The 55,637-nt window shown below is 72.7% G+C and carries 54 protein-coding genes (2 of these 54 cut by a window edge); 23 read left to right on the forward strand and 31 right to left on the reverse strand.

Annotation, left to right across the window (positions count from 1 at the left end):
- The 4 genes in view from ACWAT2_RS07975 to ACWAT2_RS07990 are tightly spaced (at most 44 nt apart) and all read left to right on the forward strand, a layout consistent with a single transcriptional unit that may run on beyond the window.
- Window positions 1–247, forward strand: partial view of a branched-chain amino acid ABC transporter permease gene (locus ACWAT2_RS07975; protein WP_402374625.1) — the end only. Its footprint begins 1,172 nt before the window's first position; only the last 247 of its 1,419 coding nucleotides appear in the window; its start codon lies beyond the left edge, outside the window; the stop codon is at window positions 245–247.
- A gap of 16 nt (window positions 248–263) precedes the next feature.
- Window positions 264–1,268 carry a branched-chain amino acid ABC transporter permease gene (locus tag ACWAT2_RS07980; RefSeq protein ID WP_402374627.1) on the forward strand — a complete coding sequence of 335 codons (1,005 nt, stop codon included), beginning with the start codon at window positions 264–266 and terminating at the stop codon, window positions 1,266–1,268.
- Window positions 1,258–2,169 carry an ABC transporter ATP-binding protein gene (locus ACWAT2_RS07985; RefSeq protein ID WP_402374629.1) on the forward strand — a complete coding sequence of 304 codons (912 nt, stop codon included), beginning with the start codon at window positions 1,258–1,260 and terminating at the stop codon, window positions 2,167–2,169. The genes ACWAT2_RS07980 and ACWAT2_RS07985 overlap by 11 nt, the downstream gene beginning before the upstream one ends.
- Window positions 2,170–2,213: 44 nt before the next feature.
- Window positions 2,214–3,002, forward strand: a complete 789-nt coding sequence (locus tag ACWAT2_RS07990) for an ABC transporter ATP-binding protein (protein ID WP_402375106.1) — start codon at window positions 2,214–2,216, stop codon at window positions 3,000–3,002.
- A gap of 142 nt (window positions 3,003–3,144) precedes the next feature.
- On the opposite strand, the gene ACWAT2_RS07995 is transcribed toward ACWAT2_RS07990, so the two are convergent.
- Both ACWAT2_RS07995 and ACWAT2_RS08000 read right to left on the reverse strand, forming a co-directional pair.
- Window positions 3,145–4,428 (reverse strand): ABC transporter substrate-binding protein, encoded by a 1,284-nt coding sequence (locus ACWAT2_RS07995; RefSeq protein ID WP_402374631.1) that lies wholly within the window; start codon window positions 4,426–4,428, stop codon window positions 3,145–3,147.
- Between the two features lie 188 nt (window positions 4,429–4,616).
- The gene (locus tag ACWAT2_RS08000; RefSeq protein ID WP_402374633.1) at window positions 4,617–5,462 is read right to left on the reverse strand and encodes an aldo/keto reductase; all 846 of its coding nucleotides are present in this window, start codon (window positions 5,460–5,462) and stop codon (window positions 4,617–4,619) included.
- Between the two features lie 228 nt (window positions 5,463–5,690).
- Between ACWAT2_RS08000 and cspE the strand changes: the two genes are divergently transcribed.
- Window positions 5,691–5,894 (forward strand): transcription antiterminator/RNA stability regulator CspE, encoded by a 204-nt coding sequence (gene cspE, locus ACWAT2_RS08005; protein WP_106265512.1) that lies wholly within the window; start codon window positions 5,691–5,693, stop codon window positions 5,892–5,894.
- A gap of 152 nt (window positions 5,895–6,046) precedes the next feature.
- Complete coding sequence (locus ACWAT2_RS08010) at window positions 6,047–6,814, forward strand: hypothetical protein (RefSeq protein WP_402374636.1); 768 nt, start codon at window positions 6,047–6,049, stop codon at window positions 6,812–6,814.
- Between the two features lie 53 nt (window positions 6,815–6,867).
- Here ACWAT2_RS08010 and ACWAT2_RS08015 read toward each other — a convergent pair whose 3' ends face one another.
- Window positions 6,868–10,542: a TM0106 family RecB-like putative nuclease gene (locus tag ACWAT2_RS08015; protein WP_402374638.1), complete on the reverse strand. Its 3,675-nt coding sequence runs from the start codon at window positions 10,540–10,542 to the stop codon at window positions 6,868–6,870.
- 86 nt (window positions 10,543–10,628) lie between these two features.
- Between ACWAT2_RS08015 and ACWAT2_RS08020 the strand changes: the two genes are divergently transcribed.
- Window positions 10,629–11,570, forward strand: coding sequence for an excalibur calcium-binding domain-containing protein (locus ACWAT2_RS08020; protein WP_402374640.1), 942 nt, complete (start codon window positions 10,629–10,631; stop codon window positions 11,568–11,570).
- Between the two features lie 60 nt (window positions 11,571–11,630).
- Entirely contained in the window at window positions 11,631–13,613 is a 1,983-nt protein-coding gene (locus tag ACWAT2_RS08025; RefSeq protein WP_402374642.1) for an ABC1 kinase family protein, read from the forward strand.
- A gap of 10 nt (window positions 13,614–13,623) precedes the next feature.
- Here ACWAT2_RS08025 and ACWAT2_RS08030 read toward each other — a convergent pair whose 3' ends face one another.
- The 3 genes from ACWAT2_RS08030 to ACWAT2_RS08040 form a co-directional block, all read right to left on the reverse strand.
- On the reverse strand, window positions 13,624–14,103 hold the full coding sequence (locus ACWAT2_RS08030; protein ID WP_402374644.1) for a hypothetical protein: 480 nt from the start codon (window positions 14,101–14,103) through the stop codon (window positions 13,624–13,626).
- 100 nt (window positions 14,104–14,203) lie between these two features.
- Window positions 14,204–14,998 (reverse strand): hypothetical protein, encoded by a 795-nt coding sequence (locus ACWAT2_RS08035; RefSeq protein WP_402374646.1) that lies wholly within the window; start codon window positions 14,996–14,998, stop codon window positions 14,204–14,206.
- On the reverse strand, window positions 14,995–15,528 hold the full coding sequence (locus ACWAT2_RS08040) for an RNA polymerase sigma factor (RefSeq protein ID WP_402374648.1): 534 nt from the start codon (window positions 15,526–15,528) through the stop codon (window positions 14,995–14,997). Before ACWAT2_RS08040 ends, ACWAT2_RS08035 begins: the two co-directional genes overlap by 4 nt.
- Before the next feature lie 182 nt (window positions 15,529–15,710).
- Here ACWAT2_RS08040 and ACWAT2_RS08045 point away from each other — a divergent pair, with 182 nt between their 5' ends.
- On the forward strand, window positions 15,711–16,451 hold the full coding sequence (locus ACWAT2_RS08045) for a hypothetical protein (RefSeq protein WP_402374650.1): 741 nt from the start codon (window positions 15,711–15,713) through the stop codon (window positions 16,449–16,451).
- 47 nt (window positions 16,452–16,498) lie between these two features.
- Here ACWAT2_RS08045 and ACWAT2_RS08050 read toward each other — a convergent pair whose 3' ends face one another.
- The 10 genes from ACWAT2_RS08050 to ACWAT2_RS08095 all read right to left on the reverse strand — a co-directional run bounded on the left by ACWAT2_RS08050 (window position 16,499) and on the right by ACWAT2_RS08095 (window position 26,782).
- The gene (locus tag ACWAT2_RS08050) at window positions 16,499–17,329 is read right to left on the reverse strand and encodes an amino acid ABC transporter ATP-binding protein (RefSeq protein ID WP_402374652.1); all 831 of its coding nucleotides are present in this window, start codon (window positions 17,327–17,329) and stop codon (window positions 16,499–16,501) included.
- On the reverse strand, window positions 17,326–18,330 hold the full coding sequence (locus tag ACWAT2_RS08055) for an amino acid ABC transporter permease (RefSeq protein ID WP_402374654.1): 1,005 nt from the start codon (window positions 18,328–18,330) through the stop codon (window positions 17,326–17,328). The genes ACWAT2_RS08050 and ACWAT2_RS08055 overlap by 4 nt, the downstream gene beginning before the upstream one ends.
- A gap of 1 nt (window position 18,331) precedes the next feature.
- Window positions 18,332–19,285, reverse strand: coding sequence for an ABC transporter substrate-binding protein (locus tag ACWAT2_RS08060; RefSeq protein WP_402374656.1), 954 nt, complete (start codon window positions 19,283–19,285; stop codon window positions 18,332–18,334).
- Window positions 19,286–19,433: 148 nt separating this feature from the next.
- A complete protein-coding gene (locus ACWAT2_RS08065; protein WP_402374658.1) occupies window positions 19,434–20,102 on the reverse strand; it encodes a hypothetical protein in 669 nt (222 codons plus the stop codon).
- A gap of 145 nt (window positions 20,103–20,247) precedes the next feature.
- Entirely contained in the window at window positions 20,248–20,802 is a 555-nt protein-coding gene (locus ACWAT2_RS08070; RefSeq protein WP_480048762.1) for a hypothetical protein, read from the reverse strand.
- Window positions 20,803–20,917: 115 nt separating this feature from the next.
- Window positions 20,918–21,085, reverse strand: a complete 168-nt coding sequence (locus tag ACWAT2_RS08075) for a methionine/alanine import family NSS transporter small subunit (RefSeq protein WP_402374662.1) — start codon at window positions 21,083–21,085, stop codon at window positions 20,918–20,920.
- On the reverse strand, window positions 21,082–22,656 hold the full coding sequence (locus tag ACWAT2_RS08080) for a sodium-dependent transporter (protein WP_402374664.1): 1,575 nt from the start codon (window positions 22,654–22,656) through the stop codon (window positions 21,082–21,084). The genes ACWAT2_RS08075 and ACWAT2_RS08080 overlap by 4 nt, the downstream gene beginning before the upstream one ends.
- Window positions 22,657–22,742: 86 nt before the next feature.
- Window positions 22,743–23,996, reverse strand: coding sequence for an FAD-binding protein (locus tag ACWAT2_RS08085; RefSeq protein WP_402374666.1), 1,254 nt, complete (start codon window positions 23,994–23,996; stop codon window positions 22,743–22,745).
- A gap of 4 nt (window positions 23,997–24,000) precedes the next feature.
- Window positions 24,001–25,134, reverse strand: coding sequence for a winged helix DNA-binding domain-containing protein (locus ACWAT2_RS08090; RefSeq protein ID WP_402374668.1), 1,134 nt, complete (start codon window positions 25,132–25,134; stop codon window positions 24,001–24,003).
- 118 nt (window positions 25,135–25,252) lie between these two features.
- Window positions 25,253–26,782, reverse strand: a complete 1,530-nt coding sequence (locus tag ACWAT2_RS08095) for an alpha-N-arabinofuranosidase (RefSeq protein WP_402374670.1) — start codon at window positions 26,780–26,782, stop codon at window positions 25,253–25,255.
- Between the two features lie 60 nt (window positions 26,783–26,842).
- Here ACWAT2_RS08095 and ACWAT2_RS08100 point away from each other — a divergent pair, with 60 nt between their 5' ends.
- The gene (locus ACWAT2_RS08100; protein WP_402374672.1) at window positions 26,843–27,886 is read left to right on the forward strand and encodes a LacI family DNA-binding transcriptional regulator; all 1,044 of its coding nucleotides are present in this window, start codon (window positions 26,843–26,845) and stop codon (window positions 27,884–27,886) included.
- 13 nt (window positions 27,887–27,899) lie between these two features.
- Here the strand turns inward: ACWAT2_RS08100 and ACWAT2_RS08105 are convergent, their stop codons facing one another.
- From ACWAT2_RS08105 to ACWAT2_RS08120, 4 genes are all read right to left on the reverse strand, one after another.
- On the reverse strand, window positions 27,900–28,271 hold the full coding sequence (locus ACWAT2_RS08105) for an STAS domain-containing protein (RefSeq protein WP_402374674.1): 372 nt from the start codon (window positions 28,269–28,271) through the stop codon (window positions 27,900–27,902).
- Window positions 28,272–28,399: 128 nt separating this feature from the next.
- The gene (locus ACWAT2_RS08110) at window positions 28,400–28,894 is read right to left on the reverse strand and encodes an aminoacyl-tRNA deacylase (protein ID WP_402374676.1); all 495 of its coding nucleotides are present in this window, start codon (window positions 28,892–28,894) and stop codon (window positions 28,400–28,402) included.
- Window positions 28,894–29,229, reverse strand: a complete 336-nt coding sequence (locus ACWAT2_RS08115; protein WP_402374678.1) for a DUF2087 domain-containing protein — start codon at window positions 29,227–29,229, stop codon at window positions 28,894–28,896. The genes ACWAT2_RS08110 and ACWAT2_RS08115 overlap by 1 nt, the downstream gene beginning before the upstream one ends.
- Window positions 29,226–31,550: a M15 family metallopeptidase gene (locus tag ACWAT2_RS08120; protein WP_402374680.1), complete on the reverse strand. Its 2,325-nt coding sequence runs from the start codon at window positions 31,548–31,550 to the stop codon at window positions 29,226–29,228. Before ACWAT2_RS08120 ends, ACWAT2_RS08115 begins: the two co-directional genes overlap by 4 nt.
- A 139-nt stretch (window positions 31,551–31,689) precedes the next feature.
- Here ACWAT2_RS08120 and ACWAT2_RS08125 point away from each other — a divergent pair, with 139 nt between their 5' ends.
- The 3 genes from ACWAT2_RS08125 (at window position 31,690) to ACWAT2_RS08135 (ending at window position 34,627) form a co-directional block, all read left to right on the forward strand.
- Complete coding sequence (locus ACWAT2_RS08125; RefSeq protein ID WP_402374682.1) at window positions 31,690–32,481, forward strand: LamB/YcsF family protein; 792 nt, start codon at window positions 31,690–31,692, stop codon at window positions 32,479–32,481.
- Window positions 32,478–34,085 carry a 5-oxoprolinase subunit B/C family protein gene (locus ACWAT2_RS08130; protein ID WP_402374684.1) on the forward strand — a complete coding sequence of 536 codons (1,608 nt, stop codon included), beginning with the start codon at window positions 32,478–32,480 and terminating at the stop codon, window positions 34,083–34,085. The genes ACWAT2_RS08125 and ACWAT2_RS08130 overlap by 4 nt, the downstream gene beginning before the upstream one ends.
- A gap of 74 nt (window positions 34,086–34,159) precedes the next feature.
- On the forward strand, window positions 34,160–34,627 hold the full coding sequence (locus ACWAT2_RS08135) for a hypothetical protein (RefSeq protein ID WP_402374686.1): 468 nt from the start codon (window positions 34,160–34,162) through the stop codon (window positions 34,625–34,627).
- Window positions 34,628–34,631: 4 nt separating this feature from the next.
- Here the strand turns inward: ACWAT2_RS08135 and ACWAT2_RS08140 are convergent, their stop codons facing one another.
- On the reverse strand, window positions 34,632–35,918 hold the full coding sequence (locus tag ACWAT2_RS08140; RefSeq protein WP_402374688.1) for an amidohydrolase: 1,287 nt from the start codon (window positions 35,916–35,918) through the stop codon (window positions 34,632–34,634).
- A gap of 120 nt (window positions 35,919–36,038) precedes the next feature.
- On the opposite strand from ACWAT2_RS08140, the gene ACWAT2_RS08145 reads away from it, so the two are divergent.
- A complete protein-coding gene (locus tag ACWAT2_RS08145) occupies window positions 36,039–36,455 on the forward strand; it encodes an Hsp20/alpha crystallin family protein (protein ID WP_402374690.1) in 417 nt (138 codons plus the stop codon).
- A gap of 76 nt (window positions 36,456–36,531) precedes the next feature.
- On the opposite strand, the gene ACWAT2_RS08150 is transcribed toward ACWAT2_RS08145, so the two are convergent.
- Window positions 36,532–37,893 (reverse strand): M20 family metallopeptidase, encoded by a 1,362-nt coding sequence (locus ACWAT2_RS08150; protein ID WP_402374692.1) that lies wholly within the window; start codon window positions 37,891–37,893, stop codon window positions 36,532–36,534.
- A gap of 124 nt (window positions 37,894–38,017) precedes the next feature.
- Between ACWAT2_RS08150 and ACWAT2_RS08155 the strand changes: the two genes are divergently transcribed.
- A complete protein-coding gene (locus ACWAT2_RS08155) occupies window positions 38,018–38,788 on the forward strand; it encodes a class I SAM-dependent methyltransferase (protein ID WP_402374694.1) in 771 nt (256 codons plus the stop codon).
- A 13-nt stretch (window positions 38,789–38,801) separates the two neighbouring features.
- On the opposite strand, the gene ACWAT2_RS08160 is transcribed toward ACWAT2_RS08155, so the two are convergent.
- The 3 genes from ACWAT2_RS08160 to ACWAT2_RS08170 are packed head-to-tail and all read right to left on the reverse strand — an operon-like array spanning window position 38,802 to window position 40,458.
- Window positions 38,802–39,221 carry a type II toxin-antitoxin system VapC family toxin gene (locus tag ACWAT2_RS08160; RefSeq protein ID WP_402374696.1) on the reverse strand — a complete coding sequence of 140 codons (420 nt, stop codon included), beginning with the start codon at window positions 39,219–39,221 and terminating at the stop codon, window positions 38,802–38,804.
- Window positions 39,218–39,538, reverse strand: a complete 321-nt coding sequence (locus tag ACWAT2_RS08165; protein WP_402374698.1) for a FitA-like ribbon-helix-helix domain-containing protein — start codon at window positions 39,536–39,538, stop codon at window positions 39,218–39,220. Before ACWAT2_RS08165 ends, ACWAT2_RS08160 begins: the two co-directional genes overlap by 4 nt.
- A gap of 47 nt (window positions 39,539–39,585) precedes the next feature.
- Window positions 39,586–40,458, reverse strand: a complete 873-nt coding sequence (locus ACWAT2_RS08170) for a siderophore-interacting protein (protein ID WP_402374700.1) — start codon at window positions 40,456–40,458, stop codon at window positions 39,586–39,588.
- 78 nt (window positions 40,459–40,536) lie between these two features.
- On the opposite strand from ACWAT2_RS08170, the gene ACWAT2_RS08175 reads away from it, so the two are divergent.
- Entirely contained in the window at window positions 40,537–40,977 is a 441-nt protein-coding gene (locus ACWAT2_RS08175; RefSeq protein WP_402374702.1) for a DUF4190 domain-containing protein, read from the forward strand.
- 4 nt (window positions 40,978–40,981) lie between these two features.
- Here ACWAT2_RS08175 and ACWAT2_RS08180 read toward each other — a convergent pair whose 3' ends face one another.
- Complete coding sequence (locus tag ACWAT2_RS08180; RefSeq protein ID WP_402374704.1) at window positions 40,982–42,106, reverse strand: epoxide hydrolase family protein; 1,125 nt, start codon at window positions 42,104–42,106, stop codon at window positions 40,982–40,984.
- A 117-nt stretch (window positions 42,107–42,223) separates the two neighbouring features.
- Between ACWAT2_RS08180 and ACWAT2_RS08185 the strand changes: the two genes are divergently transcribed.
- Entirely contained in the window at window positions 42,224–43,237 is a 1,014-nt protein-coding gene (locus ACWAT2_RS08185; protein WP_402374706.1) for a helix-turn-helix transcriptional regulator, read from the forward strand.
- On the opposite strand, the gene ACWAT2_RS08190 is transcribed toward ACWAT2_RS08185, so the two are convergent.
- Window positions 43,162–44,031 (reverse strand): DMT family transporter, encoded by an 870-nt coding sequence (locus ACWAT2_RS08190; protein ID WP_402374708.1) that lies wholly within the window; start codon window positions 44,029–44,031, stop codon window positions 43,162–43,164. The two genes, ACWAT2_RS08185 and ACWAT2_RS08190, sit on opposite strands and share 76 nt — an antisense overlap.
- An 83-nt stretch (window positions 44,032–44,114) precedes the next feature.
- Here ACWAT2_RS08190 and ACWAT2_RS08195 point away from each other — a divergent pair, with 83 nt between their 5' ends.
- Both ACWAT2_RS08195 and hrpA read left to right on the forward strand, forming a co-directional pair.
- Entirely contained in the window at window positions 44,115–44,726 is a 612-nt protein-coding gene (locus ACWAT2_RS08195; RefSeq protein ID WP_402374710.1) for a TetR/AcrR family transcriptional regulator, read from the forward strand.
- Between the two features lie 29 nt (window positions 44,727–44,755).
- A complete protein-coding gene (gene hrpA / locus ACWAT2_RS08200; RefSeq protein WP_402374712.1) occupies window positions 44,756–49,387 on the forward strand; it encodes an ATP-dependent RNA helicase HrpA in 4,632 nt (1,543 codons plus the stop codon).
- 72 nt (window positions 49,388–49,459) lie between these two features.
- Here the strand turns inward: hrpA and ACWAT2_RS08205 are convergent, their stop codons facing one another.
- The 3 genes from ACWAT2_RS08205 to ACWAT2_RS08215 form a co-directional block, all read right to left on the reverse strand.
- Complete coding sequence (locus ACWAT2_RS08205; RefSeq protein WP_402374714.1) at window positions 49,460–49,864, reverse strand: GntR family transcriptional regulator; 405 nt, start codon at window positions 49,862–49,864, stop codon at window positions 49,460–49,462.
- Entirely contained in the window at window positions 49,861–50,688 is an 828-nt protein-coding gene (locus ACWAT2_RS08210) for a hypothetical protein (protein ID WP_402374716.1), read from the reverse strand. Before ACWAT2_RS08210 ends, ACWAT2_RS08205 begins: the two co-directional genes overlap by 4 nt.
- A 275-nt stretch (window positions 50,689–50,963) precedes the next feature.
- Window positions 50,964–51,749, reverse strand: a complete 786-nt coding sequence (locus tag ACWAT2_RS08215; RefSeq protein ID WP_402374718.1) for a hypothetical protein — start codon at window positions 51,747–51,749, stop codon at window positions 50,964–50,966.
- A 126-nt stretch (window positions 51,750–51,875) separates the two neighbouring features.
- Between ACWAT2_RS08215 and ACWAT2_RS08220 the strand changes: the two genes are divergently transcribed.
- The 4 genes from ACWAT2_RS08220 to ACWAT2_RS08235 all read left to right on the forward strand — a co-directional run bounded on the left by ACWAT2_RS08220 (window position 51,876) and on the right by ACWAT2_RS08235 (window position 54,790).
- Complete coding sequence (locus tag ACWAT2_RS08220; protein WP_402374720.1) at window positions 51,876–52,448, forward strand: DUF421 domain-containing protein; 573 nt, start codon at window positions 51,876–51,878, stop codon at window positions 52,446–52,448.
- A 150-nt stretch (window positions 52,449–52,598) separates the two neighbouring features.
- Window positions 52,599–52,823, forward strand: coding sequence for a PspC domain-containing protein (locus ACWAT2_RS08225; RefSeq protein WP_402374722.1), 225 nt, complete (start codon window positions 52,599–52,601; stop codon window positions 52,821–52,823).
- Between the two features lie 116 nt (window positions 52,824–52,939).
- Window positions 52,940–53,458 carry an O-acetyl-ADP-ribose deacetylase gene (locus ACWAT2_RS08230; RefSeq protein WP_402374724.1) on the forward strand — a complete coding sequence of 173 codons (519 nt, stop codon included), beginning with the start codon at window positions 52,940–52,942 and terminating at the stop codon, window positions 53,456–53,458.
- Between the two features lie 129 nt (window positions 53,459–53,587).
- On the forward strand, window positions 53,588–54,790 hold the full coding sequence (locus tag ACWAT2_RS08235) for a beta-ketoacyl-[acyl-carrier-protein] synthase family protein (RefSeq protein WP_402374726.1): 1,203 nt from the start codon (window positions 53,588–53,590) through the stop codon (window positions 54,788–54,790).
- 98 nt (window positions 54,791–54,888) lie between these two features.
- Here ACWAT2_RS08235 and ACWAT2_RS08240 read toward each other — a convergent pair whose 3' ends face one another.
- Window positions 54,889–55,637, reverse strand: partial view of a LamG-like jellyroll fold domain-containing protein gene (locus ACWAT2_RS08240; protein WP_402374728.1) — the 3' portion only. 2,230 nt of this gene lie beyond the right edge of the window; the window shows 749 of its 2,979 coding nt (coding positions 2,231–2,979); its start codon lies beyond the right edge, outside the window; the stop codon is at window positions 54,889–54,891.

Here is a 55,637-nt window from a genome sequence, read left to right on the forward strand (position 1 = left end):
CTTCGGATCGTTCAACTGGCAGCTCGGTGTCCAGCTTCTGCTGCTCATGTTCGCGGCCGTCACGCTCGGCGGTCTCGGGACCGCCTTCGGCGCGATGGTCGGCTCGCTCCTCATCGGGCAGGTCGTGGAGCTGTCCAACCTCGTGATCCCCAGCGACCTGCGCTACGCCTCGGCGCTGGTGATCCTCATCCTCGTGCTCCTGTTCAGGCCGCAGGGCATCCTCGGCCGCTCCGAGCGGGTCGGCTGAAGGGAGCTAGAAGACCATGGAAGACTTTCTCCGCATCCTCACGCAGTCGCTCGGCGAGATCCTCGCCCCGACGACGGCGGCGTACGCCATCGCTGCCATCGGACTGAACCTGCACTTCGGGTACACGGGCCTGCTCAACATGGGGCAGGCCGGCTTCATGCTCCTCGGGGCGTACGGGTTCGCCATCACCCTCATCGCCGGGGGGCCCATCTGGCTCGCCGTCCTGGTCTCCCTCGCCGCGGGCACCCTGTTCGCCCTCGTGCTGGGCATGCCCACGCTCCAGCTGCGAGGCGACTATCTCGCCATCGTGACGATCTCCGCCGCCGAGATCGTCAGATGGCTCGGCAGGTCCACCCTCTGGCAGGAGTGGACCGGGGCCTCGTCCGGCCTGCAGGGCCGGCACTACAAGGACCCGTACCTCGAGCTGTCGCCGCTCCCCGAGGGTTTCACCACGCTGGGGCCGTTCGAGTACATCAACACCGGCTCCGACTCGTGGTGGACCCGCATCGTCGCCTGGGGTCTGGTGATCCTGCTGCTGCTGTTCGTCTGGCTCATCACGCGCAGCCCGTGGGGCCGCGTCCTCAAGGGGATCCGCGAGGACGAGGACGCCGTCCGCGCACTGGGCAAGAACGTCTACTCGTACAAGCTCCAGGCCCTGGTCCTCGGTGGTGCGATCGGCTCGCTGGGTGGGGTGGTCTACGCACTCCAGCTGGCCATCTCCCCCGACTCGATGGGCGGCCGCACCATGACGTTCTTCGTCTGGACCGTCCTCCTGCTCGGTGGTGCCGCCACCGTGTTCGGGCCGGTGCTCGGCTCGATGATCTTCTTCACCGCGTTCATGTTCATGCGGACGGGCATGCGTGCCCTGTCCGAGGGCACCGCGGTCGGTGAGGTCATCGACCCCACCACCGTGGAGCAGATCGGCGGCATGGCCGTCGGCATCACGCTGATGCTCCTGGTGATCTTCCGACCCCAGGGCATCCTCGGGAACAAGAAGGAGCTGGCGTTCAATGCCCGTTGACGAGACCACGACAGCCGCAGCCGAGATGCTGCGCTCCGTCGAGCACGTCCCCGGTGCTGCCAAGCCGGACCCGCTCGTGGTCGCCGACCACGTCGTGCGCAAGTTCGGCGGCATGACCGCCGTCGACGTCGACCACCTCGAGGTGCAGGAGGGCGTCATCACGGCGCTCATCGGGCCCAACGGTGCCGGCAAGACCACGCTGTTCAACCTGCTCACCGGGTTCGACACCCCGAACACCGGGGAGTGGAGCTTCCAGGGCACGTCCCTCCACGGCAAGAGCGCAGCCGCCGTCGCGAAGTCCGGCATGGTGCGCACGTTCCAGCTCACCAAGGCGCTCTCGCGCCTGACCGTGCTGCAGAACATGCTCCTCGCGTCGACCAGGAACCCCGGCGAGAGGCTCGCGCTCTCCTGGCTGCCGTTCCTGTGGAAGAAGCACGAGGCCCAGGCCACCGCCAAGGCGATGGAGATCCTCGCCCGGTTCAGGCTCGACAAGATGGCGGACGAGTACGCCGGTTCGTTGTCCGGCGGCCAGCGCAAGCTGCTCGAGATGGCACGGGCCCTCATGACCGACCCCAAGATCGTCATGCTCGACGAGCCGATGGCCGGCGTGAACCCCGCGCTCGTGCAGTCGCTCCTGGGCCACGTCCAGGCGCTGCGGGACGAGGGCATGACCGTCCTCTTCGTCGAGCACGACATGCACGCCGTACGGCACATCTCCGACTGGGTCGTGGTCATGGCCGAGGGTCGCATCGTGGCCGAGGGGCCGCCCAGCAGCGTGATGAAGGACCAGGCCGTGGTGGACGCCTACCTCGGCGCCCACCACGACACCGACCTCGGGGACGACGCGCTGCTCGATCCTGAGGTGCTGGCCAGGCTCGAGGCCGAGGAGGAGAAGCGATGAGCACGACCGCAACCCGAGACGCCGGTCTGACCTCGGACCGCGACATGGAGTCGAAGGATCTCCTCCTCCACGCGGACGACCTCGTGGCCGGTTACCTGCCGGGGGTGAACATCCTCAACGGATGCTCCCTGAAGGTCGCCAAGGGTGAGCTGGTCGGCATCATCGGCCCGAACGGGGCCGGGAAGTCGACGCTGCTCAAGGCCCTCTTCGGCCTCGTGAAGATCCACTCCGGCACCGTGACCCTGGAGGGCAGGGAGATCACGGGCATGAAGGCCAACAAGCTCGTGGCCAACGGCGTCGGTTACGTGCCCCAGAACAACAACGTGTTCCCCTCGCTCACCGTCGCGGAGAACATGCGGATGGGCACCTACCTCAAGCCGAAGACCTTCGCGGACCGGTGGGAGTTCATCGGGGACCTCTTCCCCGTGCTGCACGACCGCTCCGGGCAGAAGGCAGGCGCGATGTCGGGCGGGGAGCGCCAGATGGTGGCGATGGCCCGCGCCCTCATGATGAACCCGTCCGTCCTGCTCCTGGACGAGCCCTCGGCGGGCCTCTCCCCGGTGCGCCAGGACGAGGCGTTCCTGCGCACCCGGATGATCAACAAGGCCGGTGTCTCGGTGATCATGGTCGAGCAGAACGCCCGCCGCTGCCTGCAGGTCTGCGACCGCGGCTACGTGCTCGACCAGGGCAAGGACGCCTACACCGGCACCGGGCGCGAGCTGCAGGCCGACCCCAAGGTCATCTCGCTGTACCTCGGCACCCTCGCGGAGGACGTCGACGACGCAGCGGCCGCAGGGGTGGAGCCGGAGTCCTCGACGGAGACGTCGACATAGCGGGACGCCGGGACGGCCCGGCGCATCGACGGACCGAGACGCCGGGACGGCCCGGCGCATCGACGGACGACGACGGCCCGGCCGCCTCCGTGGTGGAGGCAGCCGGGCCGTCGCGCGGCGGTGCGCCGGGCGGGTCAGATCGTCAGATCTGCCCCTCGATCTGACGCACGTACTCGTACTGGTTGTCCTCGCCGTACTCGTAGATGCCGATGAAGGCCGACGACGGGTCGTTGGCCTCGTTCAGCGGACCGGTGCCCGAGGGACCCGTGTAGTGGATCTCCTCGCCGGCCTCGAGCGCAGCGACGCCGTCGGCGAACGTGGACACCTCGGTGCCGCCCTCCGCACCCGAGACGGCGCGGATGTTCTCCGCGATCGTCGGGCCGTCGGTCGCCCCGCCCCGCACGGCGGCGAGCGCGGCGAGCATCGTGGCGTCGTAGGACTCGGCGGCGTAGGAGTAGCCGTCGAGTTCGCCGCCCTCGTTCTCGGAGTACCAGCTGTTGAGGCGCTCCTTGAAGTCGTCGTCGGCCTGCGCACCCGGCAGGGTGCCCTGGACGCCGGTGAGCGTCCCCTCATCGAACTCGTAGTCGTTCGACAGGTTGCCGTCGGTGAAGTACGTGGTGCCGTCGAAGTCCCAGCCCTGCGCCACGAGCTCGTTGACGGCCGCCGTCGTCTCCTCGAAGGCGATGACGACCAGGGCGTCGGGGTCCGTGGCCAGAGCGGCGGAGACCTGCGAACCGAAGTTCGTCTCACCGGGCGGGAACTCCTCGCCGGCGCCGTTGGCGCCGTAGACGACGGAGCCGCCGCCGGCCTCGATCGCAGCCTGCGTGTGGTCACGCAGACCGGTGCCGTAGGCGTCGTTGAGGACGATCATCGCGACGTCCTGGTGCCCGCCGTCGAGGATGAGCGAACCGAGCGCGGAGCCCTGGACCGTGTCCGGCGGCGCCGTGCGCGAGTAGAACTCGCTGTAGTCCGACAGGTCGGCGGACGTGTTCGCCGGCGAGATCATCATGATCTGCGCCTCGACGTAGGTGTCCACGACACCGAGGGTCACGGAGGACGACGCGGCGCCGACCACGGCGTCGACGCCCTTGCTGATGTGGTCGGTCGCCGTCGAGTTGGCGGTGGTCAGGTCGGTGTTGTCGCCCGAGTCCCCCCACTCGACCCGGACCGGGTTGCCGAGGACGCCGCCCGCGTCGTTGATGTCGGCGATCGCGAGGCCGACGCCGGCGATCTCCGGCGGGCCGAGGAAGGAGAGGGTCCCGGTCACGGGGAGCGTCGTGCCGATGGTCAGCGGCTCGGCGTCGGCCGCCGCCTCGTCGGTCGTCTCCTCGGCGGTCGAGTCGCCCTCGGGCTCCGCGCCGGAGGAGCAGGCCGCAAGGCCCAGGGTGAGGGCTGCTGCAAAGGCGATGCCCTTGGCAGCCGTCATGCGTCGATTCATGTGCTTCCCCTTCGGGGTCGGACTTCCCACGGCCACTCAATGCCGCATGTAGTGGCGCTGAACGTAACCCGATTGTGTGACGGGGATGTGACAGTTGCGGCAGATCTGCAGGATCGTGACGAACCTGTTATGTACCTCACACCTGGGCGCGGTGTCCCTCCCGGGACACCCGGTTCTCAGGCGCGGAACTGGGTGAAGTCCGCGGAGGCCGGGTCGGAACCGGTCCGGCCCGACGCGCCGGCGTCGAGCCCCGAGACGGCGGCCATCTGCTCCTCGTCGAGCTCGAACGCGAAGAGGTCGATGTTGCTCGCCTGCCGCTCCGCGGACAACGACTTCGGGATGACGATCGTCCCCTGCTGGACGTGCCAGCGCAGCACCACCTGGGCCGTCGTGACGCCGAGCGAGGAGGCGACCGACTCCACCGCGGGAGCCTCCAGGTCAGCACCGCGGCCGAGCGGCGAGTAGGCCTCGACCGCGATCCCGAGCTTGCGGCACGCGGCCTGCACGTCGAGCTGCTGGAAGGTCGGGTGGACCTCTATCTGGTTCACGGCCGGGACCACGTCCGACGCGCTGACCAGGCGCTCCAGGTGGTCCGTCAGGAAGTTCGAGACGCCGATGGCTCGCACCGCCCCGTCGGCCAGCAGCTTCTCGAACGCCTTCCACGTCTCGACGTAGAGGTCCTTGCCGGGCATCGGCCAGTGGATCAGGTAGAGGTCGACGACGTCGACGTCCAGCGCTCGCCGCGAGTCCTCGAACGCCCGCAGTGCCGAGTCGTAGCCCTGATCACCGTTGCGGAGCTTCGTGGTGACGAACAGTTCCTCACGCGGGATGTCTGATGCGCGCAGGGCCGCTCCCACACCGGCCTCGTTGTAGTAGCCCGCGGCGGTGTCGATGTGACGGTAGCCGCGCTCGATCGCCTGCTCCACGTTCGCCTGCGTGCCGTCGTCGGGCACCTGGAAGACGCCGAGGCCGACCTGCGGGATCCGGACACCGTTGTTCAGGGTGATACTGGGAACAGTCATGCACAACATTGTGTCTTGTGCTGGTGCGATGGCGCGCGCTCGCGTACGGTTGAGGCTGTTGCAGTGTGTTGCTCGTACCGGGACGGTCTTCCGTCCTGCGTCGACGAGGTTGTGTCGTCAGGATTGACGCAGCGGAGTCGGCGGACCTTGGTCTTTCAAGAGTTGACGACGAACACCGTGATGAGCGCCCCCGACAGTCGGGGTCGCCGACTCTTGAAGGAGTACCCCATGGCCACCGGAACTGTGAAGTGGTTCAACAGCGAAAAGGGCTACGGCTTCATCGCCCCCGAGGACGGCACCGCTGACGTGTTCGTTCACTTCTCCGCGATCCAGTCGCAGGGCTACCGCTCGCTGGAGGAGGAGCAGAAGGTCGAGTTCGACGTCACGCAGGGCCCCAAGGGCCCGCAGGCGGAGAACGTTCGCCCGGTCTGATCTCACGCGTGACGGTCGCCTGACGGCGGCCCTCTCCTCGTGCGGACGGCCCGCACCCGTTGCCTCAGGGCAGCAGGTGCGGGCCGTTCTTCGTCTCCGGGCTGATCGCCGTCCGCCGGGAACCAGCGCCCGGCACCGCGCGTTCCCACGGCATGGGCTTCCTCGACCGACTCCTCGGCAGGTCACGCGACGAGCGTCCCGCCATCCCCGGCATGACCGGCGGCGGGACACCGCGCGGCTACCAGTCCCCCACCCAGGCGCATCAGCCCGGCATGTACCAGCAGGAGCCGACGGCGGCACGGACGGCGCCGCCGTCCGGCCCGGACTCGTCTGGTCCGGGCACATCCGGCCCGGCCCCGGATCGCCACCCGGACGACGTCGCGATCGACCGTTACCGCTACCTGCTCCGCACCGCCCCGCCGGACGCCGTCGAGCAGGCGCACGCCGAAGCGTTCTCCCAGCTCACCCCTGAGCAGCGCCAGCGCGTCCTGACGGAGGTCGGGGCGACCGTGCCGGAGTCCGAGCGCGCCACCTCGGACGATCCCCGGTCCCTGGCGCGGATGGCGACGCGTGCGGAGATGCGCAGCCCCGGCACGCTCGAGAACACGTTCCGCGGTCAGGGTGGCGCGGCACCCGGGTTCGGCGCGATGGTCGGCTCCAGCCTGCTCGGTACGGTCGCCGGCGTCGTGATCGGCTCGGCGGTCGCGAACGCGCTGTTCGGCCCGATGTTCGGTGATCCCTCGGCTCCCGTCGCCGAAGATGCTGCCGCGGCCGGCGACGGCAGCGGCGCCGAAGGGGAGGCCGGAGCAGCGGACGCCGGTGGTGGCGAAGCGGGCGGTGACGAAGGGATCTTCGGCGGCTTCTTCGGTGGGGACGGTGGCGGCTTCTTCGGCGGCGACGGCGGCGGGTTCGACATCTGACCCGGCCGGGCACCTACGTCGGCGCGAGCCGCACTACCTCGGCGCGAGCCGCACTACCTCGGCGTGACGAGGCGGAGGAACGCGCCGAGCTGTTCGAGGTCCCGCACGGACGTCGGCAGGTAGTCCGTCAGCCGCGGTGACCGGACGACGATCGCGCACCACTGTCCCCGCGAGACGGCCACGTTGACCCGGTTCCGGCTCAGCAGGAAGGCCATGCCGCGCGGCACCTCCTCCGGGGAGGAAGCCGCCATCGACAGGATCGCCACGGGTGCCTCCTGGCCCTGGAACTTGTCCACGGTGCCGACCGGGACGTCCTCGAGCCCTGCCGCCTCCAGCGCGCGACGCACGACCCAGACCTGCGCGTTGTACGCCGCGACCACGATGACGTCGGTCGGGGTGAGCCGCCGGGCCGCGCCGTTCGCGGCACCGACCCACTCCCGCCCGACGACGGCGCGCACCTGCCGCACCACGGCGTCCGCCTCCTCGTGCGAGGCCACCGCGCGGCCCTCGTGGGGCACCAGCACCTCGTGCACCCCGGGTGCGAGAGCGTCGAGCGAACGGCCGCGTGCGGTGGCGTGTGCGTGGAGCCTGCCGTCGTAGGCGAGGTCGGAGACTCCGGCGCACAGGTCGGGGTGCATGCGGCGGGACGCGGGCAGGAAGTACCCGAGCCCATCCGGCAGGGTCTCGTGGCCGTCGGCGAGCCAGCCGAGCGCCGAACCACCCACGGCAGGGTCGGGATGGTTCCCCTGCGTGACCTGTGGCAGCTGTTGCGGGTCGCCGAGCAGCAGCAGCCGTGACGCGGCCCGCGCCACCGCCACCGTGTTCGCGATGGCGAACTGGCCTGCCTCGTCGATTACCAGGAGGTCCAGCCCGGAGTCCGGCCACCGCTCGTGCGCGAAGTCCCAGGCGGTCCCGCCGACCACGCAGCCGTCGCCCGCCTCACCGGCCGACGCGGAGAACCGTTCCAACGGTTCGGGCGACATCGGCTGCCAGGGGACGTCGTCCGGGTCGCCCGACGACGACTTCTTGGCGACCTGCTCGGCCGGCACGCCCGCCGCTAGGACGCCGTGGAGCAGGTTTCCGACGACGGCGTGCGACTGCGCCACGACGCCGATGCGCCAACCGCTGCGCACCAGTGCCGCGATGACGTGCGACGCCAGGTAGGTCTTGCCGGTCCCCGGAGGGCCCTGCACCGCGAGGTAGGACCGGTCGAGGCGCCGGACGGCCTCCTCGACCGCTGCCACGACGTCGGGTTCGCCGTCCTCGGCGAGCGCCGGGACCGGCAGGCCGCCGGTCACCCGCGACGGATGCCGCTGGAGCAGGTCGGTCATAGGCCCGGGGGGCAGCCGTTCGGCCATCGGCGCGCCCTCCGACTCCCCGGCGCGCCACGCCTCGAGGGCCGCCGACGCCGCCTCTGCCGTCGCGGACTCCTGCGGCTTGGCCTGGACGAACCCGTTGACGGAGATCGCGGACGGCGCCTCGGCGTGCGGCTCGTGGTCGCGGCCCACCGCCTCCCGCACGGTGAAGACGTCCCGCTCGCCGCCGTCGTCGGACACCCGGCGGACCGCGGTGATCTCGACCCGGCCGTGACATCCGCGCACCGCTCGTGGCCCGATCTCACCGACGGCGGCGGGCCCGGGCGCCTCGTAGAGGAGGAACGCCCCGACGCCGACCCGCAGCTCGGAGCCCTCGACGGCCGGGCAGCCCAGCTCGAGCACGCGCGACGGCGTCCGCCGGCCGGGCTCGACCTCCCAGTCACGCAGCACCCGGCACGACTCGACGACCGACGCCGAGCGCCGGCCCGGCCACTCGTCGGGGGGCAGCTCGAGGCGTGCGAAGTGCGCGTGCCAGAACGGCTTGCCCTCGCGGCGGTGGTACCCGACGCTCGCGCCGAGCAGGCTCAGCGCCCGGACGGCCGCGACGTCCCTCGGGTCGTGCGGGTGCGCGTGCTCGACGGCGGCACGGACATCGGCCTCGAGCCGGTCGCGGGCGGCCCGCGCCTCGTCGACGGTGATCTCCTCGGGGACGGCGAGCGGTGCCGCCACGGGCACCTCGACCGGGCCGACCACCTCGTCGTGCGCCCAGCGCAGCCAGTCGAGCAGGCGCAGGGTCGACAGGCAGTCGTAGCGGTTGTAGTCGAGGATCTCGGCGCGCCGGGCGGCGGCCTCGTCGCTCGCGCCCGCCTCGACGAGCTCGCAGTACTCGGCGTACTCGACCACGGAGGCGGCGGCGTCCGTGACTCCGGAGCGTGCCGCCTCGTCGCGCATGTACAGCGGTTCGAGCTTCTTGATCGAGCGGGACCGGTGCGAGATGCGCAGCCCGGCCCGCACGGTGGCGTACAGGTCGACGAGCACGCCGGCCCGCAGGAGCTCGTCGACCTCTTCCTCGTAGACGCCGTGGCGCGCCGCGATGGACAGCAGGTGCGTCCGTTCGTACGCCGCGTAGTGGTAGATGTGCAAGTCCGGCCATCGACGGCGACGCTCAGCCATCTCGTCCACGAACGCGACGAGGGCGCGGGACTCGTCGGCCAGCGAGTCGGCCCACAGCGCGTGGAACGCCGGGCGCCCTTCCGCGTCGAGGTCGCGTGTGACCCAGCCGAACAGGTAGTCGATGCCGGACGCCGCCGGGGCGCCCGCGCCGTCGGGCGGTGTCCACAGCGGATCACCCTCGAAGTCGAAGAAGACGTCTCCCTCGCTGGGCGGGGGCAGCCGCTCGACCGATCGCGGGTCGGTGAGCGCCCACCGCAGCTCGGCCGGGCCGTCGTCGGTCTCGATCTTGACCGACCCGTGCCCCGGCTCCGTGCCGAGCTGCAGCCCGGCCTGGAGACGCAGCCCGGCGAACCGGTCGGCGCTCATCCCCTCCGGTGGTGACGTCGCACCGGCGAGCGCCTCCACCGTGGTGATGCCTGCCTCGCCGAGCCGTGCACGCTGCGGGCCGTAGACCCCGGCGACGAGCAGGACGTCGGAGTGCGCCTCCGCGGCCGCGGCACAGTCCGGGCACTGCCCCAGACGACGGCAGGCCGTGTGACCGGGTGCGTCCCACTCGACGGGGGCGTCCGCGGCGACGTGCCGCTCGACCACCTCGAGCAGCCGCTCCCGGCGCGCCCGGAACACCGGCAGCACCTCGGCGAGCAGATGGTTCGTGACCTCCCCGGTGCCGAGCACCAGGTGGGCGTGCTCCGTCGGGTCGACGCCGGCCGCGAGGAGCTGGTCGGCGTACGCCGCGAGCTGCAGCACGGCGCGGACCTTCTCCCGCCGGGCCAGCTTGGTGTCCCAGACCGCGTACCGGGGGCCGCCGTCGCGCACGAGGAAGTCGGCCCGGCCGTGGAAGCGGCCGTCGAAGAACGCGGCCTGGAAGACGACGTCGGCGCCCTGCTCGAGGGCTCCCAGGGTGCGCGCGTGCGCGGCCGCGAGCTCGTCGTGCTCCATGCGCCGCGGCGGGGCGATCGCCACCACGCCGCCCGGGCCGTCTCCCTGTGCCCAGCCGAACCGGTCCACGAACTTGTCGAGCACCGCCTGCTCGTGCGATTGTCCGAGCAGGGCCGTGCGCTCGAGCATCTCGTCCCGTTCGCGGCGACGCGCGGGGGCACGGCCGAGCACCTCGTCGAGGCGTCGCAGCAGCGCATGCTCGCACTCTGCGGCGACCACGAGGTCGCTCGCCGAGTGCACGAGCCGCGGCGCCGTCGCCGTCGGCGCGTCACCACCATCGCCATCGCTCAGCAGGAACATGTCACAGGTCTACCAGTGGCCCCCGACATGGACCTCGGGCGGTCGCGTCCGCCATAGTAGGGCCCGCGCGATCTCGAAGGAGTCCCATGTCCGTGCGGTTCAACCCCCCTCCAGGCTGGCAGGTCCCTCCCGGGTTCCGGCCCGAGGCCGGCTGGTCACCCGACCCGTCGTGGCCTCCGGCGCCGCCCGGCTGGGAGTACTGGGTCGATGAGCCGACGGCGGGCGCGCCCGCCCCCTCGTTCGCCCCGGCCGCGGCCTCCGCCGCGCAGGACGTCGGCGCGACGTCGGTGCTCGCGCCGGTCACGGCGTCGCCGGCCGCCGCCCCGCCGCCCGCCGTGCGGCCCGCTGCTGCCGAGCCCGCGCCTGCCCCGCCACCGGCGCCGGCGCCCCCGCCCGTTCCTCCGGCGGACGCGATCCACCCCACCGAGCACGGCACGACGCCGGTGCAGCCGCTCGGTCGCCCGACACCCCCCGCCGACCCCGCGCCGTCCCGCAGCGCGACGGAACCGGCGGCAGGAGGCAGAGCGGTACGCAAGCGACGCCCTCCGACCATGATGGTCGCGGGCGTGGCCGTCGCCTGCCTGGCGCTGGGGATCATCATGGGCGTCATGTTCTCGATGGTGCAGACCTCCGACGCCCGGCAGGATGTCGCCGACGCGACCCGGGAGGTCGAGGCGGCCAAGGTCGCCCAGGAACAGGTCGAGGCCGACCGCGCCGCGCTCGAGGAGCGCGCCTCCGCCCTCGACAGCCTCGAGAAGGACCTCCAGGAGCGCGAGACGGCGATCGCGGACCGCGACGCCGAGCTCACGAACCGGGAGAACCAGATCGCCGACGCCGAGCAGCAGGCCCAGGAGCAGCAGGCTCAGCAACAGCAGCAGCAGGAGCAGCAGGGCGGCGGCCAGTGGTGGTACTGGGACTGCAACGGCGCGCGAGACGCCGGTGCGGCCCCGATCCACCAGGGTCAGCCGGGCTACCGCGGCAGCCTGGACGGCAACGGCAACGGCGTCGCCTGCGAGCCCGGGGAGTAGTTCCTGACATCGGGGTGATCCCCGATGTCGCACCACGGTGGCCCCCCGTACCGTGAACGGGTGGTCGACGTCCTCGGAGCCCAGCTCTACGCCTGGTCCGCGCTCATCGCGCTGCTGCTGTTCGCCCTGTTCGTGCGGCGGGTGATCGGCGTCCGGCTCGGTCTGCCGCGCACGCTGCTCGCCGCGGCGGTCGGGATCACGCTCGGCCCTGCTCTCGTGACGGGCATGATGCCGGTCCCCGACCCGGCCAGCGACACCCTCGACCTGCTGCTCTACACCGCGCTGCTGTCCGTGGTCACGCTGGTGGTGGCGATGTTCGCGCTGGCCGCGATCGAGATGCTGGTCCCGAACGGGTCCCTGCCCGGCCCGGTCAGCACCGTACGTGGGCTCCGGGGCCGGGCGCGGCGCACGCGCCGCTACCTGCGGATCCTGCGGGTGCTGGCCCAGCACGGGCTGGCGCGGTTCCTGCGCGGTGGACGTCATCGGGGCGTCGCGACGCCGGAGGACCGCCGTGCGCTGGCCCGCTCGGTGCGGCGCGCGATGGAGGACGCCGGGGTCACGTTCGTCAAGCTCGGCCAGCAGCTCGGCACCCGCCGCGACATCCCGCCGGAGTTCGTCGCGGAGCTGTCCCGCCTGCAGGACGACGCGGACCCGCTGCCGTGGCCCGCCGTCGAGGCGGTCCTGACCGCGGAGCTGGGCGCCCCACCGACACAGGTGTTCGCCTCGATCGAGCAGGAGCCGCTCGCCTCGGCGTCGGTCGCCCAGGTTCATGCGGCGCGCACGACGGCGGGACGCGCCGTCGTCGTCAAGGTGCAGCGCCCGGGGATCGGCTCCCAGGTGGCCGGTGACCTGGACATCCTGGACCGGCTGGCGCGGACGTTGACGGCGCGGACCGCGTGGGCGCGGCACCTCGGGCTGGCGGACCTGGTGGCAGGCTTCGCGGCCGCCCTGCGCGAGGAGCTGGACTTCCGCGTCGAGCGGGACAACCTCGCGACGGTCGCGGCGGGGCTCGAGGGGTCGGACGGCATCGTCGTGCCGGCCGCCGATCCGGACCTGTGCACGGCCCGCGTGCTGGTCATGGAACACCTGGCGGGCACGCCGCTCGGGGCGGCGGGACCGGTGCTCGCCCGCCTGGGCGAGGACCGCCGTCGGGCGATCGCGGAGAACCTGCTGCACGTGGTGGTGGACCAGGTGGTGGCGCACGGCGTGTTCCACGTGGACCTGCACCCGGGCAACCTGCTGGTCGCGGACGACGGCACCCTGGCGATGCTGGACCTGGGCTCGGTGGGGCGGCTGGGCTCACGGGCGCGCGACCAGCTCGTGCTGCTGCTCGCGGCGCTGGCGACGGCCGACTCGGTGGCCGTCACCGACGCGCTGCTCGAGGTGGTGGACCGCCCGGACGTCGTCGACGAGCATCGCATCGAGCAGGAGGTCGGGGAGATCCTCGCCCGGTACGCCGGGCCGTCCGCGGCGCAGGCCGCACCTGCGATGGCGGCGCTGTTCCAGCTCGTCGCCCGGCACCGGCTCGGCATCCCGCCGCAGGTGGCGGCCGCGTTCCGCACGCTGGCCACCCTCGAAGGCACGCTGCAGGTGATCTGCGACGAGTACGACCTGGTGGACGGTGCTCGCCGGTACGCCGAGCGGCCGGCGCACCGGGCCGCCTCCCCGCGGGAGGTGCGCGCCACGCTGGAGTCCGAGCTCGTCGGGCTGGTGCCGGTGCTGCGCCGTCTGCCCCGCCGGATCGACCGGATCACCGACGCCGTCGAGCACGGCCGGCTGCAGGTCGGCGTCCGGCTCCTCGCCGACCCCGCCGACCGCCGGTTCGTCACCCGGCTGTGGCACCAGGCCCTGCTGGTGGTGCTCGCCTGCACCGCCGGCCTGATGTCCGTGGCGCTCTACCTGGCGGCTCCCGGCCCGATGGTGACCGACGCGGTCGGCATCTTCCACGTGCTCGGGACCGCACTGCTCGGCGGGTCCGTCATCCTCGTGATGCGCCTGCTCGTGGTGATCTTCCGCGGCGCCGACGACGAGGACGCGGGCTGACCCGCCAGCGTCAGACGCCGTATCCCGCCACGTCGGAGCCGATCACTGCCAGCACGCCGAACAGGACACCCCACAGGATGATCGAGACGATCTGCCAGCCGATCACGGCGTTGCGCGAGGCCCCGAACGACACCATGGCCGCGGCAGTGATCTGGCTGGGCAGCACCGTCTGGCCGAGCAGGCTCACGCCGGGCACCCCGAAGCGGTCGAACCGCTCACGGAGCTTCGCGCGACGAGGGGAGTCGGGCTTCTCCCTCCGCGAGACGGCGGCGGTTCGCACACGGGCCGTCGCCACCACGAAGATCACCATGGTGACCAAGTTGCCGACGACGGCGGCCGCCACCGCGACCGCCGGGTTCAGGCCGGCGAGGACGCCCAGCGCGGAGCCGGCGTAGGACTCGACGAACGGGATGGCCCCCGCGACCATCACGCCCACCCACTGCAGCAGCGGCGGGAGGGACTCGGTGAAGGACTGCAGGTTCTCGATCATGGCTCGGCGCTCCTGGATGGTGGTGGAAGGACGTGACACCATCCTGGGGCCGGTCGGAGGCCAGGACCGGTGCGAGGACGCACCGGTTCACGTGGCCTGGTCACGGACCTGCCATGACATCTGTCATCACCGTCGTCCCGTCCGTGTAGGTGACCTCGGCGCGTGCCGCGAGCGCCGCACCGCCCGGCGCCCACACCGCCCACCAGCCGTCGGCCACCGACGCCTCGACCCGCTCGCCGCTGGTGAGCGTCAGCTCGACGGCCGCGACGTCGTCGCCGGCCTGGCCGAACGCGGACGTCAGCGCGCCCTCCGTGCCGTCACCCTCGGACCACGAGGCCGTCCCGCGCTGCAGGGTCGTGAGGTCCCGCGCGTCCGGGGCGGGGAGGTCGACGCCGGCAGCGCCCGCGGTGACGACCGTCGGGGGCTCGTCGGCCGGGGCCGTGACGAAGCACTCGGTGTACGCGCCCTCGCCGGCCATCACCACGTACGTGTAGTCGCCGCGCACGTCGACCAGCACCGGCTCGACGGGCGAGTCCTGCACCACGGGTCCGTCCGGGCCGTCGACGATCTCGGCCGCCCCGGCACCGCACTGCTCGGTGCGCAGCTCCTGCTCCGCCTCGGGCACGGCGTCCGGCACCGGCGTCCACGACGCGTACGCGGCCGGGGAGTCCAGCGTGACCGTGGTGACCACGACGGCGACCGCGACGGCGGCCGCGGCGCTCGCGGCGGCCGCGACCCGGCCCGGGCGGCGGGCTGCCGGCCGGCGCTCGCCGGCGGGGGCGACACGCGGCTGCGCGAGGATCCGGGCCAGGGCGTCGTCGTCGGCGTGGCCCGGTGCCCGCAGCTCGCGTGCCGGGTCGAGCTCGGCGAGCTCGTCGAGCATCGGGGACCTCATCGCGCCTCCTGGAGCTTCTGCAGGACCTCGGCCGTCTCGCTCGGCACCTCGGAGAATGCGAGCAGACGCTTGCGGGCGCGGGTGAGGCGCACGGAGAAGGTGGAGGGCCGGCAGCCGAGCACGCGGGCGGCCTCGACCGTCGTCAGCCCGTCCCAGGCGACCAGCGCGATGACCTCGCGGTCGCCGTCGGAGAGGAGCTCCCAGGCCTGGCGCAGGTCGGCGCGGTCCGCGGCGACGTCGTCGGCGCCCTCCCGGACGAGGGTGGGCTGCTGCTCGATCCGCACGTTGAGCGCACGCCAGCGGCCGTGCGTGCGCAGGTGCGTCGCGAGGACGTTGCGCGCCACCCCGAAGAGCCACGGCCGGGGGTCGGCCGGGACGTCGTCCAGCCGCCGCCACGCGACGAGGAAGACCTCGGAGACGACATCGTCGACCAGCTCGGGCGCGACCCGGCGCGCGACGAAGCGCGTGACCTGCTCGTGGTGATCGACCCACAGCCCGGTCAGCCGCTCCTGCGCCTCGGCGTCGTCCACGCTCCGCAACCTTCTTCCACCCATCACCCTGTCATTGCCGGCAGGGCCGCGATGTCTACACGGTAGGGCACGACCTGTTGCGCCGGAGGTCTCGGCCGGTACGCTCGCACCCAACTCGTGCACGCGCCACCGCACCCGATCTCGACATCGACGACGACGCTCGACAGGGCGAGGAGAACGACATGAGCCGACGCAGGACCGTCCACCGCCACGCCGTCGCGATCCTCGGCACCGCCGCCCTCGCACTCGGCCTGGCTGCCGCGCCGACGTCGGCACCTGCCGCCGTCGCCGCCGACGAGAACCTGCCGGGCGTGCCGGAACCGGGCAGCCCCGCCGACGTCTGGGAGTCCTGGGCCGCCGAGGAGCGGGCGGAGGCCGAGGCGACCGACTGGGACGCGGACGCCGCGACCCGTGGCTGCGAGCTGCAGGAGGTGGAGATCTCCGACGAGGTCGACGTCGACTACAACCGGGCGATGGGCGCACCCGACGACCTGTCCACCCACCGCGTGGACCTCGTGGAGGACTGCTCGTCAGCGAAGGCGGAGCGCCTCATGAGCTCCGCGGAGGACGGCGCGACCGGTGACGTCAGCACGACGGCGCTGTCGCGGGGCACCTCGTGCAGCAGCACCCACGGGCCCGGCACCGCCTGCGTCTACAAGAGCGGCGGGCGGGTCTACGCCTCGTGGAAGTACCGGGGCTCCGGCAGCGTCAAGGGATTCCTGCGCATCTACCGGATCTCGGCGTCGTCGTCGAGCTGCTACCGCGGCAGCACGTGGCTGACCGGCCCGAGCTCCACCTGGAGCAGCGGCATGACGCGCAGCATCTCCAAGTCGAAGACCACCACCACCGGGTACTCGGGACACATCTGGAAGAAGGTCGTGTTCGGGCACACCGACTGGGGATCGGCCTGCTCGCGGCTCTGACCGGCACTGCCCGGCACTGCCCGGGGCACGTGCCCCGGGCACGCGCCTCAGAGCACGTGCGCCAGGAACTCCTGCAGACGCGGCTCGCTCGGGCGGTCCAGCACGTCGGCCGGCGGCCCCTGCTCGACGATCACGCCGTCGTCCATGAAGACCACGTGGTCGGCGACCTCCCGGGCGAACCCGATCTCGTGCGTCACCACGACCATCGTCATGCCCGACGCCGCGAGGTCCTGCATGACCGCCAGCACCTCGCCCACCAGCTCCGGGTCGAGAGCCGAGGTGGGCTCGTCGAACAGCATCAGCTCGGGGTCCATCGCCAGCGCCCGCGCGATCGCCACGCGCTGCTGCTGACCGCCGGAGAGCTGCGCCGGGTAGTGGTCCACGCGGTCGGTGAGCCCCACGCGGTCCAGCAGCTCCAGCGCGCGGGCGCGCGCCGCCCGCTTCGACAGCCCGCGCACCTGCACGGGCGCCTCCATGACGTTCTCCAGCGCCGTCAGGTGCCCGAACAGGTGGAACCGCTGGAACACCATCCCGATGCGCGAGCGCTGGGCCGCGATCCGGGTGGGGTGCAGCCGGTGCAGCACGCCCTTGGCGTCCCGGCGGTAGCCGAGCCGCTCGCCGTCGACGTGCACCGAGCCCGCGGTGATCTCCTCCAGCTCGTTGAGGCAGCGCAGCAGCGTGGACTTCCCGGAGCCCGAGGGTCCCAGGATCACCATCACCGAGCCCCGCGGCACCGCGAGGTCGACGCCGCGCAGCACGTGCAGCCCGTCGCTGCCGTGGCCGAACACCTTGTGCACGTCGCGGGCCTCGACCATCGGCGCCTTCTCGGCCGCCACGTCCGACGCCGTCGGTGCGGGGGTCGCCTGGACGTCGGTCATGGGGTCACCTCGGCAAACGGGTCGTCACGGGTGGTGCCGGCCGCACGGATCGCGGCCTGCCTGCTCGGCCGCCGGTTCCGCCGTCGGCGGCCGGGGCCGCCGCCCCGGCCGGGCCGCGCACCGTCGTCGAACCCGCGCCCGTAGTGCTGCTCGAGGTGGTGCTGGCCGACCATGAGGACCGACGTGATGAGCAGGTACCACAGGGCCGCCACGATCAGCAGCGGGATCGGCTCGAACGTGCGCGAGCCGATGGCGCTGGTCGCGTACGTGATCTCCAGCGTGAACGGCACCGCGACCACCAGCGATGTGGTCTTGAGCATCGAGATCGTCTCGTTGCCGGTGGGCGGCACGATGACCCGCATGGCCTGCGGCAGCACGACACGGCGCAGGATCCTGCTCTCCTTCATGCCGAGCGCACGCGCCGCCTCGGCCTGGCCCGCGTCCACCGACCCCAGCCCCGCGCGCACGATCTCGGCGAGGTAGGCCGCCTCGTTGAGCGCCAGCCCGACCAGGGCCGCCCAGAACGCGGTGATGACCGTGCGGGTATCGAAGACCAGCAGCTCGGGGCCGAACGGGATGCCCAGGCTCAGGCGCGGGTACAGCACCGAGATCAGCCCCCAGAACACGAGCTGGGTGTAGATCGGGGTGCCGCGGAAGAACCAGATGTAGCACCACGAGACCCACCGCATGACCGGGTTGTCGCTGCGGCGCATCACCGCGAGCAGCACCGCCAGCACCACGGCGATGGCCATGGACCCGAACGTCAGCACGAGCGTCCAGCCCACGCCGCGCACCACGTTGACGTCGCGCAGGTACAGCCAGACGGTGTCCCACCGGAAGTTCGGGTTGGTCACCAGGGCGTTGACGACCATCGCGGCGAGCACGAGGACGATCGCCCCGGACACCCAGCGGCCCGGCCGCCGGACGGGCCGGGCGCGCAGGGGCTCGGGCAGCGGGGAGCCGGGCTGCGAGGCGCCCGGTTGCGGGGTCTCGGCCGTCATGTCAGACGCCGGGGTCGAGCTCGGCGGTGGCCAGCGCGCCGTCGGCGTTGCCCCACGCGTCGAGGATCGCCGTCAGCGTGCCGTCGTCCATGAGCTGCTGCAGCGCAGCCTGGACGGCCTCGGCCAGCTCGGTGTCGTCGTGCGAGACCACGACGCCGTACGGGGCGGCGTCGGTGATGTCGCCGAGGGTCTCGAGCTGGCCGTCCGCCTGGTCCACGGCGTACGCGGTGACGGGCGAGTCCGCGTACATGGCCTGGACCTTGCCGCCGACGAGGTTCGTGGTGACGTCGGCCTGCGAGTCGTAGGGCAGCACCTCGACGACCTCGGAGCCGGCGGCCTCGCAGTCGGCCGAGACCGTCTCGAGCTCGCTCTGCTGCACGGTGCCCGTCTGCACGCCGACGACGACGCCGCACAGGTCGGTCGCGTCGACCCCGTCCGGGTTGCCGGCCGCCACGGCGAGCTGGGAACCCGCGTCGAAGTAGCTGACCATGTGCGCCACCTGCAGGCGCTCGGCGTCGATCGTGAAACCGGAGACGCCGACCTCGTACTTGGTGCCGACGGCGGGGATGATCGCGTCGAACGTGGAGGGCTCCACCTCGGCCTCGAGGCCCAGCGTCGCGGCGACCGCACCGGCGATGTCGACGTCGAACCCGACCGGGGTGACGCCGTCGGGCGCGACGAACTCCGCCGGCGCGTAGGACAGCTCGGCGCCCACGGTCAGCACGCCGTCGGCGGCGACCTCCTCCGGGACGAGGGCGGCCAGGTCGGCGTCGGCCTCGATGCCGGAGACGTCGTAGCCCTGGGTGGCCCCGGACTCCCCCGCGCCGTCCTGAGCGGCGGCGTCGCCCGACGCGGACCCCAGGTCCTGCGAGGCGGTGGTGCAGCCGGCGAGCAGGCCGGCGCCCAGGGCGCCGACGGCGAGCACGGACAGGGACTTGGCGGGGCGGGCGCGCATGACGGTCTCCGAGGGGTCGCGGGAGGGGACGACGCCGAGACCCGGTCCGGGCGATCAACGTCTATGCAGGAGTATGCATACCTATTCCGCGTGGGTCCAAACCGGCCAGGCATGACGTGCGTCACGCCCCGCGCCGGGGCCCGCCAGATCAACCAGGACGCGTTGCCATGGAGTAGATCGTCTCGCCCGTCGGCTGCGTGCCGACGCTCACCGTGTCCATGACTAGCGCCTCGCTCGCCGATGGCGGGCCGACCTCCAGCAAGGGTGTGAAGATGTATACGTCAGCGCCGGAGCACTCGACGTCGACCTCGGCCCGCAGCTCTTCGCCCTGCAGGGTCGCGGTACCGGTGATCTCGATGCCCGCGGCCCCGTTGTTGGCGACCACCGGCGTGACGGTGTCTTCGCCGGTGGCTATGAAGCGCTGGGTGAAGGTCCCGCACTCAGGGGCTGTGAGGGTGGCATCACCCGTCGCCTCGAAGGATCCCTGAATGTACGGCCTGATGCGGACGTCGCCCACCGCGTATTTTCGCTGAGCCCCGTCGACGCTCAGGACCACCTCCGAGAACGTCGTCTCCGTGTCGACCGGGACCGTGATGCTGAGGTTTCCCAGCCGACGCTGCCCGAGCCCTTCGAACTCGCCGACCGTCCCTCGATGGATCTCGAGCTCGTCGATCTCTACCTCGGGATGACCGGCGATTTCCACCCACTCGGTAGACTCCCAGATCGCATCGCCTGGAGGCGCGACAAAGAGCAGGTTCAACGGGAATCCGCCCTCGTCGCTCTCGACGACGTCAGCTGCGGTGACGGCGAACGCCACCGCTCCACCGTCATCCAGCGACGCATGCTCGACCTCGGGCTGCCCCGAGGCCGAGCATGCGCAGTTCAGGGCTACCGCTCCGGCGGCGAGGCCCGTCACCAGGAACGACCTCGGGATGCGGGGCCGCGTCGCCATATGTGACCTTCTACTTGTAGGTGACGGTCAGGTACTGCTCACCGCGGACCGGGGAGTAGAGGTACGAGTACTTCCAACTGGAGTAGGACTTACCGACGTACGTTCTGGTCTTCACGTAGTAGCGCTTGTAGTCAGACCGCAGGGTCAACTTCGAGTAGCGCTTCTTGTTGGCGGGAATGGTCCCACCGACCGACCACGTCGCAGTGTAAGAGGAGGTGACACCGAGCGATCCGGAGACGGACTTGGCCGAGACGCCGATCGAGGACGTCAGGCTCGCGCCCACCGTTGTCGACTTGGACCAGTTGTAGCTGCCTGCCTTGGCCCAGGTGCCGGTGAGGTGTCGCACGAACTTCTTGTTGACGTAGACCGGGCCGGATACCTTCCTGGTCTGGCGTCCCGCTCCACCGACGCACGCAATGCACCCGGAGACGTTCGTCGGTGCAGCCTCCACAACAGCGGCGGGCTGGGAACGCACGGGGTCCGCGGCGGCCGACCCGGCCGCACCCGTACCGAACACCAGCGCCGCAGCAAGCACTACCGCAGCGCCTCGCTTGACACCATTCATCTCACATCTCCTCGCATGTGTAGTTGTCTCGACAAAGGAGACATGAGGACGGTGTCCTCCGGGAGGTGAGATTAGCGTCGACTCGACGGGTCGGCCACCCGAACGGAGGAGTGGTCTACGTGTCGTGCTCGATGATCCCCGCGTCCTCGCGATGGTCGTCCTCGCCGCCCGGCGGGAGGTCGGCGCTCTCGGGACGGGCGCGGAGGGCGAGGATGCTGACGATCAGCCCTCCCCAGATGATCACCATGGCCACGGCCATCATGAGGATCGCTTCGGTGGTCATCGGACGGCACCCTTCTGCTCGGAGACGGTATCGACCGGGTACGGCGGCCACGCGGCAAACTCGTCACGGCCACGCCAGCGCGGCAGCGTGAACACGATCGCCCCGACGACAAGCAGCGCGACCGAGCCCCAGCCCGCGAACAGCAGGTACGTGGTGTCGTAGCCCTCGTACGGCTCGTTGATCCGCGTGATGACGTACTGGACCAGCATCACGATGAGCATCACCGGGACGATCGCACCGACGCAGACGTACCACCAGCGGCCGACCTGGAACGTCGAGACCGCGTTGAGGTGATAGCGCAGTTCCGGGCCCCGGCGGTAGAACCAGATCACGAACACGCACATGAAGATCGCCGAGGCGACGATGCCGATGTTGTTGACGAACGCGTCGGCCGTGTCGAGCAGGATCAGGCCTGTCGTGGTGCTGAACCCGAGCACGGAGACCGTGCCGAGCACCACGCCGAGGCCGATCGTCGCTGCGCGGCGAGACAGCGCGAACTTCTCCTGCAGGGCGGCGGAGACAACCTGCAGGATCGACACCAGCGACGTGAACCCCGCCATCACCAGCGACCCGAAGAACAGCGCTCCGAAGAACGCGCCCGCGGGCATCTCGGAGACGATGGCCGGGAACGTCACGAACGCGAGCCCCACACCGGCGATACTCAGGTCCGCCACTGCCATCCCCGCGTCGGCCGCCAAGAATCCGATAGCCGCAAAGACACCCAGGCCGGCGAGCAGCTCGAAGCCGGAGTTCGAGAACGCCACGACCAGACCTGGTCCGGACATGTTCGACCGGCGCCGACGGTACGAGGCGTACGTGATCATGATGCCGAACGCCACGGACAACGAGAAGAAGATCTGCCCGTAGGCCGCGATCCACACATTCGGGTCTCCGAGCGCACTCCAGTTCGGGGTGAAGAGCAGGTTGAGGCCGTCGACCGCACCGTCGAGTGTCAGCGCGCGCACCACCAGGGCTATGAAGGCGACGATCAGCAGCGGGATGAAGACGACGTTGGCACGCTGGACGCCCCTGACCACCCCGGCCGCGAGGACCGCGATGACGGCGACCCACACAAGAACCAGTGGGATGAGGACGGCGGCGACGAAATCGAACGTCAGCACCGTGTCCACACCGGCACTCTTGGGCAGCTGCAGGTGCTCGCCGAAGAAAAACGCCTCCGGGTCGTCGCCCCAGTCGAGGCCGAACGAGTAGACGAAGAAGCTCGCAGCCCAGGCGACCACGGCCGCGTAGTAGACGGCGATCAGCACGCAGATCATCACCTGGAACCAGCCGAGGCTCTCCAGCCACCCCTTGACGCGCCGGAACGCCTGCGGGGCGCCCCCGCGGAAGCGGTGGCCCAGCGCGTAGTCCAGGAAGAGGATCGGGATGCCGGCGGTCAGCAGAGCCACGAGGTAGGGGACCAGGAAGGCCCCACCGCCGTTCTCGTACGCCACCCCGGGGAACCGCCAGATGTTGCCGAGCCCCACGGCCGAGCCGACCGCCGACAGGATGAAGCCGACCTGTCCGGTGAACTGCTCGCGTGGCGCCGCAGTCGTCTTGTCAGTACTCACGAGTCCCACAGCCTCCGGGTCGTTCGCCGTCGAGTCAAACCACGTCACCTGCGATCATGCGCGATACGGCCCGCACAGGCAACGGCTCAGCCGAGCAGCCGGGCGAGGTAGCCGCCCTGCAGGCGCGCGCCCGGGTCGAACCGCTCCGCCAGCGCCTTGAAGTCGCCGAAGCGGGGATAGAGCGCTCCGAGCTGCGTGGGATCGATCGCGAAGACCTTCCCCCAGTGCGGCCGGGCGCCCAGCGGCAGCAGGAGGTCCTCGACGGCCGGCAGCACGGCAGCCACCTCGGCGTCGCGCGGGTGCCACGTGAAGTGCAGGGCGACGGAGTCCTCGGGGAACGGGCTGAGCCACAGGTCGTCGGCGGCGACGGTGCGGATCTCGCACGTCTGCAGCAGCGGCGCGACCTGCGGCGCGAGCCTGCGCATGCCCTCGATCGCGGCGACGGCGTGGCGCCGCGGCATCAGGTACTCGGACTGCAGCTCGTTGCCGGACGACGGCGTGAACTCCAGCCGGAAGTGGCTCAGCCGCTCGTGCCACGGCCCGGGCACGCCGAGCTGCTCGGTGCAGGCGGCGGTGTCGACGCCGGGCAGGGGGTGCACCGGGTCCGTCGCCCACCGCAGGCCGTCCACCGCCGAGGGTCGCTGACCGGCGCCCTCGGGGACGAGCGACTTGAAGAGCACGTGGCGCACCGACGACTCCTCCCAGCTCGTGAAGAGGCTGACGGAGTAGGCGGCGCCGGTCAGGGCGTCGAAGCTGCCGAGCACGGTGTCCCAGGGCACGTCGACGGCGACGTCCTGGCGGACGTCGTAGCTCGGCCGGGTCTCCAGCTCGACCCGCGTGACGATCCCGAGCGCCCCGAGGGAGACGACGGCGCCCGGGAACACCTCCGGGTCGTTCGCGCGGGTGACCCGGCGCAGCTCACCCGCCGTGGTCATGATCTCGAGCCCGACGACCGGCCCGGCGAGCGACTGGTTGGTGTCGCCGGACCCGTGGGTCGCCGTCGCGACGGCGCCCGCCACGGAGATGTGCGGCAGGGAGGCCAGGCTGCCCAGCCCGCGCCCCTGGAGCTGCAGGGCGCGGGAGACCTCGCCGTAGCGCAGGCCCGCGTTGACCGAGACGACGCCGGTTGTCGGGTCGAGGTCGACGGCCGGGCGGCCGTCGTCGAGCCGGTCCACCTGGACCTGCGTGCCGGGCGTGTCGGCGATGTCGTTGAACGAGTGCCGCGACCCGAGGGCGCGCACGGGCCCCGCCGCGGCGAGCACCGCCGCGAGCTCGTCGAGGGTGGACGGCCGCGCGAGGGTGTGCGCCGCGTAGTGGAGGTTGCCTGCCCAGTTCTGCACGCGCCTAGCCTGCCACGGCTCCGTCCCGGTAGGTCGCGAGCGCCGTCGCCGCGTCCCGGACGGCGGCACGCTCCGCCGGCGTCGGGTCGCGCTGCCACTGCAGCTCGGGCTCGCCGTCGCGCGCGGGCCGGGCCGGCCAGCGCCAGCGGGCGGCGAGCAGCCCGTCCACGGCGACCGTGTGGACGAAGGCGCCGATGCGGCCGGGTTCCGGCGCGCGCGGGTCGCTCAGGACTCCGCGCGTCTCCCGGTAGGAGGCCAGGATCTCGTCGTACCCACAGAGCAGGTCGACCACGGGGCTCGACGACGGCGGCGGGTGGGTGGCGGCGTCGTGCAGCTCGGGCGTGCTGACGAGCAGCAGGCCGTCGAGGTCGCCGCTGCCGGGGACCATGACCGCCTCGCCCGTGTCGAGCAGGACGGCGAGCCCCGCGCGCAGCTCCGCGAGCGTCAGCCCGCACCACTGGCCGAGGTCCTTGGCCGTGGCGTAGGCGCGGCCGGGCAGGAACCGTCGCCACAGCTCCAGCACGGCGGCCTCCCGGTCGAACCGCCTGCCGAGCGGCCCGTACCCGGCCGGGACGCGCGAGTCGAAGGGCACGTACGTGTGCCGGCCCTGCGCCGTCGGCCCGCTGACGACGACGCCGCGCAGCTCGGCGTGCATCAGCACGTGCGTGACGACGATGCCGGGTGCGTCGTCCGCCACGAGCCCGCGCGCGACCAGCGCCGTGGCGAGCTCGGTGCGGGTGCGCGCGCCGACGGCGACCTCGTCGGCGACGGCGTCGATCGCGGCCGTGGGGTCGCCGATGCCCCACTGCTTCTCGGTGGAGGCCATCGTGCGCGCCACGCGGGGCGCGGTGAGCTCGAGGAGCCAGCGCGCGTCGTCGGGCCGGACCAGGTGCCACGTGGGCCGCAGGGCGTGGGTGCGCAGGACCGCGCCGTCGTCGAGCGCACCGAGCGCAGCGGCCTCGTCGGGCCGCGTGCCGGGCGTGACGCGCCGGCTGAGGCCCCAGAGCGTCGGGCGCAGCTCCTGTCCCTGGACGGCGAGCAGGTGCCCGACGGCGGAGGGCAGGTCGGGCAGGTCGGGCTCGCGCAGGCGCTGGGCCCGGAGCCGGGCGGCGCGGACCGTGACGGCGTCGACGCTCATGGAGGCACTCTGCCACCAGGTCCGGACATCTCGCCGCTGTTGTGGGCGCGATCGCCGGGCCGCAGACGCCCCACAAGGGACGAATCGGGCCAGAGATCGCGCCCACAACCCCTGCGGGTCAGGCGAGGGTGAGGCTCAGCGTCGCGTAGGAGTGCGCCGGGAGGGTCACCTCGAGGCCACGCGCGTGCGGCCGGACGGCCTCCAGCGCGACGGGCGCGACGGCGTCGGGCGCGTCCGGCGTGTTGTGCGTGGCGAGCCCGGGCGCGCTCAGCACCCGGGCAGAGTGCTCGACGACGTCACGGCCGCGCAGGTCCAGCACGACGGTGCGCTCCGCCGTCGCGTCCAGGTTGGTCAGCGAGACCAGCGCCGTGTTCCCACGGGTCGACGCCGACGCCGAGACCAGCGGCAGCTCGGCCTGCTCGCCGGGCCGGGAGGGCACGCCCTGCAGGTGCACGTCCAGTGAGTCGGCGTCGTGGTGACCCGCGTTCATCTCGAACACGTGATAGCTCGGCGTGCGGACCAGCGCACCGGACTCCGGGTCGGTGAGCAGCATCGCCTGCAGCACGTTGACCGTCTGGGCGATGTTGGCCATGACCACGCGGTCGGCGTGCCGGTGGAAGGCATCGAGGTGCACCGAGGCCACCAGGGCGTCGCGCAGGGTGTTCTGCTGGTACAGGAACCCGGGGTTGGTGCCGGGTTCCACGTTCCACCAGGTGCCCCACTCGTCCACGACCAGCCCCACCCGCTTGTGCGGGTCGTAGCGGTCCATGACCTGCCCGTGCCGGGTGAGCAGGTGGTCCATGTACCGGGCCCGCTCCAGGGCGAGGTACCACTCGTCCTCGGTGAACTCGGTCGCCGAGCCCTTGTCCGCCCACGGGCCGGTCATCGTGTAGTAGTGCAGCGAGACGGCCTGGAAGGGCGCGGCGGGGGTGCCGGCGTCCTCCGCGCGGTCCAGCGCGTCGAACGACTGCATGAGCACCTCGGTCCAGTGCAGGTCGGCGTCCGAGGCGCCCGCCGCGATGCGGTAGACGTCGTTGCCCGCATGGTTGCGCACGTACGTCGAGTACTGGCGCGCCAGCGACGCGAACTGCTCGACGCGCAGGTTGCCGCCGCAGCCCCAGGCCTCGTTGCCGATGCCGAAGAACGGCACCTTCCACGGCTCGTCGCGGCCGTTGCGACGCCGCAGGTCGGCCATCGGCGAGTCGTCGGCGCGGGTGAGGTACTCGATCCACTCGCTCATCTCAGCCACCGAGCCCGAACCCACGTTCCCCGCGATGTACGCCTCGGTGCCGAGCAGCTCGCACAGGTCCATGAACTCGTGGGTGCCGAACGAGTTGTCCTCGACGACGTCGCCCCAGTGCGAGTTGACCATCCGGGGGCGGTCCTCGCGCGGGCCGATGCCGTCGCGCCAGTGGTAGTCGTCCGCGAAGCACCCGCCCGGCCACCGCAGGTTCGGGATGTTCAGGGCGCGCAGGGCCTCGACGACGTCGGACCGGATGCCGCGCTCGTTCGGGATGTCGGAGTCCTCGCCGACGTAGAAGCCGCCGTAGATGCAGCGGCCGAGGTGCTCGGCGAAGTGTCCGTACACGTGCCGGGAGATGCGCGGGCCCGGCAGGTCGAGGTCGATGATGGCTGTCGTCTGCTCCATGGGAGCAGTTTATCGATATAATCGTGGGGACGAAAGAGGGTGACCGATACCGTGACCGGTGTGAGGCCGACCATGAGCGACGTGGCGCGCGCCGCGGGCGTCTCCGCGATGACCGTCTCCAACGTCCTCACCGGGCGGCGGCGCGTCAGCCCCGCCACCCGGTCACGCGTGGAGCAGGCCGCCACCCACCTCGGCTACGAGCTGAACCTCACCGCCCGCCACCTGCGGGCCGGGCGCACCGACACCGTCGCGCTCGTCGTCCCGCACTTCGACCACCCCTACTTCGGCGAGCTCGCCGCCCGCCTCGCAGGACTCCTCGCGGCGGAGGACCGCCACCTCGTCGTCGAGCAGACCGGGGCCAGCCGCGAGGCCGAGCTCGCCGCCGTCGCCCGCGCACGCGCCCGGTGGCAGCTCTACGACGGCGTGGTGCTCTCCGCCGTCGGGATGACCGCCGCCGACCTCGACGCCATGCACACCTCCGTCCCCCTCGTGCTGCTCGGCGAGCAGGACATGTCCGCCCGCTACGCCCACGTCCGGATGGACAACGTCGGCGGCGCCCGCCTCGCGACCGCGCACCTGCTGGCCGCCGGAGCGCGCCGCATCGCCGTCGTCGGCGGCGCCGAACCCTCCGCCGAGGCCGGCATGATGCCCGCACGCACCCTCGGATGGTCGCTCGCCCACGACGACGCCGGGGTGCAGGCCGCGCCGGAGCTCATCGTCCGCGCGCCCGCCGACCTCACCTCCGGCCGCGACGCCGTCCGCCGGATCGTGCGCGAAGGGCTCGACCTCGACGCCGTGCTCGCCGTCACCGACTCCCTCGCCGTCGGCGTCCTCGCCGGTCTCGCCGAGGCCGGACGGCGGGTGCCCGACGACGTCCAGGTGGTCGGGTTCGACAACCTCGCCTCGTCCGAGTTCACCGTCCCCGCCCTGTCGACGGTGGACCCCGGCCACGAGTGGTTGGCCACCGAGACGCTGCGGCTCCTCGAGGCCGCGATCGCGCGCGGCCCGGCAGCAGGGGCCGACGGCGCAGCGGACGTGCCGCAGCACGTCACGGCACCCGCGCGCCTCGTCCTGCGCGGCACGACCCGGGACGACCGCGACTGAGGACGCGACAGCGTCAGGCGCCGGCGGGCTGCTCCTCACGGATGATCGGGATGCGGCCACCCATGCCCACCATGTCGAGCACCTCGATCACGGCGTCGGAAGGCTCGAGCAGCTGGACCGGCGAGCCGGTCTCCTGGCCGAGCATGTAGATCTGCAGGATGAAAGCCACCCCGGACGAGTCGAGGAACGTGACGTCACGGACGTCCAGCACGATCGGGGTCGCCGAACGACGGGCCACGACGGTGGCCATCGCGTCGCTCGCCGCCTCCCGCAACGCAGCGTCCACCTCGCCCCACAAGGTCAGGTAGGTACCTTCCTCCTGCTGCTGGCAGGCGATGCCGGACCCAGGGTCGGGCTCGAGTTCTGTGCTGTGGTCGGTATCCATGGGGTGTCAGGCTCCCGTAGTGCCGTCGGCGACCGTGGTGGCGCTTCTCCCCCCGTCGAAGGCCATGGTCGAGTGTTCACCGGTCTCGTGGATTCGTCCAGTGGAACCGGACGATCATTGCCCGAGGCTCACGACCCGGGAGGTGGATCCGGGTCGGTGACGTCAGCGACCTCGGCGCCGAGCACCCGGATGAGGTCGTCGGCGTCGAGCGTCGCGGCGACGCCGTGACCTCCCGCACCGACCGACACGCGCCCCGCACCGGCGACGGAGGCGTCGGCGACGACCGGCCAAGCGGTCGACGCGCCAAAAGGGGTGATCGTTCCACGCTCGTAGCCCGTGACCTCCCGGGCCACGTCGGCGTCCGGCATCGACAGCCGGTTCACACCGAGCAGCGACCTCAGCCGTGCCCAGGCGATCGTCCGGCCGCCCGGGACCAGCACGAACAGGAAGTCGTCCGCCCCGCGACGCACCACGAGGGTCTTGAGGATCTGGTGCGGCTCGAGCCCGCGCGCCGTGGCAGCCTCCGCGAGGGAGCCGACACGACCGTGCCGGGTGAGCTCGAACTCGACCCCGGACGCCACCAGGCCGCGGCGCGCGCGTGCCTCGGTGTCCGACCCGGTCATCATGCTTCCCCCAGGACGCGCTGCGCGGTCGCCGCCGCGTCCACCGGCCCGTCGTGCTCCGTGCGTTCCGTGCGCCAGTACTCGGCGCCGTCCCGCGTCCGGGCGACCAGCCCGAGATCGATCATGGCGCGGCGCAGACCGACCGGATCGTCCGCCAGCTCGGCGAGCCGGTCCGTGAGCTCGCGCTCGGTCCACGGCTCGAGCAGGCGCGGCATCGCGAGCGTCGCGAGGTACCGCGTGACGGCCCGCTTGTCACGCCATCGTCGCGGGCTGCGCCGGAGCCGTCCGTCGTCCAGGAACCGGCGAGGGTCCCCGGCGGGCTGCTGGTCGGTCACGAGATCCTCAGGCCCTGGGCGTCGGCGTCGTCCGAGTCCGCGTCGTCACGTCCCAGAGGGCTCTGCAGGAGCGACTGCGGCCTCGGCTCGGGCGCGTCGTCCTCCGTGCAGTCCGGCTCCTGCTCGGAACGCTCCTCGTCCGCGAGCTGCTTGTCGTCCGCCGGCTGCTCTTCCGCGGCAGGTTCCTCCTCGCAGAGCTCGTCGGCGGGCGGCTCGTCGGCAGGCGGCTCCGTCGGCTCGGGCGACGGCTCGTCGGCGGGCGGCTCGGTCGGCTCGGGCGAGGGCGTCGGCTCCGTCGGTGTCGGTGTCGGCGACGGCGACGGCTTGTCGGCAGGCGGCTTGGTCGGCGTGGTCGGCGTGGGCGTCGGCTTGGGCTTGGGCTTGGGCTTCGGGTCCTTATTCTCGTCGCCGTTGCCCTTCTTGTTCTTGTCCTTGCCCTTGTCCTTCTTGTCCTTCTTGCCGTCCTTCTTGTTCTTCTTGTCGCCGTCCTTCTTCTTGCCGTCCTTCGAGTCCCCGGAGTCCTTCTTGCCGTCCGACCCGCCCGTCGAGTCGCCACCGGACCCGTTGCCGTCCGACGACCCGCCACCGGTGGAGGAGCCGCCGTCCGTGGCGAAGTCGTCCGTCGAGGTGGCGCGGTCCGGGATCGGGCCCGCGGCGAAGAACTCGAAGTGCCACGGCTCGGGCTTGCTGCCGTCGAGGCGCGCCCAGGCGGGGTTGTCCCAGCCGTAGTCCGGCCCGTTGACCCGCAGCCACGCGTACTCGGCGGACCGGCCGCCCGAGATCGGGGTGGAGAGGTCCAGGGCGAGACCCCAGCCATGGTTCGACGTGCCGGGCACGGCGGCCAGGTGGGGCTTCGCTGCACGCACCGCGACCTGTGAGGCGTACGAGCGGTAGGAGTCCGTGATGGGGATGTTCGTGCCGAACCGTGCGCGGTAGGCCTCGTTGAGCGCTTCGAGCTGCAGCGCGGCGTCGCACCGGAGCATGTGGCCGGGCGCCCACGGGACGGCGCACAGCACCGACGTGGGGATCCGGCCGTTGCTGTAGCCCGCCGTCGATGTGGCGTGCTGATCGACGACCGAGCGCAGCGCCTGCGACAGCGAGTTGGCCGCGGCGTCCAGCGGGAGGCCGCCCGCGGTGACCGGGGTGCCGTCGCTCAGCACGAAGGTCCCGTCGGGCAGCTCGGTGACCGACGGGCGGATGTCGACGACGTAGCCCGCTGCCGCCGGGTCGAGGAGCGTGGAAAGACGCGTCGCCGCCACCACCACGTCGTCGAACGTGACGGCGTCGTCCACGTGCTCGTGCTCGACGTCGCCCTCCACCCCGAGCGTCTCCTCGGCACCGGGCTCCTCGGCATCGGGCTCCTCGGCACCGCCGAAGCCGCCGGCCGTCGAGGGCATCTCCGGCTCGGCCGAGGCGTCCTCCTCGTCGGACCCGGAACCGCCCCCTGCTGCGCCGTCGTCCGGCAGGACCGGGCTCGCGACCCGCAGCGCCCCGTCGCCCTGGAGCAGCTGGTCCAGCGTGGGGAGCCGGAGGCTCGGCACGTCGACCGGCTCGATGGGCTCCAGGTCCGCCGTCGACCGCGGCCCACCGGTGTCACCGGCCGCGCCGTACTCGATCTCGGGGTCCCCGGCGTCCGCGAGGTCCTCCGGGCGCACCGACCCGCCGTCGTCGTCCGCGGGCTCGTCGACCTCGGCGGGCGGCCGCAGCTCGTCGCTGCCGAAGTCCTCGGGGTCGCCGAAGGGGACGTCGCCCGCGGGCTCGCCGGCCGGGTCCGGCGCCGTCGGTTCGTCGGCGGGCTCGTCCGGTACGGCGTCGGCGACGTCCTCGCGCTGCTGGGGGACGCCGACCCGTGGCGCGACGGCGGCGTCCCGCTGGGCGACGTAGATGCTCAGCAGGGTGCCGAGCTCCGCTGCGGCCTGCTGCACCTCTGGGTCGAGCGCGCGGCCCGAGTCCACGGCGGCCAGCTCGGCCCGCTCGACCACGTCGAGGATCTGGCCCACCGTCTTCGGGCCGGTCGACGTCGAGGCGCCGACGACGCCCACGACCACCGGCTCGGTGTCGACGGGCGCAGTGAACTCAGGGTGCTCGGTGAAGTCGTTCCAGGGAAGGTCGGAGACCGAGCCGGCCATGATGCCGGCGGCGAAGGTCAGAGCAGCCGCACCGGCGCCGACGGTGCGCAGGACCGAGCGGCCTCGCTCGGCGGACGCGGGCCGGCGCGGCGCGGAGCCGTCGACGCTCTCGGCGTCACGTCCTCCCAGGTCACCGTTCTTCTCGACCGCCACGCGGAACCCTTCTGCCAGCCGCTGTGCTGCACGACGCATCCTCGCACACCAACGTGACCAGATGCTGCGGGCAACGTCCCCCAAGAACCACTGTGCGGCACCGCGACGAGTCCCGCCAGTCCTCCCAACCACCGTTCGCCCGGAGCCGGCCGGGTCCGCCCGAGGGCACACTGGACCCATGAGCAGGCCCTCCGCATCGACGCCCCCGAGCATCGACCTGAACAGCGATCTCGGTGAGCGGTCCGAGCGGTCCGCCGTCCGGGACGACGCCCGCATGCTCGCCGTCGTCTCCAGCGCGAACGTGGCGTGCGGGTTCCACGCCGGGGACCCCGCGACGATGCGCCGCACGGTCCGCGGAGCGGTCACCCACGGGGTCGCGATCGGCGCGCACGTCGCCTACCGGGACCGTGCCGGGTTCGGTCGCCGGTCGATGGACGTGCCCAGCGACGAGCTGCGCGCCGACGTCGTCTACCAGCTCGGCGCGCTGCAGGCTGTCGCCGCGGCCGAGGGCACGCGGGTGCGGTACGTCAAGCCGCACGGTGCGCTGTACAACACGGCGGCCACCGACGAGCGGGTCGCGGTCGACGTCGCGGCGGCGGTCGCCGCCGTGGACCCGGCCCTGGTGGTGCTCGGACTGCCCGGCAGCGTCGCCCTGGCCGCCGCGGCCGACGCCGGGCTCGCGACCATGTCGGAGGCGTTCGCCGACCGCGCGTACACCGCAGCCGGGACCCTCGTGCCCCGCGGTACGCCCGGCGCGGTGCTCGACGACGCCGAGGAGGTCGCCGCCCGCATGCTGCGGCTCGTCGCGTCCGGCCTCGTCACCGCCGTGGACGGCACCGACGTCCTGGTGCAGGCCGACTCCGTGTGCGTGCACGGCGACACCCCGGGTGCGGTCATGATGGCCGAGCGGGTGCGCGAGGTGCTCGCCGGCGCCGGCGTCCAACTCCGATCCTTCGTCGAGGGCACGTGAGCGTGCGGGTCCGGGTCGCCCGGGACGACGTGCTGCTCGTGGAGGTCGCCGACCTGGCGGCCGCCACCGCTTTGCACCGCTCTCTGTCGAGCGCCCCGGTGCCCGGCGTCGGGCAGCCGGTGCCAGGGGCCCGGACGGTCCTGGTGCCGTTCGACCCGCGGGTCCTCCCCGCCACGACGCTCGCCGACGAGCTGCGCGCGCGGGCCGAGGTGCCGTCGTCGGGCACGGAGCAGCCAGGACGTCTCGTGGAGGTGCCCACGGTGTACGACGGCGCCGACCTGGACGGCGTCGCGGCCCACCACGGGTGGAGCGTGGCCGAGGTGGTGCGCCGGCACACGGGCGCCCGCTGGACGGTGGGGTTCGTGGGCTTCGCGCCCGGGTTCGGCTACCTCGTGGGCGACGACCCGGGGCTGGTGGTGCCGCGGCGGGCGAGCCCGCGCACGCGTGTCCCGGCGGGAGCGGTGGCCCTCGCCGGGCCGTACTCCGGCGTCTACCCGCGCGAGAGCCCGGGCGGCTGGCAGATCGTCGGGCGCACCGCCGTCGTCACCTGGGACGAACGGCGGGACCCGCCCGCGCTCTGGGTCCCGGGCGACCGCGTGCGGTTCGTGGCGGTGCGAGAGTCGGTGCGCGGTGTCTCGGCTCCGTTCGGCACTTCCGGCTCCGTTCGGCAGTCCGGACTGCCGAACGGAGCCGGAAGTGCCGAACGCGGCGCGCTGGAGGTGCTCGACCCGGGAGTGCAGACCCTCGTGCAGGACCTCGGCCGCCCCGGCCGGGCGGACCTCGGCGTCGCGACCTCCGGAGCCGCCGACCCCCGCAGCCTGCGCGCCGCGAACCGCGCCGTCGGCAACCCCGTCGACGCCGCCGCCCTGGAGACTCTCGGCGGCCTGCGGCTCCGGGCGCACGGCCCCGTCGTGGTCGCCGTCACCGGCGCTCCCACCCCGCTCAGCACGGTGCCCGACGGCGGAGGCCCCGCCCGCCCGCACCGCCTCGGCCAGGCGTTCGCGCTGGCCGACGGCGACGAGCTGTCGATCGGGACGCCGACGCGCGGGCTGCGCAGCTACCTGGCGCTGCGAGGCGGCCTCGACGTGCCGGCCGTGCTGGGCTCACGTGCCACCGACGTCCTCGCCGGGCTGGGCCCCGACCCGGTGCGCGCCGGCACCCTGCTGCCCGCCGGGCCACCGCCGTCGGCCGCCGTGGCCCTGACCACGACGGGCGCGCCCGACCCGGCCACCCTGCCTGCACCGGGCGACGTCGCGACGCTGCCGCTGGTGCTCGGCCCGCGCGACGACTGGTTCACCCCCGAGGCTCTGCGGCTGCTCACCGAGCAGGAGTGGGAGGTCACGGCGCGGTCCAACCGCGTGGGGCTCCGGCTCGCCGGGGCGGCGCCGCTGGACCGGCGCTCCGCCGTCGCGCACGCCGAGCTGCCCAGCGAGGGCTGCGTCACCGGAGCGCTGCAGGTGCCGCCCGACGGCCAGCCGGTCCTGTTCCTCTCCGACCACCCCCTCACCGGGGGATACCCCGTCGTGGCCGCGGTGCCGACGGCAGACCTGTGGGTGGCCGGCCAGATGCCGCCCGGCGCCCGGCTGCGCTTCCGTGTGACGTGAGTGTGCGCAAGATCTCCACGGACTCTTTGTCCACAACCACACACATCGCGCAAGGTCGCGGGCAGGATAGGGGCATGACGTCAACGACGACCAGCACGACGACCGGTCGAGCACCGGGCCGCGCCGCAGCGGCCGGACTGCTCGCCGTCACCCTCACCCTCGGTGCCTGCTCCGTCCCCCACGACGTCGAGCGGTACATCGCCGATGCCCAGGTCCAGGCCGACAGCCTCGACGCCGACCTCCAGCAGCTCGCGGACCAGACCTCCGAGCTCACCACACTCGGGGAGGACGTCACGAACGCCGTCGACTCTGCACAGGCCGCCACCGACGAAGCCCGCTCCGCCCTCGACAAGGCCGCGGAGTCGTCCGACGGCGCCGTCGTGGCGCTCGCGGACGCCCAGGTCGCGCTCGAGGCCGCCTCCGCCGAGGTGAGCTACGTGATCGCGAACGCCGACGCCAGCCCCGAGGTCGTCACCGCCCTCACCGAGCTGCAGGAGCAGATCAACGCGCTGCGGGGCCAGACGGAGAACGCCGGCGAGTAGGGCCTCAGGCCGGCCGCCGCCGGCCGAGCCACTCCCGCGCCGCGGCGACCAGGAGGCCCACGCCGAGCTCCAGCGTGGGCTCGGGCACCGGCGCGAAGAACGGTGAGTGGTTCGGCGCGACCTCCGCGGGCAGGTTGCCCATGCTGGCCGTCGACGGGTCGAAGCCCTCGAACAGCGCGGCATCGAAGCCGCCCAGGAACCAGTACACGAGCGGGGCGTCCGCTGCGGCCGCCAGGACGCCGACGTCCTCCGAACCCGCGAGCGGCGGCAGCTCCACGACGGCGGGCCGCCCGCCCGCGGACTCGATCGTCGCGCGGCGGGCCTCGAGCGAGCGTTCGAGCGCGGAGCGGGTGCGCCCGGCGGCCTCCGGGTCGTTCACGGTGGCGCCGAACGTCGAGACCTGCTCGTACTCCGGCGGCTGCGGGGCGCCCGACGCCACCGCCTCGGCGTCGACGATGCGGTGGATGGCGGCGAGCACGCGCTCGCGCACGGCCTCGTCGAACGTGCGGACGTTGACCAGCAGCTCCGCGCGGTCCGGGATGATGTTCGCCTGCGTGCCGGCGCGGACCGCACCGACCGTCACCACCGCCGCCTCCCGCGCTCCGACCTCGCGCGCCACGATCCCCTGCAGCCGCTGGATCGTCGCGGCCGCCATGAGGACCGGGTCGACTGCGCCCTCCGGGCTGGACCCGTGCCCGCCGCGCCCGTGCAGGACGATCCGCATCGAGTCGGCAGCGGCCATGGCGGTGCCCGGCGTGAGGTTGACCGTCCCGACCGGGAGCGGCATGACGTGCTGGCCAAGTACGACGTCGGGCGTGCCGATCCGCGCGTACAGGCCGTCGTCGACCATGGCTCGTGCGCCGGCGCCGACCTCCTCCGCCGGCTGGAAGAGCACCTGGAGCGTGCCCGACCACTCCTCGCGGCGCTCGGCCAGGTGGGCTGCCGCGCCGAGGAGGCACGTCACGTGGACGTCGTGCCCGCAGGCGTGCATGGTCGGCGTCTCGCGCCCGTCCGGCAGGGTGGCGGTGTCCGTCGAGGCGTAGGGCAGGTCGGTGCGCTCCGCGACGGGCAGGCCGTCCATGTCGGCGCGGAGCAGCACCGTGGGGCCGTCGCCGTTCGCCAGGACGCCGACGACGCCGGTACCCCCGATGCGGTCGTGCACCGCGAAGCCCGCCGTGCGCAGGCGATCGGCGACGACGCCCGCCGTGCGGTGCTCGGCGAACGCGAGCTCGGGATGCGCGTGCAGGTCGGTGTAGACCGCGGTGAGCTCCGCGGCGGTGAGGGCGCTCATGCCGCCATCCTGCCCTGCCGACCCGCGACCGTCGCCGCACGTACGCCGTGGGCGAATCCGGAAATTGAGTCGGCACGACTCAAGTTGCACCCCTCAGCACCACCCACCCGAGGAGGAATCATGATCGCCACCCTGAACCGTCCCCCGTTCGCCGACGTCCGGATCCGCGACCCGCGCCGTCTGCCGCTCGCACCCGCCGAACGCCAGACCGCACCGGTGGACGTCTACCGCCAGGGCGAGGACCTCGTCGCCCGCTTCGACCTGCCGGGCATCGACCCGGCCGACGACGTCACCGTCGAGGTCGAGGGACGCCAGCTCGTCGTCCGCGGCGAGCGCAAGGACCACCGTGACGAGGACGCCGAGGGCCGCCGGTTCTCGGAGGTCCGCTACGGCGAGTTCCGTCGTGTCGTCCCGCTGCGCAAGGCCGTCGACGGCACGGCCGTGACCGCGTCCTACGACGCCGGTGTCCTGACGGTCACCGTCGCCGGAGTGTTCGCGGGCACGACGCCGCAGCGCATCGAGGTCACCACCGCCTGACCCCAGGTCGGGCAAATGTCACGGTCCGGACCGGTTCGGTGCGTCAAACCAGTCCGGACCGTGACGTTCGGCGTGGTCAGTCGAAGTAGGCGGGCACGTCGATCGGACCGCCGGCCGCCGCGAACTCGGCATCCACCGCCGCACGCAGCCCCGCGTCGCACAGATAGTCCAGCGCCGTCTGCGCGAGCCCGGCGGCGCCGTCGACGGCGGCCCGCTCGGCGTCCGGACCGCCCGCCGCCGCGGCGAACGCCTCCGTGTGCAGCGCCACGGAAGGCTCGGACACCTGGATCAACGGGTGGATCCCCGGCACCCGGAAGCTGACGTTGCCGAAGTCCGTCGACGCCGCCAGCGTCTCGGACACCACCCCGCCCGGCAGCACGTCCCGCCCTCGCGCCTCCTGCGCCGCCACCCACCGCCGGGTGAGCGCCTGGTTGGTCCGCACCGGCAACGACGGGTGCGCGCCGTCGTCCCAGTCGATCTGCACCTCGGTGCCGGTGATGAGCGCGGCACCGCGGGCGACGTCGTCCAGTCGGCGCGACAGGTCACGCAGCGTGTCCGGGTACTTCGAGCGCGCGTAGAGGTGCATCACCGCACGCTCGGTGATGATGCTCGGCCGGGTGCCACCCTCCACGATGGTGGCGTGGACCCGGTCCGACGGCGGCATCTGCTGCCGCAGCAGACCGATGCCCTGGTAGGCCAGGGTCGCCGCGTCCAGGGCGTTGCGACCCATGAACGGCTGCGCCGAGGCGTGCGCCGCCCGGCCGGTGAAGGTCCAGGTCAGCAGCCGCCGCCCCAGCCACACCTGGTCCGCGACGTCGACGCCGTACGGGTGCACCATGATCGCGGCGTCGACGTCGTCGAACGCCCCGGCGCGCGCCATGACCTCCTTGCCGCTGTGCCCCTCCTCGGCGGGCGTACCGAGCAGCACCACGCGGCCCGACGGCGCCCCCTCGCCCGCCAGCACCGGCTGCAGCGCGAGGAACGCGCCCACCCCTGCGGCCGCGATGACGTTGTGGCCGCAGGCGTGGCCGATCACGGGCAGCGCGTCGTACTCGGCGCAGATCGCGATCGTCGGCCCGTCGGCCGGGTCGGGGCCTGTCAGCTCGGCCCGGAACGCCGTGTCCACGCCGTGCACGCCGAGCTCCGCCTCGACGCCGTGCTGCGCGAGCAGGTCCACGAGCAGCCGCGCGCTGCGGTGCTCGGCGAACGCAGTCTCCGGGTGGGCGTGCAACGACTGCACCACCTGGACCAGCTCCGGCCGGAGCGAGGTGACCGCCGTCTCCACCGCCGCCCGCAGCACGGCCGGTGCTCCGCCGTCGTCCTCGGACACGGGCTGCGCGGCCTGCGCCGCGAGGGCGACGCGCCGACGTGCCTCGGTCTCGTCGACGACGTGGTCGAGGTACGCGGTGCTGGGCGGGAGCGGTCCATCCACAGGCATGCCGTCATCGTACGGACCCTCCCACCGGGGAGTCCGGGAACCCGTTTGCCGGTCCGGCAACGCGGCTTTCACCGGGCGGCCCCCGGGGGGACCATGGAACGGTCCGCACCGCCAGGGAGGCCCCATGCCCAGCCAGGTCCGCATGCTCGACGACGTCCGCCCGGACGAGTCCGACCACGAGTTCCTGCCCGCCATGTCCCGCAGCTGGCTGGTGCCCTGGTACGACCTCACCGCCCGCCTCCGCGGCCTCGGACGCCTCTACCGCCGGACGGTCGAGCTCGCACGGATCAGGCCCGGCCAGCGGGTGCTCGACGTCGGCTGCGGCACCGGCAACCTCTCCCGGGAGGTGCTGCGCGCCGCGCCGGACGCCGTGGTCACCGGGCTGGACCCCGACGGCGAGTCGCTGCGCCGTGCGGCCCGCAAGCTCCGCCGTCGTCGGCGTGGCGAGGTCACGCTGGTTCGCGGGTTCGCGCACCGCCTGCCCGTGCCGGACGCGAGCCAGGACCACGTGGTCTCCTCCCTGGCGCTGCACCACGTGCCGGCCGAGGAGAAGGAGCGCCTCGCCGGGGAGATCGCCCGGGTGCTGCGTCCCGGCGGGCGGGTGACGATCGCGGACTTCGCCGGCGACCACGCGAGCGCGCACGAGCACGCGTCCGAGGGATCACCCGGGCACGGGGACGACGGCGGCACGCACCACGGGCAGCACGACCACGGGCCCGGGCGTGGTCACCGCCACCAGCCGGGTCACGGCCCGGGCAGCCGCACCCACGACGCCGACAACGCCGACGGGGGCATCGAACGGCTGCTCACGGCAGCCGGCCTGGCCGACGCGCGCACGGTGGAGCGCATGCCGCTGCTCGGCGACTCCGTGATCCTCGTGCAGGCCCACCGGTGACGACGCCGCGGACTCAGGCCCGACTCCACGGGTCGACGACCTCGATGCCGCTGTGGGCGAAGTGCCGGACGTTGCGCGTCACGACCGCGGCCCCGTGCGCCCTGGCCACGGCGGCGATCATCGCGTCGAGGTCACCGGCCGGTCGCCCGGCGCGCTCCTGACGGCTCCGCACCACGGCGTACTCGACGGCAGCGGGCTCGCCGAACGGCAGCACCCGGTCGCGGAACCTCTCCGAGAGGATCGCCAGCACCACCGCGTGGAGCGCCTCTCGCCGGCGTCCGGAAGGTAGCCGGGCCACGCCGAAGAGCAGCTCGCCCACCACCACGGACGTCGTCCACACGTCGTCGTGCGACCTCAGCCACCGCAGGACGGCGGGATCGGGCGCCCGACGCGTCAGCTCCGAGAGAACGTTCGTGTCGAGGAGGTAGGTCACCCCTCGAGCTCCACGGCCGGCCGGGACGGCGCCTCGGGACGCTCCGGAAGCCAGTCGTCATCCCACGCCGGATCCGCCCAGACCTCGTGGAGGGCAGAGCGCGCGCGGTCGATCCAGTCGCCGCCGGCCGGCGCGTCGCGAGGCGGGCCGTCCTCCGGCGCCTCGCCCCAGCGGACGTCGAGCGCAGGTGCCGTCACCGCGCCCGCGAGGATCGCGCGCACCTCGGCCTCCATCGAGCGATGGTGCCTGCGCGCACGCTCCTTGATCTGCCGGTGCAGCTCGTCGTCGAGCCCTCGCACGGTGATCGTCATCGACATCACTACCTCCCTGACAGCAGAATGCTAGCACCCTGCCGGAAGGCGACTCAGTCCGGGTCGCTCGGGTCCAGCGGCTCGGCGGGGTCCAGGTTCACGGTGCCACGCCGCCAGTAGCCGGCGATCGCGAGCTGGTCCGGACGGGCACCGGCCTCGCGCCGCAGGTAGCGGCGCACGGGCACCAGCTCGCCCGCCTCGCCGAGCGCGACGAGGAGCTCGCCGTCGTCCAGGCCGCCGAGGGAGCGCACGGCCTCGGCGAGCTGACCGGGGCCGTCGGTGCGGTAGAGGATCTCGACGTCCGCGTGGCCCAGCTCGGACTCCACGAACGACTCGTCGACGTCGTCGCCGATCTCCACGATCGCCGTCACGCGGACGTCCGGCCCGACGGCCTCCACCCAGCGGGCCGCGGCGGGCAGGCCGGTCTCGTCGACGACGACGGTCAGTCGTTCCACGCCCTCGGGGACGCCGGCGCTCACGCTCGGGCCGACGAGCACCACCTCGTCGCCGACGGCGGCGCGCGACGCCCAGGCCGACGCCGGCCCGCCACCGCCGTGCAGCACCCAGTCGAGATCCACCTCGGCGACGCCGTCCACGGTGCGCCACGCACGCACCGTGAGCTCGCGCGAGATCGAGACGACGCCCGTCGGTCGCTGGATCCCGCCGTCCGCGGCGACGGTCGGTGGGTGCAGCTCACCGGTGGCCGGGTCGGGCAGGAAGACCTTCACATGGTCCTCCGGCCCGGCCGCCCGCAGCGCAGCCAGGGACGACGGCGCGGCCGGGTCCGCGCCGTCGGCGTCGGCGTCGGCGTCGGCGTCGGCGTCCCGGAGGGTGGTGCGCACCATCGACCCGGCGAGCTGCCGGACGGCGTGCACGCGGACGCGACGCGGGATCAGGTCGAGCGAGGTTCGAGGTCGCGAGAGCACGCATCGATCTCATCACGGATACGCATCCTGGTGAAGGCGGCGCTGGTGCGCGGCGCTCGCGTCCGGGAGGATGGCCTCATGACCGATCCGTACCAGCCGCCGCAGCCGTACTCGACCCCCGACTCCTCGGGCGACCCCGGGAAGTCGCACAGCGGCGCTCCGCAGGCCGACCCGACGCCGCCCGCGTACGGGCAGGGGTACGGGCAGCAGCCCGGCTACGGGCAGACCCCGTACGGCCAGCCCGGCTACGCGCCGGTCTACGCGCCGGACCCGCCCGGCAAGACCATGGGGATCATCGGGTTCGTGCTGGCGTTTGTCCTCGCCCCCGCCGGGATCGTGGTCTCGGCCATGGCCCTGTCGGAGTCGAAGAAGGTCGGCTACGACAACGCGCTGGGCAAGTGGGGCCTGTGGCTGTCGATCATCTTCACGTCGCTCGGCGTGCTGGCGGTCATCGCGTACATCGGGTTCTTCGTGTTCTTCTTCGGCGCGATGGGCGTGGCGTCGAGCAGCTACTACTGATCGCTCAGGCGAAGAACACCCGCAGGTCGGCGACGACGTCGCCGGGCACCTCCATCGCGGCGAAGTGCCCGCCGCGCGGGAACTCGGACCAGTGCTCGATGCGTGAGTTGTCGCGCTCGGCGAGGCTGCGGATCGTCCGGAAGTCGTCCGCGAACACCGCGACGCCGAGACGACCGGCGGCGACGACGAGCTCCGCGCCGCTGCGCTGCTCCGCGTAGTGGTACCGCGCGGCGGTCGCGTAGGTGTTCGTGAACCAGTAGAGCGTGGCCTGGGCGAGCACCTGCTCCGGGCGCACCAGCGACGTGCCGTTGCCGAAGCTCTCGAAGAGCTCGGAGTACGCCAGCGTCGCGACGGGCGAGTCCGCGAGTCCGGCCGCGACGGTCTGCGGGCGCGACGCGTTCATCGCGTTGTAGCCACCCACCGACTGGAACCACTGCGCGTGGGCCAGCGCCGCATACTCCTTCTCGCCGAAGTCGTCCATCTCCCCCGGCGCACCGGACGGGAACGAGAACAGGTGCAGCACGTGCGCGCCGCGAAAGCCCTCCGGGTCGAGGACGGCGAGCTCGCGCGCGACCATCGCACCGCCGTCGCTGCCGTGGATGCCGTAGGACTCGTGGCCCAGCCCGCGCATCAGGGTGTCGTAGGTGCGGGCGACCCGGGCCATGGTCCAGCCCTCGCCGACCAGCGGCATCGAGAAGCCGAAGCCGGGCATCGACGGGATCACCAGGTCGAAGGCGTCCTCGGGGCGTCCGCCGTGGGCGACCGGGTCGACCAGCGGCTCGATCATGTCGAGAAAGTCGAGCACGGAGCCGGGGTACGTGTGCGCGAGGAGCAGCGGCGTGGCGTCGTCGTGCGCCGAGCGCACGTGCAGGTAGTGGACCGGCTGCCCGTCGATCTCGGTGACGAACGCGGGGTAGGCGTTCAGGCGGGCCTCGACGGCGCGCCAGTCGAAGTTCTTCCAGCGCTCGACCATGTCGCGCAGGTAGGACTCCGGGGTGCCGTACTCCCAGGAGTCGCCGGGGGCGGCCGGGGCGAAGCGGGTCCGCTCGAGGCGCTGGTGCAGGTCGTCCAGGTCGGCCTGCGGGACCTCGACGGTAAAGGGGCGGGTCGCGAGCTCGGTGCGGTGCATGGTGACTCTCCTTGGTGTCCGGCGGGCGGCTGCCCGCTGCGTGTCTCCGACACTAGGAAGAGTTCAGGAACGTTCCGTTCCTCTATTCTGGACTCCACGACTTTTTCTGGGGGCGGGATGACCACCACCGCGAGCGACAGGTCCGCACGCCTGCTGACGCTGCTCGGCCTGCTGCAGTCCCGCGCGGACTGGACCGGACCCGAGCTCGCCACCCGCCTGGAGGTCACCGGCCGCACCCTCCGGAACGACGTCGCACGCCTGCGCGAGCTCGGTTACCCGGTCGACGCGGTGCGTGGGCCCGGAGGGCGCTACCGGCTCGGTGCGGGCGCCCGCCTGCCACCTCTGCTCCTCGACGACGACGAGGCCGTCGCGGTCGCCGTCGGCCTCCGGACCGCGAGCGGCACCGCCGGCCTGGAAGAGCCGGGAGCGTCGGCGCTGGCCAAGCTCGAGCAGGTCATGCCCGACCGGCTGCGCCGGCAGCTCGCGGCGCTCCGCGCCGCGAGCACCGCCGGGCCCGAGAACACGGACTCCGACGTCGACGACCCGGAGATCGACCCCGGCGTGCTCCGCGACGTCGCGGCGGCCGTCCGCGACCGCCAGGGGCTGCGGTGCTTCTACCGGGGCGAGCCGGTCGAGATCGAGCCCTATCACCTGGTCGCCTGGCAGCGTCGCTGGTTCCTCGTGGGGCGCGACGCGGCCGGGGGGACCTGGGCGCCGTACCGCGTCGACTGGCTGAAGCTGCGCACGCCGGGAGGGCGGCGTTTCAGCCCGGCGCCCTTCCCCGGCGACCTCACGGAGTTCGTGGTCCGGGAGGTCGCGCGGACCGGCTGGGCGGTGCACGCCCGCATCGTCGTGGACGCCGGCGCCGAGCAGGTGCTCGCGCGGATCAACCCCGCCGTGGGGACCGTGGAGCCGCTGCCCGACGGACGGTCGGTGCTGGTGACGGGCGGCGACAGCGTCGAGACGGTCGCCGTGTGGATCGGCATGCTCGGCTACGACTTCCACGTCACGGAGCCGCCGGGCCTGGTCGAGCACCTGTGCGTGCTGGCCGGGCGCTATTCCCGGGCCACCAGCCAGACGGCCACCGCGCAGAGCAGCGCCCCGGGGAGGGCGAGCAGCCCCGGCACCTGACCGAGCTGCAGCCCGGCCCACAGCGCCGTGACCGGCGGCGTGAGGTACAGCAGGGCGCTCACGGTCTGCGGTCCGCGCCGCCGCAGCACCAGGAAGTAGCACCCGTACCCGCCGACCGTCGACAGCACCACGACCCACCCCACCGCCACCCAGAACTGCGGGGCGGCGGGCGGTGCGATCCGACCCGTCAGGACGGCCAGCGCGACGAGGGCCGCACCCGCCGCGAGCGTGTGGACCGCCAGGTCCCCGAGCAGGTCACCGTCGCCGGGTGCCCGCCGCTCCAGGGCCGTGCCCACCGACAGGGACAGCATCCCGCCGAGCGGCAGCAGGTACACCCACCACGGCGCCGACCCCTGACCGAGATCACCGAGCACGACCAGCAGGACACCGGCCAGGCCGAGCACCAGGCCGAACCGCTGGCCCGCCGTCGTCCGCTCGCCCCATGCCGCGCGCGCCAGCGCCGCGACGACCAAGGGCTGCAGCGCGGCGACGAGCGCCGCGGTCCCGGCGGGCACGCCCAGCGCGACGCCGCCGACGATCCCCCCGAGGTATCCGGCCTGGGTCAGCAGGCCGACGACGACGGCGTGGCGTGCGCGCCCGGTCGTCACGCGCCCCCACCGCGCGCGTCGCCCGCGGAGCACGGCGACGAGCACGAGGACCAGCGCGCACGCGACGAGGTACCGCCAGGCGAGCAGGGTCACGGGTGAGGCGTCCCTCGTCCCCAGCTCAGCGCCGACGAACCCGGAGCTCCAGAACACGATCAGCCCGAGCGCCGCGATGGTGTCTCGTCCCATGGTGTCTCGTCCCATGGTGGCGAGGTAACCATACCGGTCTGTATACTCGCAGTACCCTCTTCTGCCCCGCCGAGGAGCGCCGCATGACGACCTCGACCGACACCCCCACCCCCGTCTTCGCCGAGCCCGAGCTCACGCCCGCCGGCCACAGCCTGCTCGACGCCGCCAGCACGCTCTTCTACACGCGCGGGATCCGCGCCGTCGGCGTCGACCTCGTCGCCCTCGAGGCCGGCACCACGAAGAAGACCCTCTACGACCGCTTCGGCTCCAAGGACCGCCTCGTCGCGCAGTACCTCACCCGCCGCGGCGCCCGCTGGCAGCACCGGGTCCTCGAGCTCGTCGCCGAGCGGACCGACGCCCGGTCCCGGCTGCTCGCCGTCTTCGACGCGCTCGAGGAGTGGCACGCCGGGCAGGACCGCGGCTGCGCCTTCGTCAACGCCTACGCCGAGGTGGGCGCCGACGACCAGGCGACCCGCGACGTCATCCGCCGCGAGAAGGACTGGATGCGACAGCTCTTCGTCTCCCTCGCCGCCGGGGCCCACCCCACCACGCGCCACGCGACCGGCGCCGCCGTCCACCTGCTCTACGAGGGGGCGCTCGTCATCGCCACCGCCGGAGGCCGCCCCGACGCGCTCGCCGAGGCGCGCGCCACGGTGGAGGCACTCCTGGCAGCATCCGCGCCCACCATCCAATGAGCTTGCGAGGGCTGCCAGAATGAGGGGTCGTGAGCACTGAGCCGTCCCCCGCCCCGCAGTCCGCCGACGACGGCGGCTCGCGCGGCGACCGCCGGGACCGACACGACGGCGGGACGCAGGCCGGGCAGCAGCGCCGCCAGCACACCGGCAAGGACGGTGGACGACGGCGGCGCGGCCGCGGGGCACGGAAGTCCGGCCCCACGGGTGGTCGCCAGAACGGCCGCGGACCGGCCCGGGTGAGCCGCGACCAGCTCGAACGGGCAGCCGCGGCGCGTGCCGCCGTCGTCGTCCCCGAGATCACGTACCCCGAGCAGCTCCCCGTCTCCGCGCGGCGCGAGGACATCGCCGCCGCGATCGAGACCCACCAGGTCGTGGTGGTCGCGGGCGAGACCGGCTCCGGCAAGACGACGCAGCTGCCCAAGATCCTGCTCGAGCTCGGACGCGGCCGGAAGGGTCAGATCGGGCACACGCAGCCGCGGCGCATCGCCGCGCGGTCCGTCGCCGAACGCGTCGCGGAGGAGCTGGGCACCGAGCTCGGCGGCGTCGTCGGCTACCAGGTGCGGTTCACCGACACCTCCAGCGCGGAGACGCTGGTCAAGGTGATGACGGACGGCATCCTGCTCGCGCAGATCCAGCGTGACCCGGAGCTGCTCGCCTACGACACGATCATCATCGACGAGGCGCACGAGCGGTCGCTCAACATCGACTTCCTGCTCGGCTACCTGTCCCGGCTGCTGCCGCGCCGCCCCGACCTCAAGCTGATCATCACCTCCGCGACGATCGACTCGGAGCGGTTCGCGGCGCACTTCTCGCCTGCTTCCCTGGCGCGTGGCGGCGGGGCGCCCGACGCCGTCGTCGGCGTCCTGCCGGACCATGCCCCCGTCGTCGAGGTCACCGGGCGGACCTACCCCGTCGAGATCCGGTACCGGCCGCTCTCCCCGGACACCGACCCGGACGCGCCCGCGAAGAAGAAGGGCGAGGAGAAGGACCTCGTCACCGGCATCGTCGAGGCCTGCGACGAGCTGATGCGCGAGGGTCCCGGCGACATCCTCGTGTTCCTCTCCGGCGAGCGCGAGATCCACGACGCCGCCGACGCCCTCGAAGGCCACCTCAAGGAACGCGTCCGCGACCCCAAGCACCCGCAGCACGTCGAGATCCTGCCGCTGTACTCTCGCCTGTCCGCCGCCGAGCAGCACCGCGTGTTCCAGCAGCACTCGTCGCGGCGGATCGTGCTGTCCACCAACGTCGCCGAGACGTCCCTGACCGTGCCCGGCATCCACTACGTCGTCGACCCCGGCACCGCCCGTATCTCGCGCTACTCCAAGGCGACCAAGGTGCAGCGCCTGCCGATCGAGCCCATCTCGCAGGCCTCCGCGAACCAGCGCTCCGGGCGCTCCGGGCGCGTGGCCGACGGCGTCGCGATCCGCCTCTACGCGCAGGCCGACTTCGAGAGCCGGCCCGAGTTCACCGAGCCCGAGATCCTGCGGACCTCGCTCGCGTCGGTGCTGCTGCAGATGATCTCCGTCGGCGTCGTCACCACGCCCGACGACGTCGCGAGGTTCCCGTTCGTCGAGCCTCCGGACACGCGGGCCGTGCGCGACGGCGTCCAGCTGCTCACCGAGCTCGGCGCGCTCAGCGTGCAGGGCGGCGAGACCCGGCTCACCGACGTCGGCCGCACCCTGGCGCAGCTCCCCATGGACCCGCGGCTCGCCCGTATGATCATCGAGGGCGCCAAGCACGGCGTCGCCCGCGAGGTCGCGATCATCGCCGCGGCGTTGTCCATCCAGGACCCGCGCGAGCGGCCCGCCGAGTCGCGGGCGCAGGCCGACCAGATGCACGCCCGGTTCACCGACCCGACGTCGGACTTCCTCACGTACCTGAACCTGTGGGAGTACCTGCGCACCCAGCAGCGCGCCATGGGGTCCTCGGCGTTCCGGCGCATGTGCCGGGCCGAGTACATCAACTTCCTGCGGGTGCGCGAGTGGCAGGACGTCGTCGCGCAGCTCCGGCAGATGTCCGGTCCGCTCGGCATCGACCTGTCGCGCCCCGCCCGGGCGGCGCAGCCCGCCGACCCGGAGAACCCCGACGACTGGCGGCACGCCTGGGACGGGGACACCGTGCACCGGTCACTGCTCGCCGGACTGCTCTCCCAGATCGGCATGCAGGAGACCAGCGAGGTCAAGGCGTCCTCCGTGGCGCACCTGCGCGGCGAGGCCCGCGCCCGGGCGCTGCGGCAGGCCGCCAAGCGCGCCCGCAACGAGTACCTCGGCGCACGCGGGGCACGGTTCGCCATCTTCCCCGGCTCGCCGCTGAGCAAGAAGCCGCCGGCGTGGATCATGGCGGGTGAGCTCGTCGAGACCTCCCGGTTGTGGGCGCGCGACGTCGCCCGCATCCAGCCCGAGTGGGCCGAGGAGCTCGCCGGCGACCTCGCCCGGCGCACCTACTCCGACCCGCACTGGTCCACCAAGCAGGGCGCCGCGATGGCGACCGAGAAGGTGCTGCTCTACGGCGTCCCCATCGTCGCGGACCGCAAGGTGCTGTTCGGGAAGATCGATCCGGTGGGTGCCCGAGACCTGTTCATCCGGCACGCCCTCGTCGAGGGCGCGTGGACCACCCACCACCGGTTCTTCGCCGAGAACCGGCGCCTGCTCGCCGAGGCCGAGGAGCTCGAGGCCCGCTCCCGCCAGCGCGGGCTCGTCGCGAGCGAGGACGACCTGTTCGCGTTCTACGACGAGCGCGTCCCGGCGTCCGTGGTCAGCGCCCGCCACTTCGACTCCTGGTGGAAGAAAGCCCGGCACGACGACCCCGACCTGCTGACCTTCACGCTCGACCAGCTCGTCGACGCCGCCGCCGTGGACACCACCGAGTTCCCCGAGACGTGGACGCAGGGCGACCTCACGCTGCCGCTGACCTACCAGTTCCAGCCCGGCAGCGCCGCCGACGGCGTCACCGTCCACGTCCCGCTGTCGATCCTCAACCGCGTGGTCCCCGACGGGTTCGACTGGATGGTCCCCGGCCTGCTCGACGAGCTCTGCGTCGCCACCATCCGCTCTCTGCCCAAGGCCGTGCGGCGCGAGCTGGTGCCCGCGCCCGACGTCGGGGCCGCCGTCGCGCACTGGCTGCGGGAGAACACGCCCGAGTGGTCGGACATGACGCGGGCGGGTGACATGGCGTCGCCGTTCCACGTCGAGTTCTCGCGCGCCGTGCGCGAGCTGCGCGACGTCGTGATCCCCGACGACGTGTGGGACGCCGAGCGCGTCGAGCGTCTGCCCGCGCACCTGCGGATGACGTTCCGCGTCGAGGACGCCTCGGGCGCGTCCGGTTCGGGCTCCGACGATGCCCGACGGCGGAAGCCCGGCAAGGGCCGTGGAAAGCGGTCCGGCCGGGCTGCGACGTCCCACGAGCCGGTGCCGCTCGACGAGTCGAAGGACCTGCTGTCGCTGCAGAAGCGGCTGGCGCCGCAGGCCGAGGCGGCGGTGCGGGCGGCTGTCAAGGGGGCTGTGGGGGTCGCACTTCAGGAGGCGGCGCGGGCTGCTTCTGGGTCTGGGCCGTCGGACCCGGAGGTTGGTGTGCCGCCTCGCTCACGGGCCCCAGGGGGCCCTCCGCTACGGCTTGACGGCGGCACACCAACCTCCGGGTCCGACGGCGATGGGTCCGCCGCCGCTGGTCGGCCCGGATCCGGCGGTCGCGCCGCCACCAGACAGGCAGTGGTGGCGGAGGAGACGGAGCTGTTGACCTGGCCTGGTGGTTTGGCTGGTGGGGGGTTGCCTCGGGTGGTGTCGACCGACGTGGGGGGCGGCGTCGTCGTGCGGGGGTATCCCGCGCTGGTCGAGGAGCGCGACCGCAAGGGTGCTCCCTCGGTGGCGCTGCGGGTGCTGGCCGACGCGGCGGCGCAGGACGCCGCGCACGAACGTGGCGTGCGGCGGCTGCTGCTCACCGAGACCGGGCTGGCGACGGCGCGCGTGACCTCGCGGTGGTCGTCGAAGCAGTCGCTGACGCTCGCGGCGGCACCGTACCGGAACACGGAGGCGCTGGTCGCCGACCTCCAGCTCGCCGCCGTGGTGGCGCTGACCAGTGCGGACGACGTGAAGGCACCGGGGACGCCGACCGGCGGACCGATTGCTGTACAGATCCGGGATGCGGAGTCGTACAAGGAGGCTGTCGCCTTCGTACGGCAGCACCTGGAGGACGAGGTGCACCGGATCGTCGGCCATGTGGTGGCTGCGCTCAGCGCGTGGCGGACCGTCGAGGGCGAGGTGCGGGCGTCGTCGTCCCTCGCCCTGCTGAACACGCTGCAGGACATCCGCGACCACGTGGCGGGCCTGGTCCACGACGGGTTCGTGTCCGCGACGCCACCACGGCGCGTGCCGCACCTGGTGCGCTACCTGCGGGCGGCGTCGTACCGCCTGGAGAAGGCGCAGTCGAACCCCCACCGGGACGCCGAGCTCGCGTGGAAGGTGCACGACGTCACCGAGGCGTACGAGCGAGCGCGGGCCGCGTACGCCGCCGGTGCGGCCGACTCGGCGCGGGCGGCCGAGCTCGCCGAGGTGCGCTGGCTGCTCGAGGAGCTGCGCGTGTCGCTGTTCGCGCAGCAGCTCGGCACCGACGGGGCGGTCTCCGAAAAGCGGATCCGCAAGATACTGAACCCCGGCGGTTGGTGATCCGGTCGATCGGCAGGCTCGGATCGGATCGGTAGTTCGTGACCAGATCGGCATTCGGCACTGCCGATCTGGTCACGAACTACCGATCCGATCCGCACGGGAACTGCCCGCACTTCCTATCAATGTCGCCGCGACGACGTCCCGGATCTCCTGGTCGCTGAACTGGTGGTCGCGTGCAAGGGTGACGAACCGTTCCGCCGCCTCCGCGACGGCGGCGCGTTCGAGTGTCGGGCCAGGGGACGTCACCACCGTGCCCACTCGTCGCCGGGTGCTGACCAGCCCAGCGCCCTCCAGATCCCGGTAGGTGCGTGACACCGTGGCGGCGGCGATGCCGAGGTCGTTCGCGAGCGCACGGACGGTCGGCAACCGCTCCCCGTCGGCGAGCGCACCTGCGGCGATGAGCGCAGCTAGCTGGGAGCGGAGCTGTTCGTAGTGCGGCGTCGACGAGTCGACGTCGATACGGACGGCGACGCTCATGAGGGGACCCCTGCGCGCTCCGCTCCGACAAGCACGTCCGGGGCCGGGTCACGAGAGGGCCAGCAGGCTGCCGCCACTGCGGCGACGGCCAACGACAGCCCGAGCAGAATCCCGGCGCCGCCCGCGATGATGTATCCCTCGCTCACCTCCGGACGAGGCCCGACCCCCATGGGGCCGACGTTCCCCAGCCAGAGCAACGACCGGCCGCCGATCACCACCAGGCCTGCCACGGTGAGGCCGATGACGAGCTGCACCCCACCCAGTGCACGGCGGGTCGTCCGGCGACGGAGCCACAGGTCCCATCCCGGGTCCACGCCGGACGCGGCAGGGCGCACAGCGACGAGACGCAGCACGAGCTCGGTGCAAGCCACGACGAGGATCCCGGCCGCGAGCACCGGGCCGGCCCACTCCCACCCCGGGAAGATCCGGACGGTGAAGGCCTTGTCGTCACCGAAGACCCTCGCGATGTGACGAGGCCCGCTGGCCATCAGCCCGAAGACAACTGTCACGACAGCGAGCGCGCCGAGCCAGCCCCAGACGAGTCGTCGCGCCAACGGGGGCGCGACGCGCGCGGGCGTGCGCGCCGTGAGCCGGGCCTCGCGACGTCCGCCCTCCGGTCGGGGCCAGGTCAGCTCGCCGACGGCGTAGACAGCGAGGAAGATCAGGAGCGACGCAAGGGGGGTCCCGGAGATCTGGGGCCCGCCGAGGCCCATCTGGAACAGGTGGTGGGGATACAGGACGACGAAAGCGTTCACGAGGAGCAGGAGCACGCCGGCGATCCCGCTGGTCAGCGTCGCGCGCCTGGCGGCCCGGCGAGCAGCCATCGAAGCGAGCCGTGCGAGTCCGCGCAACTCCCGCCAAACCAGGACGGCCGGCACCGCCACGCACGCCCCCAGGGCGCCCGCCCTTATCGCTTCGTCGAGAACCATCGTTCGCCTCCGCCTTGAGATCATTGACTGCAATCAATGTTCATTGAATCGCAGTGGAATGTCAAGGAGGTGACGGAGGTCGAGCATGATGACGCGAGGCCGGTCGGCAGCTCCGGCCCGGATCGGGCGCTTCAGCTGCCGAACGGATCTGCACGTGCCAAACTCACGACCTAGCCGGCGGGCACCAGCTCGCGCGGCGGCACGACCGCCCCGTCACGGACCACCCGGTCGCCCAGCGGCGCGTCCAGCTCGACGACGAACGGCGTCGCCGGGTTGGACGGGCACGTGTGGTTGCCGCCCCGCGGGGCGACGCCGACGACCAGGTCCACCACGTCGCTGGACTCGGTCAGCTCAGCCAGAACGACCCGGCCCTCCGCATCCTCGCCGCTGTTGCACGCGCGCTCGGTCACGAGCAGGTGGATCTCGGTCGCCGCGGCACCGGCCGGATGGTCCGGGTCCAGCGCGATGCCCGCCGCGCCGAAGGACTCGATCAGCTCCCGCGGACCGAGGCTGAGCGCGCAGGTGCCGGCGGAGCGCAGGACCCACTCCGGGTCCGCGGCCTCGCCGGCATGGTCGATCGCGAGGAGCTCGTGGGTGGGGACGTCGCCGCCGCCGAGATCCTCTGGCACGTCCAGCTCTCGCAGCAGTGCGACACGCTCCGGGGACTCCGTGACGATCGCCCACTCGGAGGGGTCGATCGGCGGGACCTCAGCGCCGTCCAAGGCGGCTCGGTTCTCGACGCCCAGGTCTTCCGCCGCCGGGAGATCCTCGATCGACGACTCGACGACGTCGTACGGAATCGGTTCGCCGTTGCAGGTGAGCTCCTCGGCAGGGCCTTCCGCCGGCCCGCCGGTCACCCGCGGCGACGACAGCTCGCCGCCTGCCCCGCACCCGGCCGCGAGCGCCGCCGTCGCGGCCGCGGCGACGAGACCACGCGTGCGCACTCCGCTCCTCATGCCCTGACTGTGTGCTCGGCCGCAGCCGTCTTGCACGCCCGGGTACCGCCGTCGGACGCCGCTCCCCCGGTGAGCGCGTGATGAGATCCTCGGGTTGCCCCGCACCCGAGCCCAGGAGACACCTCGATGCTCGACACGCTCCGCGACCTGCTCTGGCTCACGCCGACGGAGGCGCTCGCCGTCGTCCTCGCGACGACCGGGATGTACGTCGCGCTGATGATCCTGGTCCGCGTGATCGGGCAGCGGATGCTCGGGGCGATGTCGAACTACGACCTGGTGGCGGTCATCGCGTTCGGCGCGATCCTGGGACGTGCGGCGCTCGGGGACGCGGCGGTGCTGGGTGGCGGGCTCGTCGCCCTCCTGACCCTCATCGTGCTGCAGTCGGTCGCGGGGGCGCTGATCGTGCGGCCGCTCGGCGCCCGGGCGATCACGACCGCCCCCATCGTGCTCATGGCCGACGGACAGGTCCTCGCCCAGCAGCTGCGGCGCGCCCACGTCGCCTCGAGCGAGCTCGCCTCCCGGCTGCGCCTCGCCGGCGTCCACCGGTACGACGACGTCGCGGTCGCCCTGCTCGAACCCACGGGCGCGATCAGTGTGCTCCGCCGCGGAACCCCCGTCGATGCGGAGCTGCTCGACGGCGCAGTCGGTGCGGAGCTCGTCCCGCAGCACCTGCTGGCGTCCCGAGCCGGGGACGCGTGATCTCGTCGTCAGTTCGTGTTCAGGCCGGCAGTCCGGACTGCCGGCCTGAACACGAACTGACGATCTGATCGGCGCGCCTCAGGGTGACCCGGGGTCGAATCCGGGGGTCACCGGATACCGAGGTACCGCCGTCGTGCCTAGCGTGGAAGCATGAGCAACCCTCAGACGATCCAGCAGCCCCGCAAGCTCTACCGGCCGGGCAACGGCCGCGTGTTCGGCGGCGTGTGCGCCGGCATCGCCGACTACTTCGGCTGGAGCCGCGGCCTCGTCCGGCTCCTGACGGCGCTGTCCATCCTCATCCCCGGCCCGCAGGTCCTGGCGTACATCGTGTTCTGGATCCTCATGCCGGACGAGCGCAAGGTCTACGGGGCCTGACCACCACTACCTCGGCGATGGGCGGTACTACCTCGCGCGGAGCGCTACTGGCTCGCGAGCGGAGGGAGCCGGGCCGTCCGCTGGAGGAACCCGGCGTGCCGCCCCATGCTGGACGGATGGAGATCACCGCCGAGACCGGCGACCTGACTCGTGCCGACACCGACGCCGTCGTCAACGCGGCGAACTCGTCCCTGCTCGGCGGGGGCGGCGTCGACGGCGCGATCCACGCGGCCGCCGGTCCCGAGCTCCTGGAGGCGTGCCGCGAGCTGCGGCGCACGGTCCTGCCGGACGGTCTGCCGGTCGGCGACGCCGTCGCGACGCCCGGGTTCGACCTCCCGGCCCGCTGGGTGATCCACACCGTGGGCCCGAACCGGCACGCGGGCGAGACCGATCCCGCGCTGCTCGCCTCGTGCTTCACCCGCTCGCTCGACGTCGCCGCCGAGGTCGGCGCCCGCAGCGTCGCCTTCCCTGCCGTGAGCGCCGGCGTCTACGGCTGGGCGGCCGACGACGTCGCGCGGGTCGCGGTCGAGGCGGTCCGCGCGTGGGGCGCACCGGGAGACGCACCGGTGCGCTCGGTGCGCTTCGTGCTCTTCCACCGGTCCCTCCTGGACGCTTTCGAGGCGGCCCTGGGCTGACCGGGCGGCCACCGGACCTCCGCCAGATCTTCGCCGGTTCGGACGATTCAGCCGTGGCGCCGATTCGTTGCCCGTGAAAACATGCGCAGCATCGCGCAGGGGGCCTGACGAGACAAATGGGGAGCACACGTGCGACGAGCAGTCATCACCGGGATCGGGGCGGTCACGCCCCTCGGCCTGACAGCGACCGAGACCTGGACCAGCCTGCGCGGCGGCGCGAACGGCGTGACGACGCTCAAGGAACCCTGGGCCGACGATCTTCCCGTGCACGTCGCGGCCCGTGTGGACGACGTCTTCGCCGACGCGCTGCAGGTGCGCGAGGTCCGGCGCACCGATCGCGTCGCACAGCTCACCCTGGTCGCCGGCCGGGCCGCGTGGGCCGACGCCGGCAGCCCGGACGTGGAGCCGGAGCGGCTGGGCGTCGCGGTCGGCACCGCCAACGGCGGCTACGGCACCACGCTGGCCCAGCACACGCTCCTCGACGAGCGCGGTCATCGGGGCGTGTCACCGCACGCCGTGACGATGGTGATGGCGAACAGCCCGGCGGCGTGGCTGTCCATCGACCTCGGCGCCAAGGCCGGCGCCCGTGCTCCCGTGACGGCCTGCGCGGCCGGCTCCGAGGCGATCGGGATGGGCCGCCAGGCGATCCTCGCCGACGAGGCGGACGTGTACGTCTGCGGGGGCGTGGAGGCGAGCGTCCTCGACCTGGTGATCTCGGCGTTCTCCCGGGCCCGGGCCATGTCATCGCGCACGGACTGCCCGGAGACCGCCTCGCGTCCGTTCGACGTGACCCGCGACGGGTTCGTCATGGGTGAGGGCAGCGCGATGGTCGTCCTGGAGGAGGAGTCGCACGCCCGGGCCCGCGGCGCCACGATCCTCAGCGCGGTGGAGGGCTTCTCGCTCACCTCGGACGCGCACGACATCGTCGGCGGCGAGCCCGTGAACCAGGCCCGCACGATCGACCTCGCGCTGCGCTCGGCGCGGGTGACGCCGTCCGACGTCGGGCTGGTGCACGCCCATGCGACGTCTACGCCGTCGGGCGACCTCAACGAGGCGCGGGCGCTGCGCTCCGTCGGGGTCACGGCGCCGGTGACGGCCACCAAGGGTGCGACCGGCCACCTGCTCGGCGGCTCCGGACCGCTCGGGGTGCTGGCCGCGCTCGGAGCGATGCGGGACGGGGTCGTGCCGCCCACGCTGCACACCTCCACGCTGGACCCGGAGGTGGACCTGGACCTCGTCACCGAGGCGCGGCCGACGACGGCGGAGGTCGCCCTGATCGACGCGTTCGGCTTCGGGGGTCACTCGGCCGCACTGGTGCTGACCCGCTCCTGACCACCACCCACCCACACGCCCACACGCCGAGCGTCCGGGTTCGGTACGGTTCAGCGTCTCGAACCGTACCGAACCCGGACGTTCGGCACCGAGAGAGGTTAGTCGGTCAGCTGCCAGGGGCCCCACGGCGAGTCGCCGGGGGTCTGGTTGCGGGTCCACAACTGGGCCTCGTAGGTGGCGCCGTCGTGCTCCACGACGTCACCGGCCACGAAGATCCGCGACGGCGTCCAGACGGCCGTCCCGTCCGAGGTCTCGGCGATCTCCTGCCACGACCCCCACGGCGACGACCCCGGCTCGGCATCACGCGTCCACCACGTCGCCTCGAAGACCGCACCCTCGTGCATCACCCGGTCACCCGCGGTGTACACCGTCGAGGCGTCCCACACCGGGTGCTCCGGTGCGCAGTCCTCGATCTCGACGACCAGCTGGGCGCGACCCTTGAAGATCGCCTCCCAGTCGCCCGTGATCTCCAGCTCGGTGCCGTCGGCCGGCCAGGCGCGCACCACGTAGGTACCCGCGTCGACCTCGCCGGCCGGCACGTAGCCGCCCGCCGCGCCGTCGACCCACTCCTTGAGCACGTACCGCTGCACGCCCTCGACCGGGACTCCCTCGATCGAACCCGACGAGCCTGCCTCGCAGTCCGGCTGCGTGACCGACACCTCCGGCGTCGCGGTCGCAGGACCGGTCTCCGCCGGCGTCAGCGTCCAGAACCGGTCGGCGGTCTCCTCGTCGGTCGCCGTGGTCGTGCCGCCCGAACCCTGCCCGACGGTGACCGTGGCGTCGAGACCGTTGCCCGAGGAGTCGACCACGGTCGAGCCGCCGTCCGGCTCGTCGAACGCGTAGCTGA

It is taken from the genome of Isoptericola sp. GX10416 (assembly GCF_056590155.1).

Coding starts and splice junctions, on each gene's coding strand:
- ACWAT2_RS07980 (WP_402374627.1), top strand. CDS start 264: ATGGAAGACTTTCTCCGCATCCTCACGCAGTCGCTCGGCGAGATCCTC.
- ACWAT2_RS07985 (WP_402374629.1), top strand. CDS start 1,258: ATGCCCGTTGACGAGACCACGACAGCCGCAGCCGAGATGCTGCGCTCC.
- ACWAT2_RS07990 (WP_402375106.1), top strand. CDS start 2,214: ATGGAGTCGAAGGATCTCCTCCTCCACGCGGACGACCTCGTGGCCGGT.
- ACWAT2_RS07995 (WP_402374631.1), bottom strand. CDS start 4,428: ATGACGGCTGCCAAGGGCATCGCCTTTGCAGCAGCCCTCACCCTGGGC.
- ACWAT2_RS08000 (WP_402374633.1), bottom strand. CDS start 5,462: ATGACTGTTCCCAGTATCACCCTGAACAACGGTGTCCGGATCCCGCAG.
- cspE (WP_106265512.1), top strand. CDS start 5,691: ATGGCCACCGGAACTGTGAAGTGGTTCAACAGCGAAAAGGGCTACGGC.
- ACWAT2_RS08010 (WP_402374636.1), top strand. CDS start 6,047: ATGGGCTTCCTCGACCGACTCCTCGGCAGGTCACGCGACGAGCGTCCC.
- ACWAT2_RS08015 (WP_402374638.1), bottom strand. CDS start 10,542: ATGTTCCTGCTGAGCGATGGCGATGGTGGTGACGCGCCGACGGCGACG.
- ACWAT2_RS08020 (WP_402374640.1), top strand. CDS start 10,629: ATGTCCGTGCGGTTCAACCCCCCTCCAGGCTGGCAGGTCCCTCCCGGG.
- ACWAT2_RS08030 (WP_402374644.1), bottom strand. CDS start 14,103: ATGATCGAGAACCTGCAGTCCTTCACCGAGTCCCTCCCGCCGCTGCTG.
- ACWAT2_RS08035 (WP_402374646.1), bottom strand. CDS start 14,998: ATGAGGTCCCCGATGCTCGACGAGCTCGCCGAGCTCGACCCGGCACGC.
- ACWAT2_RS08045 (WP_402374650.1), top strand. CDS start 15,711: ATGAGCCGACGCAGGACCGTCCACCGCCACGCCGTCGCGATCCTCGGC.
- ACWAT2_RS08050 (WP_402374652.1), bottom strand. CDS start 17,329: ATGACCGACGTCCAGGCGACCCCCGCACCGACGGCGTCGGACGTGGCG.
- ACWAT2_RS08055 (WP_402374654.1), bottom strand. CDS start 18,330: ATGACGGCCGAGACCCCGCAACCGGGCGCCTCGCAGCCCGGCTCCCCG.
- ACWAT2_RS08060 (WP_402374656.1), bottom strand. CDS start 19,285: ATGCGCGCCCGCCCCGCCAAGTCCCTGTCCGTGCTCGCCGTCGGCGCC.
- ACWAT2_RS08070 (WP_480048762.1), bottom strand. CDS start 20,802: ATGAATGGTGTCAAGCGAGGCGCTGCGGTAGTGCTTGCTGCGGCGCTG.
- ACWAT2_RS08075 (WP_402374662.1), bottom strand. CDS start 21,085: ATGACCACCGAAGCGATCCTCATGATGGCCGTGGCCATGGTGATCATC.
- ACWAT2_RS08090 (WP_402374668.1), bottom strand. CDS start 25,134: ATGAGCGTCGACGCCGTCACGGTCCGCGCCGCCCGGCTCCGGGCCCAG.
- ACWAT2_RS08095 (WP_402374670.1), bottom strand. CDS start 26,782: ATGGAGCAGACGACAGCCATCATCGACCTCGACCTGCCGGGCCCGCGC.
- ACWAT2_RS08105 (WP_402374674.1), bottom strand. CDS start 28,271: ATGGATACCGACCACAGCACAGAACTCGAGCCCGACCCTGGGTCCGGC.
- ACWAT2_RS08110 (WP_402374676.1), bottom strand. CDS start 28,894: ATGACCGGGTCGGACACCGAGGCACGCGCGCGCCGCGGCCTGGTGGCG.
- ACWAT2_RS08120 (WP_402374680.1), bottom strand. CDS start 31,550: ATGCGTCGTGCAGCACAGCGGCTGGCAGAAGGGTTCCGCGTGGCGGTC.
- ACWAT2_RS08125 (WP_402374682.1), top strand. CDS start 31,690: ATGAGCAGGCCCTCCGCATCGACGCCCCCGAGCATCGACCTGAACAGC.
- ACWAT2_RS08135 (WP_402374686.1), top strand. CDS start 34,160: ATGACGTCAACGACGACCAGCACGACGACCGGTCGAGCACCGGGCCGC.
- ACWAT2_RS08140 (WP_402374688.1), bottom strand. CDS start 35,918: ATGAGCGCCCTCACCGCCGCGGAGCTCACCGCGGTCTACACCGACCTG.
- ACWAT2_RS08145 (WP_402374690.1), top strand. CDS start 36,039: ATGATCGCCACCCTGAACCGTCCCCCGTTCGCCGACGTCCGGATCCGC.
- ACWAT2_RS08150 (WP_402374692.1), bottom strand. CDS start 37,893: ATGCCTGTGGATGGACCGCTCCCGCCCAGCACCGCGTACCTCGACCAC.
- ACWAT2_RS08155 (WP_402374694.1), top strand. CDS start 38,018: ATGCCCAGCCAGGTCCGCATGCTCGACGACGTCCGCCCGGACGAGTCC.
- ACWAT2_RS08165 (WP_402374698.1), bottom strand. CDS start 39,538: ATGTCGATGACGATCACCGTGCGAGGGCTCGACGACGAGCTGCACCGG.
- ACWAT2_RS08175 (WP_402374702.1), top strand. CDS start 40,537: ATGACCGATCCGTACCAGCCGCCGCAGCCGTACTCGACCCCCGACTCC.
- ACWAT2_RS08180 (WP_402374704.1), bottom strand. CDS start 42,106: ATGCACCGCACCGAGCTCGCGACCCGCCCCTTTACCGTCGAGGTCCCG.
- ACWAT2_RS08185 (WP_402374706.1), top strand. CDS start 42,224: ATGACCACCACCGCGAGCGACAGGTCCGCACGCCTGCTGACGCTGCTC.
- ACWAT2_RS08190 (WP_402374708.1), bottom strand. CDS start 44,031: ATGGGACGAGACACCATCGCGGCGCTCGGGCTGATCGTGTTCTGGAGC.
- ACWAT2_RS08195 (WP_402374710.1), top strand. CDS start 44,115: ATGACGACCTCGACCGACACCCCCACCCCCGTCTTCGCCGAGCCCGAG.
- ACWAT2_RS08205 (WP_402374714.1), bottom strand. CDS start 49,864: ATGAGCGTCGCCGTCCGTATCGACGTCGACTCGTCGACGCCGCACTAC.
- ACWAT2_RS08210 (WP_402374716.1), bottom strand. CDS start 50,688: ATGGCTGCTCGCCGGGCCGCCAGGCGCGCGACGCTGACCAGCGGGATC.
- ACWAT2_RS08215 (WP_402374718.1), bottom strand. CDS start 51,749: ATGAGGAGCGGAGTGCGCACGCGTGGTCTCGTCGCCGCGGCCGCGACG.
- ACWAT2_RS08220 (WP_402374720.1), top strand. CDS start 51,876: ATGCTCGACACGCTCCGCGACCTGCTCTGGCTCACGCCGACGGAGGCG.
- ACWAT2_RS08225 (WP_402374722.1), top strand. CDS start 52,599: ATGAGCAACCCTCAGACGATCCAGCAGCCCCGCAAGCTCTACCGGCCG.
- ACWAT2_RS08230 (WP_402374724.1), top strand. CDS start 52,940: ATGGAGATCACCGCCGAGACCGGCGACCTGACTCGTGCCGACACCGAC.